Origin of the sequence: Streptococcus suis, assembly GCF_002960425.1 — a bacterium.
Lineage (GTDB): Bacteria > Bacillota > Bacilli > Lactobacillales > Streptococcaceae > Streptococcus > Streptococcus suis_S.
Genome location: NZ_POIZ01000051.1, coordinates 1 through 48070, shown reverse-complemented (window position 1 = coordinate 48070; position 48070 = coordinate 1). Strand labels below are relative to the sequence as shown.

The 48070-nt window shown below is 43.0% G+C and carries 43 protein-coding genes, 1 tRNA gene and 1 riboswitch; of the genes, 15 read left to right on the top strand and 29 right to left on the bottom strand.

The genetic code is table 11. The features are described 5' to 3' along the window. Window positions 1-158 precede the first annotated feature (158 nt). The 5 genes from C1G57_RS06950 to C1G57_RS06925 form a co-directional block, all read right to left on the bottom strand. Window positions 159-734 (bottom strand): carboxymuconolactone decarboxylase family protein, encoded by a 576-nt coding sequence (locus C1G57_RS06950; protein ID WP_419579854.1) that lies wholly within the window; start codon window positions 732-734, stop codon window positions 159-161. A gap of 113 nt (window positions 735-847) precedes the next feature. Beyond that, a complete protein-coding gene (locus C1G57_RS06945) occupies window positions 848-1546 on the bottom strand; it encodes an HAD family hydrolase (protein WP_105114304.1) in 699 nt (232 codons plus the stop codon). 183 nt (window positions 1547-1729) lie between these two features. Beyond that, window positions 1730-3469 (bottom strand): ABC transporter ATP-binding protein, encoded by a 1740-nt coding sequence (locus C1G57_RS06940; RefSeq protein WP_105114303.1) that lies wholly within the window; start codon window positions 3467-3469, stop codon window positions 1730-1732. Further along, on the bottom strand, window positions 3469-5196 hold the full coding sequence (locus tag C1G57_RS06935) for an ABC transporter ATP-binding protein (RefSeq protein WP_105114302.1): 1728 nt from the start codon (window positions 5194-5196) through the stop codon (window positions 3469-3471). Before C1G57_RS06935 ends, C1G57_RS06940 begins: the two co-directional genes overlap by 1 nt. Before the next feature lie 416 nt (window positions 5197-5612). After that, window positions 5613-5685 (bottom strand) — tRNA-Thr (locus C1G57_RS06925). A 131-nt stretch (window positions 5686-5816) separates the two neighbouring features. Here C1G57_RS06925 and C1G57_RS06920 point away from each other — a divergent pair. From C1G57_RS06920 to C1G57_RS06910, 3 genes are read left to right on the top strand one after another with little or no spacing between them, the layout of a single operon-like run. Continuing rightward, window positions 5817-6290: a ferrous iron transport protein A gene (locus C1G57_RS06920; RefSeq protein WP_105114300.1), complete on the top strand. Its 474-nt coding sequence runs from the start codon at window positions 5817-5819 to the stop codon at window positions 6288-6290. Beyond that, window positions 6290-8431: a ferrous iron transport protein B gene (feoB, locus tag C1G57_RS06915; protein ID WP_161941123.1), complete on the top strand. Its 2142-nt coding sequence runs from the start codon at window positions 6290-6292 to the stop codon at window positions 8429-8431. Before C1G57_RS06920 ends, feoB begins: the two co-directional genes overlap by 1 nt. Then, window positions 8431-8583, top strand: a complete 153-nt coding sequence (locus C1G57_RS06910) for a FeoB-associated Cys-rich membrane protein (protein WP_105114298.1) — start codon at window positions 8431-8433, stop codon at window positions 8581-8583. The genes feoB and C1G57_RS06910 overlap by 1 nt, the downstream gene beginning before the upstream one ends. 614 nt (window positions 8584-9197) lie before the next feature. Here C1G57_RS06910 and ftsX read toward each other — a convergent pair. The 6 genes from ftsX to C1G57_RS06880 all read right to left on the bottom strand — a co-directional run bounded on the left by ftsX (window position 9198) and on the right by C1G57_RS06880 (window position 14486). After that, entirely contained in the window at window positions 9198-10127 is a 930-nt protein-coding gene (ftsX, locus tag C1G57_RS06905) for a permease-like cell division protein FtsX (protein ID WP_161941122.1), read from the bottom strand. Next, window positions 10120-10812 (bottom strand): cell division ATP-binding protein FtsE, encoded by a 693-nt coding sequence (gene ftsE / locus C1G57_RS06900; RefSeq protein ID WP_105114296.1) that lies wholly within the window; start codon window positions 10810-10812, stop codon window positions 10120-10122. Before ftsE ends, ftsX begins: the two co-directional genes overlap by 8 nt. 198 nt (window positions 10813-11010) lie before the next feature. Continuing rightward, a protein-coding gene (gene prfB, locus C1G57_RS06895; protein WP_105114295.1) for a peptide chain release factor 2 occupies window positions 11011-12106 on the bottom strand; the annotation gives its coding sequence in 2 pieces (ribosomal slippage) (window positions 11011-12033 and window positions 12035-12106; 1095 coding nt in all). Window positions 12107-12140: 34 nt separating this feature from the next. Continuing rightward, entirely contained in the window at window positions 12141-13268 is a 1128-nt protein-coding gene (gene queG, locus C1G57_RS06890) for a tRNA epoxyqueuosine(34) reductase QueG (RefSeq protein ID WP_105114294.1), read from the bottom strand. Between the two features lie 50 nt (window positions 13269-13318). Further along, entirely contained in the window at window positions 13319-13807 is a 489-nt protein-coding gene (locus tag C1G57_RS06885; protein WP_105114293.1) for a VanZ family protein, read from the bottom strand. A 253-nt stretch (window positions 13808-14060) separates the two neighbouring features. Continuing rightward, window positions 14061-14486, bottom strand: a complete 426-nt coding sequence (locus C1G57_RS06880; RefSeq protein ID WP_238142251.1) for a TM2 domain-containing protein — start codon at window positions 14484-14486, stop codon at window positions 14061-14063. Window positions 14487-14617: 131 nt separating this feature from the next. Here C1G57_RS06880 and C1G57_RS11250 point away from each other — a divergent pair, with 131 nt between their 5' ends. Then, entirely contained in the window at window positions 14618-15007 is a 390-nt protein-coding gene (locus C1G57_RS11250; RefSeq protein ID WP_193434482.1) for a hypothetical protein, read from the top strand. A 126-nt stretch (window positions 15008-15133) separates the two neighbouring features. On the opposite strand, the gene C1G57_RS06865 is transcribed toward C1G57_RS11250, so the two are convergent. The 3 genes from C1G57_RS06865 to C1G57_RS06855 form a co-directional block, all read right to left on the bottom strand. Beyond that, window positions 15134-17821 carry a cation-translocating P-type ATPase gene (locus C1G57_RS06865; protein ID WP_105114292.1) on the bottom strand — a complete coding sequence of 896 codons (2688 nt, stop codon included), beginning with the start codon at window positions 17819-17821 and terminating at the stop codon, window positions 15134-15136. A gap of 213 nt (window positions 17822-18034) precedes the next feature. Next, window positions 18035-18421 (bottom strand): DUF1934 domain-containing protein, encoded by a 387-nt coding sequence (locus C1G57_RS06860; protein WP_105114291.1) that lies wholly within the window; start codon window positions 18419-18421, stop codon window positions 18035-18037. 8 nt (window positions 18422-18429) lie between these two features. After that, complete coding sequence (locus C1G57_RS06855) at window positions 18430-19320, bottom strand: sulfite exporter TauE/SafE family protein (RefSeq protein WP_105114290.1); 891 nt, start codon at window positions 19318-19320, stop codon at window positions 18430-18432. 98 nt (window positions 19321-19418) lie between these two features. On the opposite strand from C1G57_RS06855, the gene C1G57_RS06850 reads away from it, so the two are divergent. Then, window positions 19419-20732: an HD domain-containing protein gene (locus tag C1G57_RS06850; protein WP_105114289.1), complete on the top strand. Its 1314-nt coding sequence runs from the start codon at window positions 19419-19421 to the stop codon at window positions 20730-20732. Then, window positions 20722-21531 carry a sugar-phosphatase gene (yidA, locus tag C1G57_RS06845; RefSeq protein WP_105114288.1) on the top strand — a complete coding sequence of 270 codons (810 nt, stop codon included), beginning with the start codon at window positions 20722-20724 and terminating at the stop codon, window positions 21529-21531. Before C1G57_RS06850 ends, yidA begins: the two co-directional genes overlap by 11 nt. A gap of 62 nt (window positions 21532-21593) precedes the next feature. Here yidA and tpiA read toward each other — a convergent pair whose 3' ends face one another. The 10 genes from tpiA to C1G57_RS06795 all read right to left on the bottom strand — a co-directional run bounded on the left by tpiA (window position 21594) and on the right by C1G57_RS06795 (window position 33629). After that, window positions 21594-22346: a triose-phosphate isomerase gene (tpiA, locus tag C1G57_RS06840; protein WP_004298713.1), complete on the bottom strand. Its 753-nt coding sequence runs from the start codon at window positions 22344-22346 to the stop codon at window positions 21594-21596. A gap of 127 nt (window positions 22347-22473) precedes the next feature. Continuing rightward, window positions 22474-23571: an LD-carboxypeptidase LdcB/DacB gene (gene ldcB / locus C1G57_RS11665; protein WP_269088118.1), complete on the bottom strand. Its 1098-nt coding sequence runs from the start codon at window positions 23569-23571 to the stop codon at window positions 22474-22476. Between the two features lie 320 nt (window positions 23572-23891). After that, window positions 23892-25088, bottom strand: a complete 1197-nt coding sequence (tuf, locus tag C1G57_RS06830) for an elongation factor Tu (protein WP_024531546.1) — start codon at window positions 25086-25088, stop codon at window positions 23892-23894. A gap of 220 nt (window positions 25089-25308) precedes the next feature. Beyond that, entirely contained in the window at window positions 25309-26862 is a 1554-nt protein-coding gene (locus C1G57_RS06825) for a GBS Bsp-like repeat-containing protein (protein ID WP_105114287.1), read from the bottom strand. Window positions 26863-27096: 234 nt separating this feature from the next. Then, a complete protein-coding gene (locus tag C1G57_RS06820; protein WP_238595321.1) occupies window positions 27097-28083 on the bottom strand; it encodes an anti sigma factor C-terminal domain-containing protein in 987 nt (328 codons plus the stop codon). Beyond that, window positions 28064-28567, bottom strand: coding sequence for an RNA polymerase sigma factor (locus C1G57_RS06815; RefSeq protein WP_024375892.1), 504 nt, complete (start codon window positions 28565-28567; stop codon window positions 28064-28066). Before C1G57_RS06815 ends, C1G57_RS06820 begins: the two co-directional genes overlap by 20 nt. A gap of 115 nt (window positions 28568-28682) precedes the next feature. Continuing rightward, window positions 28683-31379 (bottom strand): phosphoenolpyruvate carboxylase, encoded by a 2697-nt coding sequence (gene ppc / locus C1G57_RS06810; protein ID WP_105114286.1) that lies wholly within the window; start codon window positions 31377-31379, stop codon window positions 28683-28685. A 20-nt stretch (window positions 31380-31399) separates the two neighbouring features. Next, a complete protein-coding gene (gene ftsW / locus C1G57_RS06805) occupies window positions 31400-32614 on the bottom strand; it encodes a cell division peptidoglycan polymerase FtsW (protein WP_105114285.1) in 1215 nt (404 codons plus the stop codon). 149 nt (window positions 32615-32763) lie between these two features. Continuing rightward, window positions 32764-33129 (bottom strand): DUF4430 domain-containing protein, encoded by a 366-nt coding sequence (locus C1G57_RS06800; protein ID WP_105114284.1) that lies wholly within the window; start codon window positions 33127-33129, stop codon window positions 32764-32766. After that, window positions 33126-33629 carry an ECF transporter S component gene (locus tag C1G57_RS06795; RefSeq protein ID WP_105114283.1) on the bottom strand — a complete coding sequence of 168 codons (504 nt, stop codon included), beginning with the start codon at window positions 33627-33629 and terminating at the stop codon, window positions 33126-33128. Before C1G57_RS06795 ends, C1G57_RS06800 begins: the two co-directional genes overlap by 4 nt. A 109-nt stretch (window positions 33630-33738) precedes the next feature. Here C1G57_RS06795 and C1G57_RS06790 point away from each other — a divergent pair, with 109 nt between their 5' ends. The 6 genes from C1G57_RS06790 (at window position 33739) to lysS (ending at window position 38920) form a co-directional block, all read left to right on the top strand. After that, the gene (locus tag C1G57_RS06790) at window positions 33739-34581 is read left to right on the top strand and encodes a glycoside hydrolase family 25 protein (RefSeq protein WP_105114282.1); all 843 of its coding nucleotides are present in this window, start codon (window positions 33739-33741) and stop codon (window positions 34579-34581) included. Between the two features lie 9 nt (window positions 34582-34590). After that, window positions 34591-34686: riboswitch (TPP riboswitch) on the top strand. A gap of 52 nt (window positions 34687-34738) precedes the next feature. After that, a complete protein-coding gene (thiT, locus tag C1G57_RS06785) occupies window positions 34739-35287 on the top strand; it encodes an energy-coupled thiamine transporter ThiT (RefSeq protein ID WP_105114281.1) in 549 nt (182 codons plus the stop codon). Between the two features lie 102 nt (window positions 35288-35389). Then, on the top strand, window positions 35390-36232 hold the full coding sequence (locus C1G57_RS06780) for a DUF368 domain-containing protein (RefSeq protein WP_105114280.1): 843 nt from the start codon (window positions 35390-35392) through the stop codon (window positions 36230-36232). Continuing rightward, entirely contained in the window at window positions 36232-36714 is a 483-nt protein-coding gene (locus C1G57_RS06775; protein ID WP_105114279.1) for an aminoacyl-tRNA deacylase, read from the top strand. The genes C1G57_RS06780 and C1G57_RS06775 overlap by 1 nt, the downstream gene beginning before the upstream one ends. A 2-nt stretch (window positions 36715-36716) precedes the next feature. Continuing rightward, window positions 36717-37340, top strand: coding sequence for a histidine phosphatase family protein (locus C1G57_RS06770; protein ID WP_105114278.1), 624 nt, complete (start codon window positions 36717-36719; stop codon window positions 37338-37340). 89 nt (window positions 37341-37429) lie between these two features. Next, on the top strand, window positions 37430-38920 hold the full coding sequence (gene lysS, locus C1G57_RS06765) for a lysine--tRNA ligase (RefSeq protein WP_029186324.1): 1491 nt from the start codon (window positions 37430-37432) through the stop codon (window positions 38918-38920). Window positions 38921-39357: 437 nt separating this feature from the next. On the opposite strand, the gene C1G57_RS06760 is transcribed toward lysS, so the two are convergent. The 4 genes from C1G57_RS06760 to C1G57_RS06745 form a co-directional block, all read right to left on the bottom strand. Beyond that, window positions 39358-40422, bottom strand: coding sequence for an LLM class flavin-dependent oxidoreductase (locus tag C1G57_RS06760; protein ID WP_105114277.1), 1065 nt, complete (start codon window positions 40420-40422; stop codon window positions 39358-39360). Window positions 40423-40546: 124 nt separating this feature from the next. Then, complete coding sequence (locus C1G57_RS06755; RefSeq protein WP_105114276.1) at window positions 40547-41800, bottom strand: ABC transporter permease; 1254 nt, start codon at window positions 41798-41800, stop codon at window positions 40547-40549. After that, window positions 41801-42496 carry an ABC transporter ATP-binding protein gene (locus C1G57_RS06750; protein ID WP_024419523.1) on the bottom strand — a complete coding sequence of 232 codons (696 nt, stop codon included), beginning with the start codon at window positions 42494-42496 and terminating at the stop codon, window positions 41801-41803. Continuing rightward, window positions 42477-43643, bottom strand: coding sequence for an efflux RND transporter periplasmic adaptor subunit (locus C1G57_RS06745; protein ID WP_105114275.1), 1167 nt, complete (start codon window positions 43641-43643; stop codon window positions 42477-42479). Before C1G57_RS06745 ends, C1G57_RS06750 begins: the two co-directional genes overlap by 20 nt. A 213-nt stretch (window positions 43644-43856) precedes the next feature. Between C1G57_RS06745 and gorA the strand changes: the two genes are divergently transcribed. Beyond that, entirely contained in the window at window positions 43857-45206 is a 1350-nt protein-coding gene (gene gorA / locus C1G57_RS06740) for a glutathione-disulfide reductase (protein WP_105114274.1), read from the top strand. 140 nt (window positions 45207-45346) lie between these two features. On the opposite strand, the gene C1G57_RS06735 is transcribed toward gorA, so the two are convergent. After that, complete coding sequence (locus C1G57_RS06735) at window positions 45347-46084, bottom strand: cyclase family protein (protein ID WP_105114273.1); 738 nt, start codon at window positions 46082-46084, stop codon at window positions 45347-45349. 184 nt (window positions 46085-46268) lie between these two features. On the opposite strand from C1G57_RS06735, the gene C1G57_RS06730 reads away from it, so the two are divergent. Continuing rightward, a complete protein-coding gene (locus C1G57_RS06730; protein WP_105114272.1) occupies window positions 46269-46796 on the top strand; it encodes a biotin transporter BioY in 528 nt (175 codons plus the stop codon). A 240-nt stretch (window positions 46797-47036) separates the two neighbouring features. Beyond that, window positions 47037-48070, top strand: a 1034-nt coding sequence (locus C1G57_RS06725; RefSeq protein ID WP_105114271.1) for an IS110 family transposase, incomplete at its 3' end; no start/stop codon positions are given.

The window sequence follows — 48070 nt, the reverse complement described above, 5'->3', positions numbered from 1 at the left end:
TATTGTATCGCGTTTGGAGTTTTTTTGGTATAACCTTCGTCGCGCACCCGCATAGCGGGTGGTTTATTTGTCACGCACCTTACGGAGCGTGACGGACTAAAAGTCACATAAAACTGAAAAACCAGCCGGCTATTCCGACTGGTTCTCTCTATATTTACTCAATCCTCCAAAGCATAGGGCTGCAATTCAGGATTAATCGGGGTGTTGATTAGGTTGTTGGCATAATTACAGAGGGTCGCAAGACTAACTCCCAAGACGACATCTAGGGCGTTTTCTGCTGTATAGCCAGCTTGGAAAAATTCTTCCAACAACTGGTCGCCGACCTTGCCTTTTTCATGAATAACTGCCAGCGTAAAACGGGCTAGGCTATCTAATTTTGCATCCGCCTCAATCGGTGTTCCCTGACGGAGGGCCTGCAAAATCTCATCTGGCATCTTGACCTGCTTGATGGAGATGGCGGTATGACCTGCGACACAGAAACCACAGCCATTGGCAACTGCTGCTGTAATCTGCACCACTTCTCGCTCAGTAGGTGTCAGGCTGTTGCGGCGATTGATACCACCGACTGTCTGATAGGTTTCCAAGGCGGTTGGAGAATTGGCTAGAAGACCAATCAGGTTGGGAATGTAGCCACCGTTATTTTTCTTGACCGTTTCCAGATTTTCTCTCAAATCAGGTCTAACCGTGTCCAAGGTATGAATAGGGAAAAATACTTGTGTCATAGGATACTCCATTTCATGATATTTCATAGACAGGTCTTAAAAAGACCCCTATGCTATGGTATTATCCTATCATAAAATGAGAGAGCCCACTAATATATTTTATCTATCACACCCATAAATAATGGCTAAGCCATATGGATGATTGCCTCTGCTAAATCCTCCCACCTGTCCACCATCCTATCAGGTCTAACACTTGTTTCAGGGGCTGGACGCAAGCGATGATTAAACCAAACAGCCTGCCAACCACAAGCCTTGGCCCCTATGACATCATTCTCAAAAGAATCGCCCACATAGCAAATCTCATCGGAGGAAAGTCCCAAACGCTGTTCCATAACCTGAAAAATCCTTGGATTAGGCTTGGCCACCCCAAGCTGACCTGAAATCAAAATCAAGTCCTGGTCAAACCAGTCCAGCAGACCCAGAGTACGAATCTTCCGTAATTGATGACGATAGGGCCCGTTGGTAATGATTCCAAGCGCAAGTCCCTTTTCTTTGCAATGGGCAAAGATTTCTGGAAAGATGGGACTCAGCTCCAACTGTCCTTGGAAATAATCATAGTCAATCTGAATGGTCAAGGCCAGGGCATCCGATACCTGAACACCAACATCCGCCAGAGCAGCCTTCATCCGATAGATATGGCTGTCCTTCAAACTCATCTTGCCCGTCGCTGCCGCTTCAAAGACCTGATCGGCATGGTGGCGAAAGGCTAGATAAAGAGGTCCAACCACCTCATCAGCCACCTGTAAGTGTCGGTCGATTGCCTTTTTAAAAGGCTGGATTTGGTCATACAAGGTGTCATCTAAATCAAAAATTATTGCTTTCATGCTTTGATTATAACAAAAAACCTAGCCCCTTGACTAGATTTTCTGCTTTGATTTCATCTTCCATCTTAGCTATGAACATCATCCAGCCATTGAGATAGAAATTTGCTCATGCATCAGTTCTGTTTTTACCTAGAATATATATCTTGTCAGACGCTCTCTCCATTACACGATTGTTACCATCTTCTAAACCCTGGCCTGTATCTCATGCATCTGAGCATAGACACCACCCAAGGCAAGCAAGTCCTCATGTCTACCCCGCTCGATAATGCGACCTTGGTCCAGGACTAAAATCTGGTCTGCATTTTGAATGGTGGACAGGCGGTGGGCGATGATAAAGGTGGTACGCCCCTCCTTGACCACTTCCATAGCGTGTTGGATGATTTCTTCCGTTTCCGTGTCAATGTGAGAAGTTGCTTCATCTAAAATCAAAATTTTCGGATTGGAGTACAGAGTGCGGGCAAAGGCAATCAACTGGCGTTCCCCACTGGAGAAGCTAGAGCCTTTTTCTACAACAGGCTCATCAATCCCCTTTTCCAAACGAGCCAACATGGGACCTGCACCGACCTTTTCCAAGGCATCCAGCACAGCTTCTCGATCCATCTTTTCCATATTCATAGCCACATTACTAGCAATAGTCCCCGTAAAGAGATAGGGATCTTGCAGAACAATGCCCATGTGACTGCGCAGGCTCTCACGAGAATAATCACAGATATTTTTCCCATCCAGCAGAACCCTGCCCTCCTGAGGATCATAGAAGCGATAAAGGAGGTTCATAATGGATGATTTTCCTGAACCCGTATGACCAACCAGGGCTACCGTTTCCCCCTTCTCAGCCTGGATGGAAATATCCTTCAAGACAGGCTTCCCTTCTTCATAGCCAAAGCCTACATGGTCAAAGATAACCCGTCCATCTTGAAGGGACAATGCTGCCTCTGCATCCTCTTCCAACTCTTCTCCCAATAAGCCCATCAAACGCTTGCCCGTTTCGATGGAACGCAGGACATTTGGAAACTGCTTGACCAAGGCTCCCAGAGAAACAAAAATCCCCTCAATATAGTCAATATAAGCAAATAATTTCCCTGGTGACAGACTGGATTGACCTTGTAAAAATTGATAGCCAACAATCGTCAAAATCCCTGTCAAAACCAAGAATTTCAGAAACTCTGTCAAGGTCCAAGTCGCACTGGATTGAGCCCAGATAATCTGATTATCCGCCCGTCGCATTTTATCAGCAGAAGCTTCAAACTCCGCCAACATGTTCTCCTCTTGACCGTAGAGCTGGATGAGACTAGCTCCGTTCATGGTTTCATTGACCTGGGTATTGACCTCACTACGAGCATCATAAAAGTCCTTCATGGGTTTATCCGTCAATTTCTTATAGATATATTGAATACCGATAAAAATAGGAATTAGCAACAAGAGGGCAAAGCCCAGACTAGCATTGAGGTAAAAAACAATACCATAGGTAAAAAGCAAGCGAACAAAGCTATTGAAAACATTGACCAGGGTCCCGTAAAACTGATTGCGCAAGGTTTCGGTATCATTGACAATACGGGTCGCAATCTTACCAGCCGGCTTGTCATCAAAATAGGAAATAGGCAAGCCTTGCATGACATCGTAAGCCTGGTTGCGCAAGTTCTCCGCAATCCTATTGGCACAGTACATCATGAGCCGCATGGACAGGTAAATCCCAATGGCACCCAGACCAACCATGGCTATATACTGGGCAGCCATCTGGAGAAACTGCGCTTCTTGGAATGCCTTCCCCTCGCTCAAAGCCCGAATAGGGCCATCAATAGCCTCTTTTATAAGGAGGGGAGAAAAGCGCAAAAGACTGGAAGCAGCCAAATAGCAGACCACAGCAAGTGCAAAGAGCCATTTCACACGACCGATTTGCTTCAATAAAAATCCTAAAACTCTCATTACTCTCCTCCTTCCTGGCTTTGTTGCCGTTGATATTGTTCATAGTACCAGCCTTCTTGGGCTAGTAAATCAGCAGGTCGTCCTTCTTCAACAATCCGTCCTTCGTCTAAAACCAGCACCCAGTCTGCATGGTTGACAGCAGATAGGCGATGGGTCACGATAACATTGGTCTTACCTGCACGCTCTTTTTGAATATTTTGGATAATCTGACGTTCTGTCCGAGCATCGACTGCCGACAGAGAATCATCTAGGATGAGCAGGTCTGGCTCTCGCAGGAAGGCACGCGCAATGGAAATCCGTTGCTTCTGCCCGCCAGAAATAGACACCCCCCGCTCACCAATCATGGTGTCTAAGCCATCACTCATCCGCTCCAAGTCCTTGGTAAAGGCTGCTGTTGCGATGGCTGCCTCAATTTCTTCTACACTGCTATCATGCTTACCAAAGGCAATATTTTCCCCAACTGATTTTGAAAAGAGAATGTGCTCTTGTGGGACATAACCAATTTTTTGCTCCAGGCTTGAGCGTTTGAAGTTGAGGACAGACTGTTGATTGACCTCAAATGCTCCCTGTCCCACAGGGTACTGTCTTAAAAATTGTCGAACCAGGCTGGTCTTCCCTGATCCCGTCTTACCAACGATTCCGACTGTCTGACCTGCTTTCAAGGTCCAGTTAATCTCCTGCAAACTTGGACGGTCCGACTGAGGATAGCTAAAGCTGTAATTCTTGAAAGAAATACTATCCAGCTCTGCTATTTCCACCGAGCCGTCCTCCTCCAAGTCATCGCCCGTTTCAATCAGCTCCTGCAACTTCTCAAAGGAAGTTTTACCTGTCTGATAGACCAAGATGAAATCCGCCAGGGTCCAGAAAGGTTCGAGAAGGGAACTAACATAGAGCTGGAGAGCAATGACCTGACCCAAGCTGAGTTGATCAGACTGAACTGCCCCTGCCCCCAAGACCAGTACCAGTATAGTTGAAAGACCTAAACAAATGGTTGCCAAGGGGTTGTAGATGGACTGCAAGGAGGTAATCCTGTTCCCACCCTCAGCCAAGGCTTTGGTACGGGCTTGAAATTGAGCTTTTTGAGCCGATTTTTTGCTGTAGGCACGGGTGACACGAATGCCTTCTACTACTTCCAAGACTTCATTATTCAGCTGGGCAACAGCCTCACGGTTGGCATCAATCGCTAAGTCCTGCTTACGGCCAATGAAAAAGATAGCAACCGCCATGAATATCATGGGCAGAATAGCCAAAAATGAAATCCACCAGTCAATGAAAAACATGGTCGGAATGATAAAGGCTAACATGCCTCCTGCATAGACCACAATCATCAGTCCGTAGCCAACCATCTCCATCAGACCATCGACATCCGTCGAAAAACGGGTCATCACATCGCCAGACCGAAATTTTTCATAAAAGGGCGTCCGCATGGTGACCATCTTTTTAAAGGCCCGCTGTTGCATATCAAATTTGAAATTGACAGAAGCCTGAAAAAGTTTCAAATGCCAAATAAAGCCCATCCCATAGTTGAGAAAGGTTACTAAGAGCAAGAGGCCTATTTCTTGAAGCAAAACCTGCTCAGTCAGTCCATTCTTGGTTAGCGTATCCACCATCCTCTGAATAATCTGCGTCGGTATCAAGAGGGTGACATCATAAATAATCAAGGTCACAACAACCACTAAGTAGAGCCACTTGTGTTGCTTGACATAGTCAAAAATCAATCGAAACATATATCTCCTTTTTGTTTATACTTATCCCTTTCTAAGCACAAAAAAGCCCAGGTGTCTATCACTCCACCTAGGCATAGCTCAGTCCACAAAAATAGACCAACTCCCGAATAGCCATGACAAAGCCCACCTAACCATGATAAGACATGGTTGACTTTCCCACTATTCCAGAGTATGGCCCACGAAAAACTTCAAAAGTCTATCAATGAGCCCTATTTTCCTGCTTAGAAAGGAGTGTATGATAAAAAATAGCTTGCTGAAGGACAAGTTGTGTGTTCATTTGTTTTACTCCTTTCTTTGTTCTAAGCCCTATTCTAACATAATAAACTGACAAGTCAAGATTTTTTTGACATTCAGGGCAGATTTGGGACAGACATAAGAAAAAACCTTTGCTAACAAGGTCTTTCAATAGTATTCAATGCTAGTTGCCGGGATTGAACCGGCGACCTCATCCTTACCATGGATGCGCTCTACCGACTGAGCTAAACCAGCAGTACTTTATTAGTTTACCATATTTTATCTATTTGTCAACACTTATTTTAAAAAGTATTTTTCCTAGAATTATCTGACAGTTTTAAAATTTTATGTTATACTATTGTTATAAAATTCACAAAGGATAGCTTATGCAACTTCAAGACCTACAAATTGGCCAGACCTACACCATAACAGCTTGTCTGGCTCCTGAAGATATTCGGCGGCATTTGGCCCATCTGGGCTTGAAAACGGGTCAGGATATCCGCCTGATTTCTAAGACCAAGACAAATGCCATTATTCAGATTAAGGCCAGTCGTTTGGCCTTGGACCAGACAGTTATTGAAAGTTTAGTACTGACGGAGAAATCAGATGAGCAAGAAGCCCTCTGCTTAGATCAATTAGCCATTGGAAGCTCTGCTAAGGTCCTAGACATCTGTGCAACAGGTGCCCTTCGCCGTCGCTTGATGGACATGGGACTGACCAAGAACACGCAGCTATTTCTCAAAAAAGTCGCCCCCCTCGGCGATCCCCTCGAAATCACCCTGCGTGGCTATGAGTTGACCCTACGCAAATCAGAGGCACAGATGATTCAGGTCCAATGTCTGACGGAGGATGGAAAATGATGAAGCAAATCGCCCTTGTCGGCAATCCCAACAGTGGAAAAACCACCCTTTTCAATCTCCTGACAGGCACCAACCAACGTGTCGGAAACTGGCCAGGAGTGACCGTTGAGAAAAAATCAGGCCTGATCAAAAATAGAAAACAGCTACTGCTGCAAGATTTGCCAGGTATCTACTCCCTCTCTCCCTACACCGCAGAGGAATCTGTGGCCAGAGATTATTTGATGACCGACCAGCCTACTGCCATCCTTAATGTTGTCGATGCGACAAACTTAGAACGCAACCTCTATCTGACCTTGCAGTTACTAGAAATGGGGTTGCCTACCCTTGTTGCCCTCAATATGACGGATGCCTTAAAAGGTCAAGGAAAAACGGTTAACAGTGACCAACTAGCCTACCAGCTTGGTGTGCCTGTCCAGCCCATCAGTGCCTTGAAAAAACTAGGCATTCCCCAGCTCATTCATCAGGCTGAACAACTGGTTACTCGTCAAACCGAGCCCATCTTTCCCCAATATGACAAGCAATTCGAGGCAGCTCTGGCTCAGGTTTTTGAACTCCTTCCCGCCACCATTCCCAGCTATCAACACCGTTTTTATGCCATTAAGGCCCTGGAGCAAGACCAAATTATCCTCGAACAACTAGCCCTTTCACCTCAGCAGGAAGAAGACCTAGCTGACATTATAGCGATTTTGGAAAAAATCTACGCAGACGACATAGAAGCCATTATTGTCAACCAACGCTACCAGTTGATTGAGAAGATTGCAGAGCTGGTTACCAAGGAAAGCAAAAACAGCTTTAACCTGTCTGACAAAATCGACCAGGTGGTCACCAACCGCTTTCTAGCCCTGCCTATCTTTGCAGCGGTCATGTGGCTGACCTACTTCCTGTCTATCCAAACCGTCGGAACCATGGGAACAGACTGGGTTAATGAGGTATTGTTTGGTGAGCTAGTGCCTAATTATATCCAACACTATCTGGATGTTTTTGGCATTGACCATTGGCTTCAATCACTGGTTCTGGATGGAATTGTAGCTGGCTGCGGAGCCATTCTCGGCTTTGTTCCACAAATTTTTGTCCTCTTTTTCTGTCTGGGAATGTTAGAAGATATTGGCTATATGAGCCGCATCGCCTTTGTCATGGACAGGATTTTTAGACGCTTTGGTTTGTCAGGCAAGTCCTTCATTCCCATGCTGATTTCCACGGGCTGTGGTGTTCCAGGTGTCATGGCTAGTCGCACCATTGAAAATGAACAGGATCGAAAAATTACCATCATGACAGCCACGTTTATGCCCTGTTCCGCTAAACTGCCCATTATTTCCTTAGTGGCTGGTGCCTTCTTTCCAGATAATCCCTGGATAGCACCCAGTGCCTATTTTGTGGGAATGGGAGCCATTGTCCTATCTGGTATGGCCCTCAAAAAGACCAAGCAACTGGGTGGTGTGGCAAGCCCCTTTATCATGGAATTGCCTTCCTATCATCTACCAGAACTCAAAACAGTTCTCCGCTACGCCTTTGACAAGGCTTTAAGCTTTATTAAACGGGCTGGAACCATCATTTTCGTGACCAATATCGTCATCTGGTTCGCTAGCTCTTACGATTGGAGCTTGCAGCTGGTGGATACAGAAGAGAGTATCCTGGCTGCTATGGGGCGCAGTTTCTCCCTCCTCTTCCAGCCACTTGGTTTTGGAAATTGGCGGGCAACGGTTGCAGCCATTACAGGACTTCTTGCCAAGGAAACCGTTATTGCCACCTTTGGTATTCTCTACCGCCTTGGCGAAACTACCGAGGAAAACCCACAACTCTGGGGACTTCTACAAGAAGACTACACAGCCTTGTCTGCCTATTCCTTCTTGGTCTTCAACCTCCTCTGTGCCCCCTGTTTCGCAGCTATCGGGGCCATCCATCGTGAAATGGGAGAAGCCAAATGGACCTGGATTGCCATCGGCTTCCAGACAGGCTTGGCCTACGCAACAAGCTTGGTCATCTACCAACTGGGACTTGTACTGTTCTATGGTCAAGGTCCAAGTGCCTGGACACTTATTGCCATTCTCTTGTTGCTGGCAGCAATCTACAGTCTACTAAAAAAAACAGCCCATCTTTTACCAATCGTGACCCTGAAAAAATTAGAAAAAGGAGAATACTGATGCCAACCCTCATCCTCTTTCTCATCATTACAGTCTTATTCATTCTAGCCATTCGCAGTCTGCTCAAGGGAAAAAGTTCCTGTGGAGAATGTTCTTGTGACTGCGCCATTAAGCAAGAAATGGGAGACTCTTCACAGCATTCTCACTCCTAACTATAGTCGAATGAAGAGCTTTCAGACAAGAAACTGAGGTGCAGGCTGTTCTAGGTTGGAAATAAGAGGCTGGGCAAAAAGTCCAGCCTCGCTTCTCATAGTTCGTGTCAACATCTCAGCGCAGTGGTTGATTTGGTTTAACAGTCCAGTGGACTGTTAAAGGTTGGAGATAAGATTTGCAAAGCAAATCACAACAGTTCGTGTTTTACACTCCAAATCTGACCATTACGACTGTTGCGAACAAAGTTCGCTTTATCTCCAACCTCAAACTGTCTCCCAGACAGTTTGAGCTATGCGGGGGTGGGAGTGAAACAGTCTGGGAATAGACTGTTTCAGCTCAACAACTAGAAATAAAGACTTGTTGACGAACTCATTTTTGAAAAATAGAGTTCTTTCTCACTCCCACTTTCGTAGAGTACGGCAAGGCGAAAGTGACGATGTATCGTCATTTAGTTTTTCTTTTATTACTTCGTTAACTCGCCTTGCCTAACTCCAGTTATGCCTGCGACTCGTTGCCTAGTACTAAAAGTAAACTAAAAGACTATATCAAAGCTCTTCAAGTGACTATAATACAAAAGGTCCGACACTGGCAAAAGTGCGGACCTTTATTGTCATTAAATTTTCAAGTAACGGTTCATGGAAATAACGGAACCAAGCGAACCGATGAGGATACCAATTACAAATAGGGAACCAACCATACTTGGAATGAAAATATCCATGCTAATCAAGGACAGGTCTTGGCTGGCAAGACTGGCATTGACTGAATTGTAAAACATCTGATAGAGGAAATAAACCAAGGCAGATGGTAAAATCGCACCAAGTAGACCCACCCAGGCGCCTTCCCAGAGGAAAGGACCACGGATATAACTGTTCTTGGCACCCACCAAACGCATAATCTGAATTTCACGACTACGAGAAATAATGGTAATCCGAATGGTGTTGGAAATCAAGAAGATGGCTGTGAACAAGAGCAAGCCTGTCGCCGCAAGACCCCATGTACGAACCATTGAAGCCAATTTGAAAATACGCTCGGTCTCCACCTCACCATCACGGACCTCTGTCACCCCATCAATTTTTGCAACTTCTGCCGCAACCGATTTTACATACTGGGGATCGGTCGTATCAATAATATAGGCATCATAAAGCGGGTTGGCATCTCCTTGGAACAAATTCCAGGTTTCACCCAAGGTATCCGTCAGCTTTTTCAACTGTTCATCTTTACTTGAATAGGTTACTGTTTGAACATTCGGCAAAGCTGTGATTTGATTGTAAACCTTTTGGAAATCAGGGTTAGCTACCGTTTCACCAGCCTCATTGACAATGGTTTCAGCCTGATCTGTTGAGTTAGCCCGCAAATAGACATTGATGCGGACATTGTGCTCCAAATCAGAAGCCAGTTTAGCCGTATTTAGAATAACTGAAGCAAACAAACCAACCATGGCCAGTGTAATAGTGACTGAGGAAATAGCTGCAACCGTCATCCAGCCATTACGCTTCAAACTCTTGAGTGACTCAATAAAGTGTCTAAAAAATCGTCTAATCATCGTATCCATACTCTCCTTGTTCTTCGTCCCGTACCACTCGACCGTCTTCGATCGCGATAACGCGGTGGCGGAGGGTATTTACAATCTGACTATTGTGGGTGGCCATCAGAACAGTTGTCCCCTGCAAGTTGATCCGCTCCAAGAGGTTCATGATTTCCCAAGAGTTTTCAGGATCCAAGTTACCAGTCGGCTCATCGGCAATCAATACTTTCGGATTGTTGACAATCGCACGGGCAATGGCGATACGCTGCTGCTCACCACCCGAAAGTTCATTTGGGAAGGAACGGATTTTATGCTTGAGACCAACCAAGTCCAAGACTTCCATCACACGTTTTTTAATATTGCGCGGTTTCTCACCAATAACTTCCATAGCATAAGCAATATTTTCAAACACAGTCTTTTTAGGAAGAAGTTTGTAGTCCTGGAAGACCACACCTACACTACGACGCAAGAGAGGAACATCCCTTTTCTTAATCTTAGCCAGGTCAAACTTTCCAACTGTCAAACTCCCCTTATCAAGCTTTTCTTCGCGATACAAAAGTTTGATAAAGGTTGACTTACCCGCACCTGAAGGGCCAACAATATAGGCAAATTCTCCAGCCTCAACATTGACGGATACTCCTCGAAGGGCCGTCGTTCCGTTTCCATATTTCTTGGAAACGTTCTTCATTTCAATAATTCTCATAGGATTTTCTGTCTCAGACAGTCCTTTCTTTAGATTTGAGAACCTGTATTCACAGTTCAACACTTGCATCTAAGGCTAGTTTTCAACTACTCATCCTTCGTTTTTTTCATAATACAGTCAGTATTCTCTCAAAAAACTTCCTTGATGAACGAAAAACTATCTCTTATATACCAGTACTTCATTTGTACATATCGGTTCTTAGCTAATTCTCCATTTTAGATAGGCATCGATAAAGCCGTCCAAATCTCCATCCATTACCTTGTCGACTTGGGCCACCTCGTGACCAGTACGGTGGTCTTTGACCATGGTATAAGGCGTAAAGACGTAAGAACGAATCTGGCTTCCCCAAGTAATCTCTTTCTTATCTCCCTTGAGTGAGTCCACTTCTGCCGCCTTCTTCTCCTGCTCTAATTGATATAATTTAGCCTGCAAGAGTTTCATGGCACGATCTCGGTTGCCATACTGGGTTCGGTCAACAGTTGACTGGGTGACAATACCTGTTGGAATGTGGGTCAAACGAACACCAGTCGATACCTTGTTGACGTTCTGACCACCGGCACCACCTGAGCGGAAGGTATCCATTTTCACCTCATCATCTCGGATTTCAATTTCAATGGTGTCATCCAATTCAGGCATGACCTCTACAGATGTAAAGGAAGTATGGCGACGTTTTGCAGAGTCAAATGGTGAGATACGTACCAACCGGTGAACACCCATTTCTGACTTGAGCAAACCATAGGCATTTGGACCTGTGAAGCTAAGGGTTACAGACTTAATTCCAGCCTCATCCCCAGCCTGATAGTCCAAGGTTTCTACCGCAAATCCTTTGGCATTTCCAAAACGCTGATACATCCGTAGAAGCATTTCTCCCCAGTCCTGAGCCTCTGTACCACCCGAACCTGGATGGATTTCCAAGATGGCATTATTGTGGTCATAAGGCTCTGACAAGAGCAGGGTCATCTCATAAGCAGTCATGGCTTTGTCCAATTCTGCCAACTTCTCAACCAATTCATCCCGAACAGACTCATCTTCTGCTAGAAAATCTAGCAAAATTTCGGACTCATCAAATAAATCCAACATCTGATGGAAATTTCCATAGGTATTTTTTAATTCATTCAACTCCTGAGACGTCTTCTGGGCTGCCAAATTATCATTCCAAAAATCTGGCTCCGTCATCTTGTTCTCAAGAATGGCAATCTCTTCTTCCAGACCTTCTAAGTCAAAGAGACCCCCTAAAAGAAGTTAATTTTTTGCCAAGTTCTTCAATCTTTTGGCGAATTTCTGCTGTATCCATATGCACCTCATTTTTTATTCATCTCTTTATTATATCACATTTGCAAGTCCTTGACCATGTTGAGAAAGGCAGCTTGCTCCGCTAAAACATCCTCATTATCCGATTGAATTCCCGCTATAAAGTCTACCATCTCCTCATTGGGTTGTTTGACCAACTGTCCCAGAGCCCATATAGCTGTCGCCATATGGATGGGATTTTGCTTCTTATCGATGATTTCTAGGAGTTTGGGAATGGCAGAGCGATCATTGCTATTGGCTAAGGCAATGATGGCATTGCGTTGAAGAATATTTTTCCCCCGCCAAGAACCTGCAATCATGCCAAATTTTTCCTTGAACTGGCCATTAGACAAGTCCAAAAAGGGAATTAGCTCAGGCTCAGCCAAATCTGGATCAATGTCTACCACAGGAGGACTGGAAATCCCCTTGTTATAAGGACAACAAATCTGACAAATATCACAACCGTAAATAACCGTCTTGATTTTCTTGCGGAATTCCAAGTCCATCATGCCCTTGTCCTGTGTCTGAAAGGATAGACAACGACGGGCATTCATGGTCGTGTCCCCTAATAAACAGGAGGTTGGGCAGGCCGCAACACAACGATTGCAATCGCCACAGTCGTAGTCCACTGGCTGATCAGGCTCAATCTCAAGGTTGGTCACCAACTCGCCCAAAAACATATAGGAACCAAATTCCTTAGAAATGACCAGGCCATTCTTACCGATAAAGCCAATTCCAGCTCTTCTGGCAACAGCAGTATCCACCAAGGCGCCTGTGTCCACCATGGCCTTATATTCCAAGCCATCCGTCAGCTTTTCAATCCCCCGTGCCAAACGCTCCATCTTATCTTGCAAGATATAGTGGTAGTCTAACCCCCAAGAGCTAGGTGTAATTTTTCCACGTTTGAATTGGGTCTTCTGCGGTTTGGTGGGCAGGTGGCGAGGATAGGCTACTGCTATGGAAATAATGGTCTTTGCAGATGCCAAGGACAATTTGGGGCGAATGCGTTCTTCAATATTCTTGTGTTCGAAGCCTGACGAACGCCCCTCTTCCTGACTAGCCCGAAGGGATTTCTCCAAGTAATCGAAATCATCCGCCGTGGTAAAGCCAATCTTGGAAATCCCTATTTCCTGAGATAGTTTAATAATCTCTTCTTTAATATTCATTGATATTCATTTTCTTCATTTTATCAAAACATTCTCATCTTTGGCAAGGATTACACAAGAAAATAAGTTGTTAATATAACAAAAATCGTAAGAACCAAAGAAAAGACATTCATGCGGGCGTAAGTTTTCTCATGCCAAATGCTCGTCAATACATACATGATATTGATACCGATGGCACCGCCCAAACCATTTGCCAGCAAATCCGTTATATCTGCAATCCCCAGCAACAGAATATACTGTACAACTTCAAAGGCCAAACTAACAAGTAGAATAACAAGTAAATTTACTGTCCAAGAAGCCTTACGAAATAGGATTTCCATATAAATGCCAAAGGGAATAAAACTGACAACGTTAAAGAGAATTTCTGGAAAATTTAATACTCCATCATAGACAGCTGTTCCAGCCAGTGGTATCAGATTTATCTGAGCAGCAGAGTAACGACCAGCTAGGATGGACAAGTCCATCTTAAAGACAATCATCCAGGTCAGTAAAAGGAGGTAGGTTAGGAATAAAAACATACTGATTTTTCTAGTCTGCATAAAAAACCTCCTCTCCAGCATATTTTACCATTATACCATAAAAGCTAGCTTAAAAAATAACACTTTTATGACAAAGCCCACACCATGTTACAGGCACTTTACAAGCCAGCCCCAAATATAGTCATTTGAATTATGGTGGTTTCAATTAAGAAAAGGACAAGTTACTATGGCAACCTGCACCTCAGTTCCTTGTCTGTAGCTCTTCAAGAAAGGATAGAAAAAGAAGGTCTAACAAACCTCCTTCCTCATTCTATTAAGAAAATGTTCGATTGCCATACTGAAAGGCTTTGAATTGCTGAATCTGAGCCATAAGCCGTTGGTAATTCGCTTCCTTACAAGCCTTCATAATCAAAAAGCAGTCAATGAATTTCCATAGATACAAACCCATAAACAAGAGTATCCCCACCAGAATAAAAAGGGTAATAAAGGCTACTCCAAAGATAATCAACTTAACCGAACCCAAACGTTTGTCCCCTATATAGAAACGGTCAACACCGAACTCTCCAAAAAAGATGGCTAAGATAAGGGCTATTAGGGGTTGGCGCAACTCAACCATCATCAGTGCGTTCAAAGCTCCCTCGTCTAAATCCTCTAATTCTTTCTGAAGAAGAATCAACTTGTCAGAGGGTAAATAACTACTCTTACTAAATACATAATTTTGCAGATAATTCATATCCATCTCACCTCTTAAAAAATTATAGCAGTTTCTTGGTGAACAGGCAAGCACCGACCAATTTTTCAGCTTAGAAATCGTTTACAAGAAACCGTCATTTTGCTACAATAAACATAGAAACTGAAAAGAGGTGTCCTATGCGTGTAACGATTTCTTATCCAAAAAATCCCAAACAAGCTACTACTAACAAACTTCCCATTCTAATGGATGGAAGGATCGCTGGAACCCTTACCCAAGGAAAAATTCTCAGCCTACCCCTTCAACATCCAACAGCTACAATCAGTGTACGAGGAGATAAAAAGTCAGCCATTCAAGTTAAGGAGGGCGATAGGGTCCAAATAGTAGAAAACAGCAAATACTTCATTCTCTACTACTTCAGCTTGGCTATCCTACCAATCGCCTTACTGTTTAACTTACCAACTCTTGTCAAAACCATCCTCTTCATACTAGCACTAGCCATCACTTTGTTGGGACAAGCAATCTTCCCAAAATACCTTATCAGTACAGAAAAAAGCTCAGACCAATAAATCTGAGCTTTTTCAAATGATATAGTCTTCAGTTTGCTTTTAGTACAAGGCAACGAGGCGCAGGCTGTACTGAAGTACGGCAAGGCGAGTTAACGAAGTAATAAAAGATAAGCTGAATAACTATATTTAGATAGCTTTTTCATCCAATCCCATCTTACGTTGAACAAATTTAACAATTTCAACAACGACAACCATGAGACCTGAACCAATAATCGCAACCAACCATTGAGTTGGAGTCAAGATTGAAACCTTGAAGAAGGTATTGAAGCCTGGGATTACCAAGGTTGCCATCAAGAGCAAGAAGGCAGCTACGATAGACCAGTTAAAGAGTTTATTCTTAAATGGACCAACGGTAAAGATAGATTGGTATACAGACTTAACGTTGAAGGCATGCACCAACTGGATCAAACCAAGCGTCAAGTAAGCCATGGTCAAAGCGTCTGCGTGGATAGCGTGTTCATCACCTGCATGCTCTGGATAAAGAAGGGCAAAGCCATAAACACCCAAAACAAGAGCGGTTTGAAGGATACCTTGGTAAACGATAGAACTCAATACACCACCTGAGAAGAAGCTTGAGTTACGTCCACGAGGTTTGTGTTTCATGACACCTGGCTCAGCAGGTTCAACACCAAGGGCAATCGCTGGCAGTGTATCTGTTACCAAGTTAATCCAAAGAAGATGAACTGGCTCCAATACGTCCCAACCAAAGAGGGTAGCAAGGAAGATACACAATACCTCAGCAGTGTTAGCTGACAAGAGATATTGGATCGTTTTTTGGATGTTTGAGAAGACTTTACGCCCTTCTTCAACCGCCACGATAATAGTCGCAAAGTTGTCATCTGCAAGGACCATATCAGAGGCACCTTTCGAAACTTCCGTACCTGTGATACCCATACCGATACCGATGTCGGCAGTCTTCAATGATGGTGCATCGTTAACACCGTCACCCGTCATGGCAACAACCTTACCATCATTTTGCCAAGCCTTAACGATACGAACCTTGTGTTCTGGAGATACACGAGCATATACAGAATATTGCTTGAAGACTTTTTGGAATTCTTCATCTGTCAATTCATTGAGCTCGGCACCTGTAAATACATGGTCTTCTGTATCGTTTGGATCAATGATACCAAGACGCTTTGCAATCGCCTCAGCTGTATCCTGGTGGTCACCTGTAATCATGATTGGACGGATACCCGCTTCCTTAGCAACACGAACAGCTTCAGCTGCTTCAGGACGCTCAGGGTCAATCATACCAACCAAGCCTGAGAAGACTAGGTCATTTTCAAGGACTTCAGATTCCAATTCAGGAATAGCATCCACATACTTGTAAGCCATCATCAAGACACGGAGGGCTTGTTTAGCCAATTCCTTGTTGGTTGCAAGGATAGCTTGCTTATCCGCATCTGTAATCGGACGGATTGAGCCATTTTCTTCAATTTGCGTTACACGTTTGAGCAACTGGTCTGGAGCACCCTTAACAGCTACGAAGAAGTTTCCAGCAGCTTGTTGGTGAACAGTTGACATCAATTTACGTGTTGAGTCAAATGGCAATTCTGCTACACGAGGCTCAGAAACCAAGACTTCACGAACATCAAAGTTTTGATCCAAACCAAATTGAACAAGTGCCGTTTCAGTTGGGTCGCCAATCAATTTACCTGTTGGGTCAACTTTTGTATCGTTGGCAAAGTTCATAACACGAAGCGTTTTATTGCTTGCATCCAAAGCTTCTTTAGCATCCACTAATTGACCGTTTGTATAGACTTTCTCAACCGTCATCTGGTTCATGGTCAAAGTACCAGTCTTATCTGATGCGATAATTTCAGTTGAACCAAGTGTTTCTACGGCTGGTAACTTACGGATGATGGAGTTACGCTTAGCCAATACTTGAGTACCAAGTGAAAGAACAACAGTAACGATAGCTGGCAAACCTTCTGGAATGGCAGCAACCGCAAGTGCTACAGAAGTCATAAGAGCAGGCAAGATTCCTTCTCCACGTACGAAGACTGATACAGCCATTGTAATCACAGCGATGACCAATACTGCATAGGTCAAAACTTTAGACAACTGGTGCAAGTTCTGTTTCAATGGAGTATCTGTTTCATCTGCATTGGCAAGCATGCCTGCGATATGCCCCACCTCAGTGTACATACCAGTGTTGGTAACTACACCAAGACCACGTCCGTAGGTAACGTTAGAGTTTTGGTAGGCCATGTTGACGCGGTCACCGATTGGTGCATCCGCTTCAAGAATCTTAGAAAGATCCTTGTCAACTGGAACTGACTCACCAGTAAGGGCAGCTTCTTCGATTTTGAGGGAGTTGGCTTCTAGCAAGCGCATATCCGCTGGAACAACGTCACCTGCCTCAAGCAAGACGATATCACCTGGAACCAAGTCTTTCGAATCAACCTCAACAACGTGACTATCACGAAGGGCACGTGCGACAGGGCTCGACATGTTCTTAAGAGCTTCAATGGCTGCTTCTGCTTGACCTTCTTGGTAAACACCAAAGGCAGCGTTAAGGATAACCACCGCTAAGATGATGATAGCATCCGTCAGACCGTGCGAACCTTCTGTAATTACCGTCAAGAGTGCTGCTGCAATCAAGATGATGATCATCAAGTCCTTAAACTGATCCAAGAATTTTGCCAAGAGTGTACGCTTCTCACCCTCATCCAATTCATTACGACCATAGTCCGCTAGACGTTTGCTAGCTTCGCTGCTTGACAAACCATCTAAAGAAGACTCCATGCTTGACAATACTTGCTCTTCGCTTTGTGTATAAAACAAATCGCGTTTTTGTTCTTTTGACAATTTCCTTCTCCTTTTCGGCCCCTTTTCTATCTTGTCAAATAAAAAAGAGACCTGTTTTATTAAAACAAGTCTCGCTATTTAAGATAGTGCCGGAAACGATTTTCGGAATGACGACACTACCACGGAAAATTCCGTTAGCTACTCCCTCGATTTGCTAACTATTATAACAAATTTCTAGGGAATTTCAAAGAATATTTTCTATGAAAACGTTTTTCATTTCCAAGCAATCGTCATCCTATAGCTAGCAAATTTCTGCTGATGTTCAAGCCCCTTTAAGTCATAATGGAGGGCTAGTTCTTGCCGTTCAGCACTCATCTGATATAGGCTGGTTTGTGTGACAAAATGCTGGATCCCCATAGGTGTGGGAATGGTTACAATAGCTTCTTGTTCCTTCACAAATCGCATGATAGACTTGGGATTGGAAAAACGTGTCATAACCAGTTCGTTTTCATCACACTTGATGACAACCTTTTCAGCCTCATCATTCTGATAAATGAGATAAACTTTGCCTTCTTTTTCCTTCACTTCTACAGGAAAAGTCTGGTCTATCACTTCCAACTGTCCATCTAAATCAATTTCATTCCGTAGACGAATGTTCATGTTACCTCCTATGACGTTTTAATATTGGTAATGAATGATGAACGAAGCAGGGTCAGACCTGTAAAGGCTGCGATAAAGACAACTAAGATTTTCAAATTATTGATGTCCAAATTAGATAGGAAGAAGGCCGCTGTCAAGACACCCAAAACACCTCCTACAATAATTCCTGGAACTCCTGGCCAATTGACCCGGCCCGATTGGATAAATTGCTTGGCCCCAGCAGACAACATCATAGCTGCATTCAGCATCATGACAGGAAGGGCCACCGCTGGACTAATGCCCATCAAGGAGAAGAAAATCAATTCTGGTGCGTAGTTGCCCAAGCCCATACTCAAAAGCATACCGATAAAAAAGTCAAATACAATCCCAACAAGCAGCTTCCAACCTGTCAGACCACGAACATCATTGGCCAAATCAGCACCAGGATTGGTCACCATCCGATAGACCATAATCCCTGCTGCGATGATGAGCAAAATCCCCAAGACCCGCTGTACTTTCTTGGTATCCCAATGTTGCGTCACACGGGCACCAACTGAGGCACCTGTAAATGCAGCAATAGCCAGAGAAATCAAGGTAGTCATTTCTACTTCTACAATGGTGATAAAGAGCAGGGCCTCCAACAAGATGGGAATGATGTGAGCCGTCGTCATAGTTGCTGGAATCCGTCGGTCATCCTCTATCAATTTTGTCGCCTTCAGCAAACTTGTCGTTGTTGCAAAGGTACCAATCCCCAAGGTATCCAACAAATCTGTTACATAACCAATGGCAAAGCCCGTCCAAAATCTGTCTTTCAAAGAAATCTTATTTTTCCGAGCATAGCTAACAATCAAGTAAAGCATCCAGGCAATCATCCCCACAAGGATAAACTGGATAGCATGTAAAATAAGTTTATTTGTCATTCCTCCATTATACTCAAAAGATAGTATTTGGTACATAGCAATATCCTTGTTTTATGTGAAAAAGCCGAAATTCTGACAATTTTTGGTATAATAAATCTATGATAGAAAAAGTTTTTCGTGACCCTGTCCATAACTATGTTCATGTTGATCATGAATTGATTTACAAACTCATCAATACAAAGGAATTCCAGCGACTACGCCGCATCAAGCAACTAGGGACCACTTCCTATACCTTCCACGGTGGCGAGCATAGCCGCTTTTCGCACTGCCTTGGTGTCTATGAAATAGCTCGAAGGATTACAGAAAAATTTGAAGAGAAATATCCACAAGTCTGGAACCCCTCGGAAAGTCTGATTACCATGATTGCTGCTCTTTTACATGATATTGGACACGGAGCCTATTCCCATACCTTTGAGCGCCTCTTCGATACCGACCACGAAGAAATGACCTGTGCCATTATTACCAGTCCTGAAACGGAAGTCAATAGTCTATTGAAACAGATTGCACCTGATTTCCCTGATAAAATCGCCTCCGTCATCAACCACACCTATCCCAATAAACAGGTGGTTCAACTGATTTCCAGTCAAATTGACGTTGACCGTATGGATTACCTATTGAGAGATTCCTATTTTACAGGAGCAAATTATGGCGAATTTGACTTGACCCGCATTTTGCGTGTTATCCGTCCCACAGAAAACGGTATTGCCTTCAAGGAATCTGGTATGCACGCTGTGGAAGACTATGTCCTCAGCCGTTACCAAATGTATATGCAGGTCTACTTCCATCCTGCCAGTCGTTCTATGGAAGTTTTATTGCAGAACTTGCTCAATCGGGCAAAATTACTCTATAAGAGCGAGCAAGACTTTTTTGCTCGAACCTCTCCCCGTCTCCTACCCTTTTTTGAACACCGTGTCAGCTTGTCTGACTATCTAGCCCTGGATGACGGAGTGATGAATACCTATTTCCAATCTTGGATTGATGGTCCCGATCATATTTTATCCGACCTGGCCCAGCGCTACATCAACCGAAAGGTCTTCAAATCCATCACCTTTAAGGTAGAAAACGAAGAAGAACTCAATCAACTTCGTAGCTTGGTTGCCGATGTTGGCTTTGACCCTGAATACTATACAGCTATCCATCATAATTTCGACCTGCCTTACGATATTTACCGTCCCCATTCTGAAAAGAAACGGACACAGATTGAGATTTATCGCAAGGATGATACCAAGGTCGAACTATCCACCTTATCGCCTATTGTCCACTCTCTTTCTGGAACCATCCATGGTGATAGCCGCTTCTATTTCCCAAAAGAAATGCTGGAAGATACTGGGATTTTCAGCCCACAGACTGCTGATTTTATCAGCCATATTCACAACGATCAATTTACAACTGGAGAAAACCATGTCAATTAAACTCGTCGCCATCGACATCGATGGTACCCTCTTAAATAGCCAACACGAAATCACACCTGAGGTCTTTTCAGCCATCCAGGATGCCAAAAAAGCAGGTGTGAAAATTGTCATTGCCACAGGTCGCCCCATCTCTGGTGTTCGTACAATTTTGGAAGAACTCCATCTAAATGAGGTTGGCGACTATGTTATTACCTTTAACGGTGGTCTTGTTCAAGACGCTGCCACTGGTGAGGATATTGTCAAAGATACCTTGTCCTACGACGATTATCTGGACATCGAATTAGCTGCCCGCAAACTCAAGCTTCCTATGCATGCCAGTACAAAAGAGGGCATGTATACTGCCAACCGCAATATTGGGAAATATACCATTTATGAATCCATGCTAGTCAGCTCGCCTGTCTTCTACCGAACTCCAGAGGAGATGGCTGACAAGGAAATCATTAAGGTCATGATGGTAGACGAGGCAGACATTCTTGACGCTGCCATCCCACAACTGCCTGCTAGCCTAACTGACAAATACAATGTTGCCAAATCTGCACCATTTTATTTGGAAATCACCCCTAAAACAGTTAACAAGGGACAGGCTATCATCCAATTAGCTGAAAAATTGGGGCTGACCATGGACCAAACCATGGCTATCGGTGACCAAGAAAATGACCGTTCCATGCTTGAAGTTGTCGGTAACCCTGTGGTCATGGAAAATGGCAATCCAGAACTCAAGAAAATTGCCAAATACATTACCAAATCCAATGACGAGAGCGGAGTCGCCCATGCTCTCATAGAATGGGTACTCAAATAACCTCTTACAGTCACAAAAAAGACATCGGATTGTTGCATCCGATGTCTTTTTCTATGCTCTTATTAGAAGTTCAACAAAGCCAAGAAGCTTTCTGCTTCAAGTGAAGCTCCACCAACAAGCGCACCGTCAACGTCTGGACAAGCCATGTATTCAGCAACGTTTGATGGGTTTACAGAACCACCGTATTGAACGCGAACCTTGTCAGCCACTTCTTGACCGAAGTCAGCTGCAACAACGTCACGAACTGCTTTACACATGTTTTGTGCATCATCTTTAGTAGCTGACTTACCAGTACCGATTGCCCAGATTGGCTCATAAGCAATAACAAGAGATGCTACTTGTTCAGCAGTCAAGTCTTTCAAAGCTGCAGAAACTTGCGCACCTACGAATTCCACTGCTTTACCAGCTTCATAGGTTTCAAGTGACTCACCACAGCAGATGATTGGAGTCAAACCGTTGCGGAAGATAGCGTGTGCTTTTTTGTTGATGTCTTCGTCAGTTTCATGGAAGTAATCACGACGCTCTGAGTGACCGATAACAACGTAGTTAACGCCCATTTCAGCCAATACTTTTGGAGATGTTTCACCAGTGAAGGCACCTGCATCTTCAAAGTAGCAGTTTTGAGCAGCAACTTTCAATTCAGAATCTTTAGCAAACCACAAGAGAGCGTTCAAATCTACAGCTGGTGCTGCGATAGCTGCTTCAATTTTGTCGCCAGCAGGCAATTTTCCTGCAATAGCCTCAACGAAAGCTTGTGCTTCCTGAGGATTTTTGTTCATTTTCCAGTTTCCTGCAATGATTGGTTTACGTGACATTTCACATACCTCTTCTTAAAATTTTTTACAGTCCCTATTATAGCATATTTTTAAAAAAGATTAAAGTACAATATGGAATTCCCAAGCCCGTATTTAGCAACCTGAGACTACGGACTTCTACTCTTGTTTACTGATAATCTCCACCTGCAATCTCAAAATATTCCTCAAGCGTTAGACCTGAATGATAAATATCAGCCGCTTCCTGACCAACATATCGAACATGCCACTCCTCATGCATATAACCTGTTATCGCTTCTTTTCCAGGAAGATACCTTATGATAAAACCATATTCATGAGCGTGTTTGGCTAACCATTGAGCTGCTTCTCCCTGCAAAAGTTCCCCTTGACCATTCAAAATATCAAAAGCTAGACCAGTTTGATGCTCACTATAGCCAGGACGAGCAGAATAACGATCCGCTGCCGATCGTCCCTCCTGAGCAACATAATTATTATATAGGGAATCCTGTAGACTATAACTTCTAAAACCACTATAAGAATGACTTATTGAAAATCCGAGCTGACGCATTTGATTAGTCAGAGTTAGGAAAGCTGCCTTTGCCTCAGCGTTTTCACCCGGGCTATATTGACTGTTGACAGGATATTTTTTGTTGACAATTGGAACATACCCATATTTACCTCTTACATAATAGTAATAACCATTATATAAGACATTCGATACATATTGGGTCTGCATCGGATTCCCTAAACTCTCGGCAAAAAATGCCTCACCTTCTTGTTTCCAACCATGATTTGGCAAGATACTATACTCATTAAAATCAGTAGTCCAATGATGTAAACCACGTAATGCAGGATTATAAACACGATAAATCGGTGTGCTACCCCCAGAATAAAAAACTGGATTCCCAGCATTATCTAACTGCCACCCATGATAGGTTGTCAATACCCTTACCTCATTTAAATCCATTGTATATAAATGATTTTGCAGTCCATGATTATATAAGCGATAAACAGCATTTCCCGAACTAGGAGCATACCAAGCTACTCCCTCATAGCCCCAATGATGTTGCTGATACAGTACATCTTTTTCGTTAGCATCGATTGTATAAAGATGTTCCCCATTTTCATAATTATATAATCTGTAAATAGCATGACTCTCTCCTGCTGTTCCCGACTGATTATCTAGAGCGAAGATCATATGGGAAGAAAATAGAGAAAGGCTGCAAAAACTAAATAATAGCATAAAGTAAAAACGTATTTTTCTCATAATATCTCTCCTTTCACTTTATTGTATCATACCTTCTCATAGATCATGAAATGTTTTCGAAAAATAGTAATCTATAACGAAAGCCTTTCCTACTAATTTTTTATAAATCTATCTACATTTATTGACTTGCGCATAGAAGCACTCTCTTAAGTATATTAAGAACTCAAAATCTACATAAAACCGAATGATCTATACTGGTATTACAGATAGGAGCTAGAAATAGTATCGGTATTTGTTACAGAAAAAACCCTCTACCCGAGAGTAGAGAGTTACAATTTAGTTGTCTGACTATAATTGTTATTTCTGGGAACTCAATCGAATTAAGCTTCGATTTCTGTAACCATACCTGAACCAACAGTACGTCCACCTTCACGGATAGAGAAAGTAGTACCTTGTTCAACGGCGATTGGGTGGATCAATTCAACGTCGATAGTAACGTTATCACCAGGCATTACCATTTCAGTACCTTCTGGCAATTTGATTGAACCAGTTACGTCAGTTGTACGGAAGTAGAACTGTGGACGGTAGTTGTCGAAGAATGGAGTGTGACGTCCACCTTCTTCTTTAGTAAGGATGTAAACTTCACCTTTGAATTTAGTGTGTGGGTTGATTGAACCTGGTTTAGAGATAACTTGACCACGTTCGATTTCATCACGTTGAACACCACGAAGAAGCACACCAACGTTATCGCCGGCAAGACCTTCGTCAAGTTGTTTACGGAACATTTCAACACCAGTAACAACTGCTTTAGATTTTTCTTCTTGAAGACCAACGATTTCGATTTCGTCGTTGACACGAACTGTACCACGGTCGATACGTCCTGAAGCTACAGTACCACGACCAGTGATTGAGAATACGTCCTCGACTGGAAGCAACAATGGTTTGTCAGTGTCGCGTTCTGGTTCTGGAATGTACTCATCAACAGTGTTCATCAATTCCATAACGATGTCTTCGTACTTAGCATCACCTTCAAGAGCTTTAAGAGCTGAACCTTGGATAACTGGAAGATCATCACCTGGGAAATCGTATTCTGAAAGAAGGTCACGGATTTCCATTTCAACCAACTCAAGCAATTCTTCGTCGTCAACCAAGTCAACTTTGTTCATGAAGACGATAAGGTGTTTAACACCAACCTGACGTGAAAGAAGGATGTGCTCACGAGTTTGTGGCATTGGACCGTCAGTTGAAGCTACTACAAGGATAGCACCGTCCATCTGAGCGGCACCAGTGATCATGTTTTTAACGTAGTCCGCGTGTCCTGGAGCGTCGATGTGAGCGTAGTGGCGTTTTTCAGTTTCGTACTCAACGTGTGCAGTGTTGATAGTGATACCGCGCTCGCGCTCTTCTGGAGCAGCATCGATAGACGCATAGTCTTTAGGTTGGTTAACTGATGAAGGCAAGCGACGTGCCAATACAGTTGTGATAGCTGCAGTCAAAGTAGTTTTACCGTGGTCAACGTGTCCAATTGTACCAATGTTAACGTGTGGTTTACTACGATCGTATTTTTCTTTTGCCATTTTGGTAAAAGCCTCCAATAAAATATATTTTATAGATAGACAGTAGGCAATACGGTCTAACTTTACCTTACTATTCTATCAAATTGTAGCAGAAATGCAAGCATTTTCTATCTTTTTTGTTATTTATTGCCAGAAAGTCCTTTTTTCTAGCTTCCCAGACCAGCAATAACTCGCCAGCAAGTCCTGCTGACGAGTCAGTTATATCAGTAACTAGCTGGTTCTAGTTATCAATTTTGACGTAACGACGAACACCACTATAAGACAAATAGGAAATCCACTGATGACCGTCTGATTCTATTTTTTTATCGTAATTGACTTTCTCTCCCTTTTCAAATGTGAACTGCGTTATTGCACCTTCCTTAGCTTCATTTTTTACAGCAACCTGTTTGGTAAAATGATAAGTTCCTTGGTCTGCTAATTTCTCTACCTGTGTCGCTTGGGATGAACCCGCAACGGATGCTTTGGTTTGAGTTGTGGTTACACCAACTAGCTTTCCATCGTTTTCTACATAGTAAAGGTGAGCGTGATAGACTCCTTGTTCATTCTTATGCGTAGTTAGAGAAACCGATACCTTATAATTTCCGTTGGCTTGGCGGACGGCATCATACCAAACAATATCATTTTGACCTTCCTGTTCTGACCAGACCGGCACTTTCACCGCTTTGATTCCCTGGCTATCCGATACATTAGAAATCTCGATATCAAAACCTGTACTTGTCTGATTTTGGATTGTCAATTGACCTGTCGGAGTACTTGTTTGTGTTGTTACTGGCTGACCAGCGACAGACTGAACTGAACTTGAAACTTTTCCCAAATCGACATAACGTCGAACACCACTATAAGACAAATAGGAAATCCACTGATGACCGTCTGATTCTATTTTTTTATCGTAATTGACTTTCTCTCCCTTTTCAAATGTGAACTGTGTTATTGCACCTTCCTTAGCTTCATTTTTTACAGCAACCTGTTTGGTAAAATGATAAGTTCCTTGGTCTGCTAATTTCTCTACCTGTGTCGCTTGGGATGAACCCGCAACGGATGCTTTGGTTTGAGTTGTGGTTACACCAACTAGCTTTCCATCGTTTTCTACATAGTAAAGGTGAGCGTGATAGACTCCTTGTTCATTCTTATGCGTAGTTAGAGAAACCGATACCTTATAATTTCCGTTGGCTTGGCGGACGGCATCATACCAAACAATATCATTTTGACCTTCCTGTTCTGACCAGACCGGCACTTTCACCGCTTTGATTCCCTGGCTATCCGATACATTAGAAACCTCGATATCAAAACCTGTACTTGTCTGATTTTGGATTGTCAACTGACCTGTCGGAGTACTTGCCTGTGCTGGTGGACTGGTAACTGTTACTGGTAAAGTTCGAGTAGCCTCTACTACCGAAGTTTCCTGTGGGGAGGGTTCCTGACTGGTAGTAGTGCTAGGCTTTTCTTGACTTGAAGCTACTGGAGAAACTTGACTTTCCGAAGTCAGAGTATGACTGCTCTCCACACCAGACGCCTGTCCCTCTGTCTGGCTAGCAACCTTTTGTGTCTCATCTACAAGCTGAGCTGGTTCAGACTTTAGCTGAACAGCCTGGTTACTCTCTCCTACTTGTACCAGCGATAGGTTACTTGATGCAGCTGTCCCTACCTGCTCATCAGCCTTTACATCCTGTAGCCCAAAGACCAAACTAGTTCCTATCAGTACTGAAGCAGCACCCAAGGAATACTTCCGAATAGAGAAACTTTGTTTTTCTTGACCAAATCTTGTGCGGCGCATAAATCATATCCTACCTTTCTGTTATCCTTTTCACTCCTATAATATAACTATATATGTCATATTTTGAACGAAAATTGTAACATTTTTGTAATATTTGTATTGAGAAAGTAATATTCTTTCCCTTACTTATACTATTCGTAAATAGTCATGAAAAAAGAAAATTTTTTAAAAATTTTTCCAAATAAATGAAAAACCTTGTCTGAAAGCAATTCAAGCAAGGTAGTTATTCATCTATTATGGAATTTCTAACTGATAATAAGGCTGGTTTTGGACAGAAGCTCCGATACTCGAAGCATAAATCCAGTCCTTGCCCTCTAGCTGGGCAAAGTCTTCTGCTCTGCCTGTTAGGATAATGCCTGCGAACTCCAATTGGTCAATCTCTTCTTGTTTGGTGAAGTCGGTATGATCAAACTTGTCTAAAAAGATTTGCATATCTGTAACAAGTGCATATTCCCCTAAATAATGATTATACTGTTCAGCCATTTTTTTCATAGGTGTTAAAGGATTCCATGCAGTCGCCTCTGCTGGTAAATCAGCATCTGGTTTATAAACCTTTAAGTCATCTCCTTGAAAACCAAACAACTGATCCATGCGAAAATCTGCCGCGTTCATCTTAGAAGCTGTTCCAATCCAGTACCAATTCTTTTTCAAATTTTGGGGTAACATGGTCTGCAACTCGCCTAAACTATATTTTTTGTCAAAAGTGATGGCAACTTCTACTAGCTGATTGGACATTTCTTTCACTAGAGAAAGTTCTTGACTAGGGACAGTTGCAAAGTCATCTGTGTCGATCATCTCCGTATTATAGAAGAGTGGCAATTTTGACCAAGTTTGGCGATCATAGGCGATATTTCCTTTATAAGATGGACCATCCTGAGAAAAATCCAAATACGTTCCCATCCAGTCATAGTGATATTCATAGTCACCAAATGCTACTGGAACCCCTGCCAAATCTTTGTGGCGATCTGCATGGACAGCTCCAGCAAATAGAGAGGTCGCTTTATAATAGTAGGTTGAGTATTCAATGTTTGGATAGGCAACTTGTGACAATAATTCGTGTTCTTGATAAATTTTTTCACCATTATTGGCAGTCAAAATCTGTAAGGTCTTCAAGGTCGCTCCCGTTATCAGCAAGAGCCCTAATATAGATAGACCAACCGTTTTCCATAAGTGTTTTTTCTTACTTTTCTTTGTTGCAATTTCAAAAGTTTTCATATTCATACCCTTTCTCTTTTAAGTTTTTTGCTAGAAGTTTTCGACCGCGGTAAAGATTGATTTTCACCAAACTCTGACTATATCCTAAGATATGGGCAATCTCTTTGACACTCATATCCTGAAAATAATAAAGGTCAATGACATGCTGATACTTGGCTGGCAGGTCTGCTACTGCCTGATATAGTTCTTCATAACCATCCTGGTCATAAACCAATACTTGCTCGCTAGTAAAAAATTCCCTTTGTAGAATTTCATGATAGTGCTTGTCCCTCCTGTATTTGTCGATGTAGGCTCTAACTGCCGAACGATAAAGCCAGGCTCGTAATTTGTCAAAAGGAAGGACAAGTTCTGCTTCTAAGATTTTCACTAGTACATCTTGGGCTATATCCTGACTATCTGCAAATGTGGCGCCTGATTTTTGCAGGTAGTAGGAAATCTCCTCGGCAATGCCGATGACTTCTTTTTCATATTCATCTAATTTGATGCTCATCTCCTCCTTTCACTAATATAACGAATGGAATTCTATTTGGTTACACATTTTTTAAAAATATTATATCCTTTACCGTATTAAAAAAGCAACCTCCGAAGAAGTTGCTTAAATAAGATTAACCAGAATTTCGTAAACCTGTCGCCACACCGTTGATGGTGATGTGGATGAGGTTTTCTTGTTCCTTACTGAGTTCTCCACGACGAAGGCGGTTAATCAGTTCAATCTGAATATAGTTGAGGACGTTGAAATATGGCATACGGTAGTCTAGACTGGCTTTGAGGAAAGGAAGTTCTGCTAGTAAGGCATCATTTTGCTCAATAGACAGGATAACATCCTTGGTCAACTGCCATTCATCTAAGATAATATGGAAGATATTTCTTACTTCTTCGCTCTCACACATTTTCGCATACTCAAAGGCAATGTTCATGTTGGATTTGGACAGAACCATGTCAACATTCGATAGGAGTGAACGGAAGAATGGCCAGCTTTCATACATTTTCTGTAATTTTGCTAAGTTGGCTGGGTCTTTGTCAATAAAGCGTTTAAAGCTGGAGCCTACTCCGTACCAACCAGGAAGCATGACACGGTTTTGCGACCATGAGAATACCCAAGGAATGGCACGAAGTCCACCAATTTCCGTGATAGTCTTACGAGCAGCTGGACGAGAACCGATATTTAGACTAGATACCTCACGAATTGGACTTGCTGCAAAGAAGTAATCGTAGAAATGAGGATTGTTAAAGACTAAGTCACGATAGATCGAGTAGCTATCCGCCACAATGGCATCCATGGTTTCACGGTAACCATCAATCTCATTTGGATTGGTAATCATTTGGGTAATCATGCGGTCAAGAGTTGCTGACACCAGCATTTCCAAATTGTAGTAAGCAGCATCCTTGTTGCCATATTTATTACCAATTACTTCCCCCTGTTCTGTCAGACGAAGGCGGTCTTTGATGGAACCAAATGGTTGTGAAGTGATGGCATCATAGGATGGACCTCCACCTCGGCCAACTGTCCCTCCACGACCGTGGAAGAAGGTAATATGAACACCAAATTCTCGACCAATTTCAGTTAACTCGTTCTGGGCCTTATAGAGTGTCCAACCAGATGAAAGATAGCCTCCATCCTTATTGGAATCCGAGTAGCCCAACATGATTTCTTGGTAGTATTTGTTGCCTGCAATCCAGCGTTTTGCCAAATCAAGTTGTAGATACTGGCGCATGGTAGCAGCTGCATTATCCAAGTCCTCAATGGTTTCAAAAAGTGGAACAATCTGCACACGCGCCTTGTCCATATCGACCAGCCCAACTTCTTTCAAGAGCACGGCCAGTTCTAACAAGTCAGAAACACTTTCAGAATGCGAGATAATGTGCTGTTTGATAATTTCCTCACCCAGCTTATCTTTCAATTCCCGCGCTGCAGCAAAGATAGCCAATTCTTTTTGTAACTGCTCTGATTTGGGAACATGGGTAGCAGATAAAATACGGGGATCTGTTTCCAACTGTTTCAAAAGAACATGACATTTGGCTTCTTCAGACAGACTAGAATAATTTTCTACAATGCGGGCCGACGCCAAAAGTTCTGCAACACTAGCCTCGTGAATAGAAGAATCCTGGCGCATGTCAATACTTGCCAGATAGAAACCAAAGGCTTCTACTGCTTCCAGCAATTCTGTAAAATCACCCTTGATCAAGGCGCTTGCCTTATTGTCAATCAAGGACTGTTTAATGGCAAGCAAATCTTCTTTAAATTCAGTGACATTGGCGTAGCGAACATCCGACGGCTTATTATCCACCAAATAATCGCGCGTATTGGCCAATTTCATTTGAATATAATGGAAGGCACGGCGATATGGTTCATTTTCGCGGTAAACTGAACTATCTTCTGATTTTTCAGCCAAGATTTTTACAGCTGTCGAAACCTTCACAATAGAAGTCGAGAGAGAGAAATTACGGTAGAGTTTATGGAGTTGCTCATCATAGTAATTCATGATGACTTGACACTGGGTCAAGGCTGACAATTTCAGAGTTTCTGCTGTTACGAAGGGATTGCCATCTCGGTCACCACCAATCCACATGCCCATGGTAATGGGACGAGGATTGTTGAGCACAATACCTTTTTCAGCTGCCAATCGCTTATACTCACCTTGCAACTTGGTCACGGCCTTGATAAAGGAAGAGTTGTAGTATTCCATAACGTTGGTGATTTCGTTGGTTACCTTCAACTTCTTCTCACGAATCATATCTGTCTGCATGATAATTTCGATGTAGCAACGAAGTTGGTCTTCCCACTTGGTCTTGTTAAGCAAGCCCATTTTCACATCACGGTAACGGCGAAGCAATTCATGAATATGTTTGGTCAAATCCAACATGGATTGACGTTGAACCTGGGTCGGATGGGCTGTCAAGACGGGAACAACATTGAGCTTCTCCAAGATTTCTGCTGCATTTTCCTGCTTGGCCACCATATCAATCGTCGTTGAAATTTTCCCCAGGTAATCTTGGTCAACGTTGTTCTGGTGGTTGATTTCATAGGCCAAATCCACATCTTCTGAAATGTTGATTAGGAGAGGAAGAACGGCAAAGTAACGAGAAATAACTGCTAATTCTTCGTTATTTAATTGACCAATAATCTCAATCAAGGCCTGGTAATCATCCTCACGAGAGAGCTGGGACAATTCAAGGATTTTCTTGAAGGTTTCCTGAGGCATCATCTGGGCCGCTACTTCTTCAAGGATAGTGGTTAAAATCGCAATTTCTTCTTGAATGGTTTCTTTGTTATTATAGTTTTCTAATTTTTGGATAGACATATTTACTCTCTTTCCTTTATTTAGCCGATTGTGCGCTCAAGCTCTTCTTCAATCAATTTATTCTTCTCATTAGCATCAATATTAAGGACAAATGCAATACCAATCGAAATAATGAGTAGGCTAGACCCTCCTTGTGATAAGAAGGGGAAAGTAACTCCCGTCGCAGGAATAATACCAGCAATCCCACCAATATTGATAAATGTCTGAATCAGAAGCATTCCTGCAACCCCCAAGGCCATCATCGAGTTAAAGGGACTGCGAGCCCGTACACCAACAATGATGATGCGAATGATGAGGAAGAAAAGCAGGGCCAATATCAAGCTGGCTCCAACAAAGCCAAGTTCTTCTATAACGATTGAAAACACAAAGTCTGTCTGGGCTTCTGGTAGATAACCCTTTTTCTCAATAGAGTTACCCAAACCACGACCCAACCAGCCACCATTGCTCATGGCATAGAAGGAATGGGTCAACTGCAGACCTGCACCTGTGGCATTTCCAAAGGGGTCAAAAAAGGCTGCAAAACGACGGGCGATGTAGCCAAACAGAGGAATTTTCTCAACTGTTTCGACACCCAAAATAAATATAGTTCCTAAAACAAAGCCAGATACAGCGATGATACTCAAGACCGCCGTCACAAACCATCGATAAGCGATACCGCTGACACTAATCATGACAACCATAATCAGAGCGACAATGGTAGCATTTCCCAAGTCAGGCAAGGTCGCCACCATAGCTAACAAGAGAAGGCTGACCACGCGCCAATCAGTAAATTCTCGTGGAATCCAACTTCCTTTAATTAAGGCCTGGTAGTCATAGGTCCGAATGTCCGCCTGCTGTTTGGCAAATTCATGGGCCAAATACCAGATGATAATCAACTTCAGGTATTCGGCAGGCTGTAAATTCCCCGCTCCAGGTAAGGGAATCCAACCATGTGCACCATTGATGGGCGGGAACAAACGAGAAATGGCTAAGAGAAATACTTCAAACAAAATAACCGAGTAAATAACAGCCTTTCTTCTCAAGAAGCTTAATTTCATACGGTAAATCGTATAGATAGCAAAGAGGCTGACACCCCAGAACAGCGACTGGTTAATCACCGTTCTAAAAGGATTACCCCCATTGATAATTTGCGTGGCACTGGTTGTTGAATAAACGATAATCAAGCCTATCACTGATAAGATGAGATAGGGTATGAGAATGGAATAGTTCAATAAGTGCCGCTTGTCAATCTTCATTTCTAATCCAACCTTCTTTCGAGTACTGGGTTCTATTATAGCATACTTTACACTAAATTACCCAGCATGGTCCATAAAGTAGGGGACAAGATTCGGAATTGCAGTCTGCTGACCAGACAAAAAGAAAAAGGGTTGCCCCTTTCCCCTGTCTATTCAAATGTTTCCAGATAGAATTCAATCTTATCGCCAGCTGCCACTTTCAGCTCTTCCGCTCCCTTGTCAGCCATTTGGTCATTGACCTTATACATCCAATAGGTATTGGTGCTTGGATTTTGACTAACCCCATCGATAGCTGTCACCAAGCCATTATCTTCTTCTACTTGATGGTTGTCTTCCAAAACATCCATAACACTATCACCTTGCTCAGCCTCTACTTCCTGGCTAGCTGTTTTTCCGTCTTTGGTAATTTGCAAAGTGACTGTAATCTTGGTTTCAGCTTGCTCGACAGGATTTGCTTGACAGGCAGCTAGAACCATTGTCAAGAAAAAAGTAACAATCAGAAGGATCCGTTTCATTTATAAAATCTCCTAAAAATATGGTATATGATGGGATAAAACAAGAAGGTCGAAACAGCATGAAGACTGTCAAAAAACAAGCCGTTGAGCCAAAAAATGAATGGTGCTATGCCAAATTGCCAAGCAGATAAGATGCTGATGACAAACCCATAAACATAGACTAGGACTGCAGCTAGCAAGGACTGTAGCCAGATAGTAAAACGGTCCTTATGCATGAAAGGTCTGACCAAGCCCCACCAAATCAACTGAATAAGACCAAAACTCACTACTTGCCACAGGACTACTGGACCAAATCCAAATAAGAAACCACTACCAACCATAGTCAGAGCCATGACTAGCCAAGCATCCATCAAACCCATATAGGAGAGAGCAACCAGAAAAATGGCTGTCAAAGGTTTTATATTGGGAAATGCTCCAAAAGCAAGGCGTAATACAATGGCTAGAGCGACCAATAAGACAATTCGACTCAGCCGTTTCACACTATCATGATATTTATCCATACAAGTTTAGACTACCCTATTATAGCCAGTCTGTCAAGAGCCTCTGCTTTTCACACATTTCAATATTATTTTTTTGATTTTTTTTGCCATTTAAGATAAAATAATAGGGATGAGAAAGAAATTGAATCCAATGGTTGTTATTGGTTTTTTCCTATCTTTTTTTATTCTCATTTCCATCACTGGTGTTCTTGGAAATGTTGCCAATAAAAAAGAAACCGTAACAGCCCAATCAAGCACTAGCGCTAGCTCTAAAAACACAGGTACCAAGCCTAGCTACCATATCACAAATCCCCTTGAAATGAAACCAATCATCGATGTTTCTGCCTGGCAAAGACCATCAGAGATTGACTATGATACACTGAGTCAAAATATTTCAGGTGCTATCGTCCGTATCCAAAGTGGCTCACATACAAAAAATGAAAATACCGCCACTGACAAGAATGGTCTAGATAAATCCTATGCAACCCACATTAAAGAATTTCAAGCTCGAAATGTCCCCGTTGCAGTTTACGCCTATGTGACAGGTAACAGCATTGAAAACATGAAAGAAGAGGCTCGTAGTTTCTATAAGGCTGCCAACCAATACAATCCCACTTTTTATTGGTTAGATGTTGAAGAATATACCATGGACGATATGAATGCTGGGGTCGAAGCCTTCCGTAAGGAACTAGAAACCTTGGGCGCCAAGAACATCGGTATCTATATCGGAACCTATTTCATGGAAGATCACAGCATTAAGGTTGATAAGTTTGATGCCATCTGGATACCTACCTACGGCGATGACTCAGGCTACTATAACGCCGCGCCAAGTACCGATCTCGATTACGACCTTCATCAGTACACCTCTCGAGGCTACGTCAATGGCTTTGCCAATCATTTAGACCTTAACCTTATCACAACCCTGAAGGATCCAAATCAGGTCTACCAAAAACTGTTCACAGTCCCTGAATAAAATTAAATATCTACCACAAAGGAGTGCTTCGGCTGAGATCGCTTTTGCGAAATCCTCGAACCTGATCTAGTTAAGACTAGCGTAGGGATTGTGTAAGTATCTGATATCAACAGTATCAGACCTGCTCCTTTGTTCATTAAAAACAAAGGAGCTTTTTATGTATCAATCAAACATTCGTCTATTAGCTGAAATCGCAATCTTCTCTGCCATCGCTCTGGTCTTTGACAAACTCCCTCTCTTTACCATGCCACAAGGTGGCTCTGTTTCTCTCGTTATGTTGCCCATTCTTTTTCTTGCCCTACGTCATGGATTAAGTCTAGGCATTCTTGCAGGTGGGATTGTAGGCACTATTCAACTCTTCTATGGCGGTTATTTTCTAAACATCTCCCAAGTCTTTCTTGACTATGCCCTCTCCTATGCAGGAATTGGATTAGCAGGATTCTTGGCTCCCTTCCTCACCAAACAAAAAGAGCTAAAACAAGCCACTCTTGTCATTAGTCTGGCGAGTCTTCTAGGAGGCAGCATTCGACTGCTTGCCACCTTCCTCTCTGGAATTATTTTCTATGCTGACTATGCCCCTGCTGGTACACCTGTCTGGCTCTATTCTTTTACTTACAATATCAGCTATATTCTTCCTTCGACCATCATTGCTTGTATCCTACTCATTTTACTCTATAAAGCTAGACCAAGTTTTTATCGTATGTAATAAATCGTGCCTGTGAGATTTTGTCTTTCAGGCACTCTTTTTGAAGATTTTCACTTGGTTTGTGCTATAATGGGAACATTATAAATACATTTGGAGGACATTATGGCTTCTTGGATTGCAAGAATTATTAAAGGTATGATTATTGCCCTTGGCTTTATCTTACCTGGTGTTTCTGGGGGAGTGCTGGCTGCTATCCTTGGAATTTACGAACGCTTAATTGGATTTTTAGCCAATATTCACAAGGATTTTAAGGAAAACTTTCTTTTCTTTGTACCTGTTGGAATCGGTGGTATTTTGGGGATAGCTCTCTTTTCATTCCCTGTTGAATTTTTGTTGCAGCATTTTCAAGTGCCTGTTTTGTGGGCATTTGCTGGAGCAATCGTCGGAACCATTCCCAGCTTGGTTAAGGAGTCAACACTCAAAAGCCAACGGGATAGCCTTGATTGGGCTTGGTTGATTGGTACCTTTGTGGTATCTGGGCTCTTGCTCTATAACTTAAATAGCCTTGTAGGAACTCTTCCAGCAAACTTTGCAAGTTTTGTCTTGGCAGGTGCCTTGATTGCGCTAGGTATTCTAGTCCCTGGACTTAGCCCGTCAAACCTCTTGCTAATTTTGGGCATTTACACGCCAATGCTCAATGGGTTCAAATCACTTGATTTATTCGGTACCTTCCTCCCCATCGCTATCGGTGGACTTCTTGCAATGGTTGCCTTTTCAAAAGCCATGGACCATGCTCTGAAGGTCTACCATTCACGTGTTTATCACTTTATTATTGGTATTGTATCGTCTTCAACTCTCTTGATTTTAATCCCTCAAGCAGGAAATAAAGAGGCAATTTCTTATGCAGGAGCTAATTTTATGACATGGATTGCTGCTCTTGTGCTATTTGTCTTAGGAGCATGGTTGGGACTTTGGATGAGCAAACTTGAGGAAAAATATAAATAATGGCTAAAAAGGTTAAAATAAAGAAAACCTTGGTGGACCAAATTTTAGACAAGGCTAAGATCGATCATGATAGCCTTGTTTTAAATGCCCTCGATGGCCAACTACCACCAGGAATTGAAGAACACGAAATTTACAAAACACTGGCACTAACAGGAGATAAAACGGGCCCTGTCATCGGAATCGTCCCAATCACTGAGCACCTATCTGAGAAAAAATTAGCCAAGATTTCTGGCAATAAAAAAGTCAGCATGATCCCGCAAAAGGACTTGGAAAAGACAACTGGCTATGTTCACGGTGCCAACAATCCCGTGGGTATTCGTCAGAAGCACAACTTCCCAATCTACATTGACCAATCTGCCCTTGAACTCGGTCACTTGATTGTCTCAGCAGGTGAAATTGGTCGTTCGATAAAAATCGATAGCCAGGTTTTAGCTGATTTCGTGAAAGCTGATTTTGCTGATTTGATTGAAGGGAGGAACTAGGCTTGAAAATCTATTTTGTCCGTCATGGAAAGACTGAGTGGAATGTGGAAGGCCGTTTCCAAGGTGCATCTGGAGATTCTGCTCTCTTGCCACAAGCTTTTGAAGAGCTAGAATTGCTAGGAAAACACTTGGCAGACCTGCCTTTTGATGCTATTTATTCTAGTGATTTGCAGCGCGCACATAGCACTGCCGTAGAAATTGCCAAAGCCAATCACCATTGCCAAACCGTTCTAACCACGCCACAACTACGTGAATGGAATTTTGGAACGCTAGAAGGAAGCAAGATGTCGATTTTTCGTTCTATCTATCCCAAGCAAGCACGGGCTCTCAAACATAATCTAGCTCTTTTTGATAATGACCTATTTGAAGCTGAGAGCGTTCGCCAGGTAACTCAACGAATGGTGGACTTTGTCCAATCGCTGAAAGGGCAAGACATGGAAACAATCCTCATCGTCAGCCATGGTGCCTTTCTAACCGCTTCTATCCATCGCCTGCTTGGTTTTTCACCTGCCCAACTGCGTCACAGAGGTGGTTTGGACAATGCCTCCATTTCCATTTTGGAAACGACAGACTTTGAACACTTTACAGAATTAGCTTGGAATGATACCAGCTACAAATCTCACTAAGAAAGCAGTTTCTTGCTTTCTTTTTTGCTGATTTTTTGCCTATTCTATGATAAAATAGAAATAACAGACTTTGGAGGAATGAAATTTTTATGTCAACTGAACATTTTGAAGAATTAAATGACCAACAGATTGTCCGTCGTGAAAAAATGACGGCCCTTGCTGAACAAGGCATTGACCCATTTGGAAAACGTTTTGAGCGTTCTGCAAATTCAGCTGAATTGAAGGCCCAGTACGAAGACAAATCAAAAGAAGACTTGGAAGAATTGGGCCAAACAGCTATCATCGCAGGCCGTATTATGACCAAGCGTGGTAAGGGTAAAGCAGGTTTTGCTCACATTCAAGACCGCGAAGGCCAGATTCAAATCTACGTTCGTAAGGATGATGTTGGCGAAGAAAATTATGAAATCTTCAAAAAAGCAGACCTTGGTGACTTTATCGGTGTCGAGGGAGATGTCTTCAAGACAAACGTTGGTGAGTTGTCTATCCACGCTCGCAAATTAACTCACCTGTCTAAAGCGCTCCGCCCATTGCCAGAAAAATTCCACGGTTTGACTGACATCGAAACCCGCTACCGCAAGCGTTATTTGGACTTGATTACCAACCGTGAGAGCTTTGATCGCTTTGTGACCCGCTCAAAAATTATCTCAGAAATCCGCCGTTACCTTGACGGACTTGGTTTCTTGGAAGTGGAAACACCTGTCCTTCACAACGAAGCTGGTGGTGCAGCGGCTCGTCCATTCATCACCCACCACAATGCCCAAAACATTGACATGGTCCTTCGTATCGCGACAGAACTCCACCTCAAACGCCTGATTGTCGGCGGTATGGAACGCGTTTATGAAATCGGCCGTATCTTCCGTAACGAAGGTATGGATGCGACCCACAACCCTGAGTTCACTTCCATTGAGGTTTACCAAGCCTATGCGGATTACTTGGACATCATGGACTTGACCGAAGGAATTATCCAGCATACTGCCAAGGCTGTTGTCGGTGATGGTCCTGTGACCTACCAAGATACTGTCATTAACATCCACGAGCCATTCAAGCGTATCCACATGGTCGATGCTATTAAGGAACAAACTGGCGTGGACTTCTGGCAAGAGATGAGCTTCGAGGAAGCAAAAGCCCTTGCAGCTGAGCATAAGGTCCCTGTGGAAAAACACCATACAGAAGTTGGTCAAATCATCAACAGCTTCTTTGAAGAATACGTTGAAGCAACTCTTATCCAACCAACCTTTGTCTATGGTCACCCAGTAGCCGTATCGCCACTAGCTAAGAAAAACGATGAAGACCCACGCTTCACAGACCGCTTCGAGCTCTTCATCATGACCAAGGAATATGGAAACGCCTTTACAGAATTGAACGACCCAATCGACCAATTGGAACGCTTCGAAGCCCAAGCCAAAGCTAAAGAACTCGGTGACGACGAAGCGACAGGCGTTGACTACGACTACATCGAAGCCCTCGAATACGGTATGCCACCAACAGGCGGCTTAGGAATCGGTATCGACCGCCTCTGCATGCTCTTGACAGACACCACTACTATTCGGGATGTACTCCTATTTCCGACTATGAAATAAGAGATTAGCTGACAAGTTCTACCAGACCTTGTCACTCCCTACAATGAAGTAAGAAACTGTAACCTTCTAGTATTGTCTGGACTAGGATATTCCAATCGCTCTCCAGTTTCTTAGCGATTGGCTGACAAGGTCTACTAGACCTTGTCACTCCCTACTATGAAGTAAGCAAGAATAGCTTGCTAGTATGGTTTTCACTAGAATGTACCAATCGCTCTCCAGTTTCTTAGCGATTGGCTGAAAAGGTCTACTAGACCTTTTCACTCCCGAAGATGAAATAAAAATTACAAACTGTTTAACACCGTTACTTAAAACACTCTTGGAAATTCCAAGAGTGTTTTTGCATGCAAAAAATCCCAACCACGTGGTCAGGATTTTCAGGAGATTATGAAAAATATTTAGGATTGAATATAGTATAACTCATCCTATCAACTATCTCATCAGTCTTGGGACTGATTTTCTTCTTTCTTAGCAAAGTATTCTCGGACAATTGGCGCGACTTCTTTTCCGTAGAGTTCAATGGCACGGAGGACATCCTCGTGTGGCATGGAGCCGATTGGGAGATGGAGGAAGAATCGGTCCAAGTCAAGTGTTTCTATTGTCTTAATAATTTTTTCAGCGACTCGTTTTGGATCTCCGACGATGGTTGCCCCTTCGTCTGTCAGGGAGTAGAGATACTGCGCCTTGGTCATCTCGCTCCAATGTGGGCGGTCTTTAGCGATATTGTCCGTAATTACTTTGGTTGGATGATAGTATTCTTCCACAGCCTTGTCATGGTCGTCTGCAATCCAACCCCAAGAATGAGCTGCAACTTTCGTTTTCTTCGGATCGTGACCTGAGTTACGAGCAACTTTTCGATAGGCATCGACTAAAGGTTTAAAGCGATGGGCACCAGCACCAATGACTGCATATACGATAGGTAACCCCTTTTGAGCAATCTTGATGGTAGACTCCACATTTCCTCCTGTTGCGACCCAAATGGGAAAATCTTCCTGTACAGGACGCGGATAGACAGGTTTGTTATCGACAGACTGGGTAAAATGCCCATCCCACTTGAGATTGGTTTCCTTGTCGATTTCCAAAAGCATGTCCAACTTTTCATCGAAGAGTTCTTCATAGTCATTGAGGTCATAGCCAAACAAGGGAAATGACTCCGTAAAGGAACCACGACCCGCCATGATTTCCGCTCTGCCATTTGACAAAGCATCAATGGTGGTGTACTGCTGGTAGAGCCTTACAGGGTCCATGGAGGAAAGGATGGAAACTGCTGATGTTAGCTTGATATGCTTGGTATTGACGGCACCAGCTGCCAGCACAATCTCAGGTGCAGAAACCGCAAAATCTTCTCGGTGATGCTCCCCAATCCCATAGACATCCAAACCCACCGCATCAGCTAGCTCGATTTCTTTGACTAGCTGGCGAATCCGCTCGTCGTGACTGTAAGTTTCACCTGTTTTTTCTAGTGGTGTTGTTTCGCCAAATGTTGAAATACCTAATTCTACCATGATGTGTTCTCCTTTGAAATCACTATTTCTTAATTGATGCGTTTATTTTATCTCTAATTAGTGATAAAGTCAATCAATTTGCTCAAAAAAGAAAACGACTAGGAAAACCTAATCGTTTTACATCTTATTCGTAACGTAAGGCCTCAATCGGATCCAACTTAGAAGCCTTGCTGGCTGGTAGAACACCGAAGACAATACCAATTACTGCTGAGAAGGCTAAACTTCCTAGAACAGCCGGAAGGGAAATTTCAGCCGTCATATTTGGTCCCATGGCTTTGGTGGTATTGAGAGTAAATACAATTGTTTGAGCAATCATCAATCCAATAGCGCCACCCAAGGTAGTCAATACCATGGCTTCAATCAAGAACTGCATAAGGATATTCCCACGAGTTGCTCCTAGAGCTTTACGAAGACCGATTTCACGGGTCCGCTCAGTAACAGATACCAGCATAATGTTCATAACACCGATACCACCTACAAGAAGTGAAATTCCTGCAACGGAACCGATAAACATGGTAACCCCTGCCATTTCAGTCCTATAGGTATCCAACATAGCGGACATGTCATAGATGTCATAGCGAGCTTCCTTCAGACCTGTAATATTGGTCAAATAGGCAGCTGCAGCCTGTCCAACCTCAGCAGCTCTGCTCAGATCTTCCACATGAACATACAGACCACTATTTTCTTTAGTCCCCATTTCAGCAGCCAGCTGTGTATTGGTCATAATGGCATTTCCTCCAGAGTTGAATCCATAGAGGGAAGTACCTGCTTTGGGATCTTTGTAAACACCAACTACAAGGTAAGAATTGGCATTGACACTCACTACTTGGTTGAGTGCCGATTCTTGTGAACCGAAGAGTTTCTCTGCCAGAGCTACATCCAACATGATAATACGGGAAAATTGGCTGTAATCGTTAGCTGTGAAACGACGACCAGTCAAGATTTCTAATTCCTTTATGTCAAAATAGGGTTGACTAACGCCAGTAATAAAGACATTATCAGCTTGCGTATTTCCTGCTGCTACAGTCGAGGTGCTTGAAGAACTAATATAGTAGCCGCTAAGCCCATCGATTTCCAAAAGTCCCTTTAACATAGCATCTGTCAAATCAGGTTCTTCTTCCATGGATAGCTCACCACCACCAACGCTTCCAAGCATCCCCATTGAAGCAGCACCTTCTGAAGCTACATAAGGCGTAAAATAGACCTGAACATTATTCTGATCGCCTGCCAAGGCCTTTTCGAATCTCTTAGACACCCCAGTCCCTAAAGCTACAATGATAACAACTGAAGCCACACCGATGATAATACCTAACATGGTCAAGAGAGAACGCATTTTGTGGGCTAGGATAGACTTGAGGGCAAATTTCCAATTTTCCATCTAGACTTCCTCCCTTCTACTATCTTCAGTAATAATGCCATCGCGTAGGACGATTTTACGTTTGGCATAGGCTGCAATCTCAGGCTCGTGTGTAACCATGATAATAGTCTTGCCTTCATTATTCAACTCTGTTAAGAGTTCCATAATCTGCTCGCCTGTCTTGGTATCCAAGGCACCTGTTGGCTCATCCGCCAAGATAATAGCAGGTGTATTGACCAAGGCACGCGCAATGGCAACCCTTTGTTTCTGACCACCTGATAGCTCAGATGGCAGGTGGGTCATCCGCTCAGCCAACTCCACTTTTTCCAAATAACGTTTGGCTAATTTTTTCCGTTGATTGGCTGGAACCCCTGCATAAATCAAAGGTAACTCAACATTTTGAAGGGCATTGAGTTTAGAGAGTAAGAAGAATTGTTGGAAGACGAAACCAATCTGGTCATTGCGGACGGAGGCCAATTTCTTCTCAGACAGTTGACTGACTTCTTCACCTTCCAACCAATAGTTACCGGTTGTAGAACGGTCCAAAAGCCCGATAATATTCATCAGGGTGGATTTCCCTGAACCAGATGGTCCCATTATAGCAAGAAACTCACCTTCTTCCACCTCTAAATCAATATCTTTGAGGACACGAAGTTCTTGGTCACCGTTTTTATAGGATTTATTTATATTGGTTAATCTAATTAGCTGGTTCTTCATTGGCTTCAACCTCTTTTCCTTCTTCAAGGTCTGGAGTTGGAATGGTGATGACCTGATCTCCTGCTGCAATACCTGCTGTCACCTCTTGATTGAGAGCATCTGCATTTCCAAGGGTAACCTCTACTTTTTTAGCCTTCCCTTCCACAATTGTCCATACAAAGTTTTTATCGCCTTCTGGAACAACTGCTGTTACAGGAATTAAAATATGGTTGGTAGTATTAACAACTTCAATATTAACAGTAAAACCTTGCTTCAATTCACCCAATTCACTGGTTAAGGCAGCCTTGAAAGGATACTTGGCACCTGAACCACCACCTGCACCTGCTACTGCACTTGTAGCTTGTTCTGTCGATGGATAGTTAGAAATGTAGGTAATCTTACCAGTCCATGTCTTATCTGGATAGACCTTACTGGTCAATTTTACTTCTTGGTCAACTGCAATATTAGCCAAATCATATTCTGTTAAATTACCTGTAACTTGTAGGCTACCTTGGTTGACGATATGAACAACGGTCTGGCTAGTTGTCGAGCTTTTGGCAACCGATTTATTGACCTCAACCACTGTACCTGCGACAGTGCTGTAAATAGTTGCTTCTGTCAATGCTGTATAGGCCTTGTCCACAGCTGCTTGGGCATCAGCATAGGAATCATTCAAATCTGCTAATTGAGAATCTACAGAGCGTTGCGCTGCTGCAGTGGCTGCTTCATCAGCCGCCGCGTCACCTGTTGCCTGAACAGTTTGACCGTTATTTTTCAAATCATAAATCTGACGCCCAATCTTATCCCGACCACGCACAGCTGTATCTAGGGCTGCCTGTAATTCTGTCGCATCATAACTAACCAAAGGAGTTCCGACTTCTACTTGAGTGCCTGGCTCAACCAAGACCTCACTCAAATCACCCTTGGACGCATCATAGTAAACATACTGTTCTTCCGCAGCTGAGATGGTTCCTGTCAAGAGGGTAGATGAAGCAATTGATCCCTCTTTAGCTACTGTATAGGTCAAACTGGTCGCAACTTGCTCTGTAGAAGTTGGTGAGGAACCACCTAATACACCTCCAAATACTAAGGCACCACCAATTAAGGCAATAGCCGCAACACCGAGACCACTAAACAAAGCAATTTTAGCCTTCTTTGTCTTTAACATATGATACTCCTTTTCTAATTCAAAACATATTTATTTTGTATTGTCTTTATAATACACGAATACACGCTTTTTTGCAAGTGTTTTCTTAATCATTTTACAAAAAGTTCGGTATTTTTCCTACTTACAATTTTGTAAGAGAACGTAGCGGATTTTTGATTGATAAGTAAAAAAACGATAGAATGAAGATAATGATCATTTAGAGGAGAAGAACTCATGAAAGAATTTGATATTATTGCCATTGGTGGAGGCAGCGGCGGTATTGCTACTATGAACCGTGCTGCTATCTATGGGGCTAAGGCTGCTGTGATCGAAGGGAGCCATCTTGGCGGAACCTGTGTCAACCTTGGCTGTGTTCCCAAAAAAATCATGTGGTACGGTTCTCAAGTGGCTGAAGCTATTCATCACTATGGACCTGAGTATGGTTTTACCAGCCAGGATGTGACATTTGATTTTGCTACCTTGCGAAAAAACCGTGAAGCCTATATCGAACGTTCTCGTACTTCTTATGGAAATACTTTTAACAATAATGGCGTTGAAGTAATCAAAGGTTTTGCCCAGTTTGTCGATGCTCAAACGGTGGAAGTCAATGGTGAGCTCATTCGTGCCAAACACATCGTCATTGCAACCGGTGCTCAACCTGCTGTGCCAAACATTCCAGGAAATGAACTTGGTATTGTATCTGATGATGTCTTTGTCTGGGAAGAATTACCTACTTCTGTGGCAGTTATTGGAGCCGGCTATATCGCTGTGGAAATGGCTGGACTTCTCCACGGATTAGGGGTCAAAACTGACCTCTTTGTTCGTGGCAATCGACCTCTTCGCAACTTCGATAGCTATATCATCCAAGCTCTTATGGAAGAAATGGAGCGGACTAATCTTCCTCTCCATACAGGAAAAACACCGGTCAGCCTTGAAAAAACAGAGGACGGTCTCATTCAAATTACCTTTGAAGACGGTAGCACACATACTGCCCAACAGGTTCTCTGGGCAATTGGTCGTAAACCAAATGTGGACAAACTCAATCTTGCAGCAGCAGGTGTTCAGTTGACACCGTCTGGCCATATCGCTGTGGATGAATACCAAGAAACCGGCGTCCCTGGCATCTATGCTCTTGGTGATGTGACAGGCGAAAAAGAGTTGACACCCGTAGCCATCAAGGCTGGGCGCTTATTAGCCGAACGCCTCTTCAACAATAAACCGACTGCTAAAATGGATTATACGAATATCCCAACTGTTGTCTTTTCTCATCCTGCTATCGGAACAGTTGGCTTAACCGAAGAAGAAGCCATCGCCCAATACGGTCAAGAACAGGTAAAAGTCTATACTTCGGCCTTTACTTCCATGTACACAGCCCTAGCAACCAATCGACAAATGGCTAAGTTTAAGTTAGTCACAGTTGGCGAGAATGAACAGGTCGTCGGTTTACACGGAATTGGCTATGGTGTCGATGAAATGATCCAAGGTTTCTCAGTTGCCATTAAGATGGGTGCAACCAAGGAAGAATTTGATGCCGTTGTGGCCATCCACCCGACTGGGGCGGAAGAATTTGTCACCATGCGTTAATACTCTTCGAAAATCAAAAGCAAACGTTGTTGACTTGATTTGATTCTGCATCTGCATCGCCTAGTCTGCTTTTGATTTTCATTGAGTATAAGAAAAAAAGACCAGACAAGTGTAGGTAAGCACTCTGTCTGGCTTTTTTCTTATGGTAAAATCGCAATAGCACGCACTGGCGACCCCGAAGCCTTTTCCCAATGCGGAAAAGCAATGGAAATCAGGGCTCCTGTTGCTGGCACCTGGTCCAAATTATTCAAGACTTCCAACTGATAAATGTCTTTGGACAAGAGATAGTATTCTTCTGGCAAGCTACCACCATGCTTGGCAGCAGATAGACCAGAATCCGTATCCAAGGTTTCATGTCCAACTGCTTTTACTTTGCGCTCCTCAATCAAATATTCTAGAGCTTCATGGCTCCAACCTGGTGTATGTTGTACCCCTTGGTCATCCAAGTTTCGCACAGCATCCTGACTTGGCCAACGTTTTGACCAATCTGAACGAAAAGCAACAAAAGATTCAGGTGCAATTGGACCATGCTCAACCTCAAAATCCAGAATATCTTGCTTGCTAATCTCGTAGTCATTATTGGCTGCAACTGCCTCCGACTTATCAATCACATAGAGAGGTAAGAGCAAGTCTTTCAAGTCAATTTCATCTAGATAGCGAGCCCCTTCTACAAAGTGGATAGGCGGATCGATATGGGTACCGTATTGGCCGACAACCGTAAATTGTTCAACAAAAAATCCGTCCTTGTGAGTAAACAAGACCTTTTTCTCCAAGGCTGGAAGAGCTGGAAAATGCGGGCTATTCTCATTGATTTGATGGGTCAAGTCCACCCAGGTTTTTGCTTTAAGGGTCTGGTAAATTTCAAGTAATTCTGACATGGCAATTCTCGCTTTCTTTTTTTATTATTCTAACATGAAAGAAGTAAGTCTACTAATATATATTTTCTATCTACTCCCATAAATAAAAACTATAACACTGTGACAGCCGATGGCAGAAGCATTGACTTTCACGACTAGAATGTCTATAATTTTGTTAACCTAGAAAAATAAAAAGGATAACAAAATGACAAACCATTCTACGAAATCTCTTGTTTACATCGCTATCGGAACAGCTATCATTGCTGCCCTGTCACAAGTCAGCCTGTCTATCGGACCTGTTCCCTTTACTCTACAGACCTTGGCTATCGGCTTAGTAGCTTGTTTGTACAAGCCTAAAGAGGCCCTTGCAAGTGTAGCCCTTTATCTAACTCTAGGCGCTATCGGCCTTCCCGTCTTTGCTGGTTTTTCAGGCGGATTCGCTGCTCTTTTCGGACCAACAGCCGGCTTTTTATGGGGCTTCCTAGTCTATGCTGCTATTACTTCTGTCCTCACCAAGTCAACTTCCTCACCTGTGACTGTTTTCTCAGCTTGCCTTCTCGGAACAGCAAGTTGCTTCCTTTTAGGCTGTTTGGTCTTTAAGTTTGTTTCAGGAGCGAGCTGGTCAGATACCTTAGCCTGGACAGTCCTTCCCTTTATCCTGCCAGATTTAGCAAAAATTACCTTGGTGACTGTCTGCCACAGCCTTCTCCAGCCCATTACAAAAACATACTAAGATTAGTAGTGAAGAAATCTCCGACGGGAGAGAGTAGTCACTACTTTTTTCATTCTCAAGATGATAAAGTAGAGGTGTCTTGTTAAGTCGAGGGTTCTTTTGACGCTAGACGTCGCGACAAAAACTGGCAAGACACCTGTTTTAGGAAGAATGTTATCAAAGTATGTGGGACGCTAGACGTCGAGTATTGAAAATGACGTCACTAAAACAAGGAATCATTCAAGACAAAGAGGTAATATCATGCGTGCAGTTTTCGGGATTGACGTGAGTAAGGTAAGTTCAGAAGTGGCTATTCTAGTCAACGGTGAGAAGGTTCATGGCTATACCATTTCCAATGATGCCATTGGATTTTCTCGGCTACTTGGCGATTTGAAAACCGTCCACAAGCCAGAAATCATCTTTGAAGCAACAGGCGTCTATTCTCGTCGTCTTCAAGCTTTTCTGGATGAACATAGCTACGCTTATACGCGGCTCAATCCCTTAGAAGCTAAGAAGCAACTGGATAGCTTGCGTGTACGGAAAACAGATCAAATTGACGCTGAAAAACTGGCTCAGTCTCAGTTTGTACTGAATCGTAAACCCACTTATGTCCAAGAAGAAGTCTATCAAGATCTGCGAGATCTCAGTCGATTCTATCAGAACTTAACCGAGGACATCGTTCGAGCTAAAAATCGTCTGCACAAGGTCTTACAAGTCACTTTTCCAGAGTTGGAAACTATCTTATCAACACCAACTGGGGAACAATACTGGAACTTAGTTACTGCGTTTCCTTGCAAGGACTTGGTGCTTGAGTTAAGCAAGAATGAACTCTCAAAGAGCATCCGTCTGTCCACTTCAAAACGGATTTCTGACAAGCGTGTAGCTTACTTAGCAGAGAAGCTGACAGCACTAGCCAATCAGTCTTATTGTGCTGTTAAGAAAAATTCTCCAATCATGGAAGAGGTTCGTTACTATGCAAAAGAATTACTTAGACTTTCTGAACAGAGACAAGCGGCCTTAGACAAAATGGTGGAACTAGCTCAGCCATTACCAGAGTATGATATTCTACTTTCTATTCCTGGTATCGCTGAGACTACTGCAACAAGTATTATTGGCGAACTGGGAGATATTCGCCGTTTTCAGTCTGCCAATCAAATCAATGCCTTTATCGGTATTGACCTCAGACACTATGAATCTGGAAACTTCATCGCTAAGGAACACATTACCAAGCGTGGCAATCCCTACGCTAGAAAGATTCTGTTCAAGTGCATTCACAATATCGCTTCAGCTAGTCA

Excerpts from the sequence above, each read along its gene's own strand:
- C1G57_RS06880 (WP_238142251.1), bottom strand. The coding sequence starts at position 14,486 with ATGGATATGAATTATCTGCAAAATTATGTATTTAGTAAGAGTAGTTAT.
- C1G57_RS06920 (WP_105114300.1), top strand. The coding sequence starts at position 5,817 with ATGCAACTTCAAGACCTACAAATTGGCCAGACCTACACCATAACAGCT.
- C1G57_RS06760 (WP_105114277.1), bottom strand. The coding sequence starts at position 40,422 with ATGGTAGAATTAGGTATTTCAACATTTGGCGAAACAACACCACTAGAA.
- C1G57_RS06825 (WP_105114287.1), bottom strand. The coding sequence starts at position 26,862 with ATGCGCCGCACAAGATTTGGTCAAGAAAAACAAAGTTTCTCTATTCGG.
- C1G57_RS11250 (WP_193434482.1), top strand. The coding sequence starts at position 14,618 with ATGCGTGTAACGATTTCTTATCCAAAAAATCCCAAACAAGCTACTACT.
- C1G57_RS06735 (WP_105114273.1), bottom strand. The coding sequence starts at position 46,084 with ATGTCAGAATTACTTGAAATTTACCAGACCCTTAAAGCAAAAACCTGG.
- ppc (WP_105114286.1), bottom strand. The coding sequence starts at position 31,379 with ATGTCTATCCAAAAATTAGAAAACTATAATAACAAAGAAACCATTCAA.
- C1G57_RS06750 (WP_024419523.1), bottom strand. The coding sequence starts at position 42,496 with ATGAAGAACCAGCTAATTAGATTAACCAATATAAATAAATCCTATAAA.
- yidA (WP_105114288.1), top strand. The coding sequence starts at position 20,722 with ATGTCAATTAAACTCGTCGCCATCGACATCGATGGTACCCTCTTAAAT.
- C1G57_RS06910 (WP_105114298.1), top strand. The coding sequence starts at position 8,431 with ATGCCAACCCTCATCCTCTTTCTCATCATTACAGTCTTATTCATTCTA.
- C1G57_RS06745 (WP_105114275.1), bottom strand. The coding sequence starts at position 43,643 with ATGTTAAAGACAAAGAAGGCTAAAATTGCTTTGTTTAGTGGTCTCGGT.
- queG (WP_105114294.1), bottom strand. The coding sequence starts at position 13,268 with ATGAATATTAAAGAAGAGATTATTAAACTATCTCAGGAAATAGGGATT.
- feoB (WP_161941123.1), top strand. The coding sequence starts at position 6,290 with ATGAAGCAAATCGCCCTTGTCGGCAATCCCAACAGTGGAAAAACCACC.
- C1G57_RS06815 (WP_024375892.1), bottom strand. The coding sequence starts at position 28,567 with ATGAGCATCAAATTAGATGAATATGAAAAAGAAGTCATCGGCATTGCC.
- C1G57_RS06790 (WP_105114282.1), top strand. The coding sequence starts at position 33,739 with ATGAGAAAGAAATTGAATCCAATGGTTGTTATTGGTTTTTTCCTATCT.
- C1G57_RS06950 (WP_419579854.1), bottom strand. The coding sequence starts at position 734 with ATGGAGTATCCTATGACACAAGTATTTTTCCCTATTCATACCTTGGAC.
- C1G57_RS06850 (WP_105114289.1), top strand. The coding sequence starts at position 19,419 with ATGATAGAAAAAGTTTTTCGTGACCCTGTCCATAACTATGTTCATGTT.
- C1G57_RS06885 (WP_105114293.1), bottom strand. The coding sequence starts at position 13,807 with ATGCAGACTAGAAAAATCAGTATGTTTTTATTCCTAACCTACCTCCTT.
- gorA (WP_105114274.1), top strand. The coding sequence starts at position 43,857 with ATGAAAGAATTTGATATTATTGCCATTGGTGGAGGCAGCGGCGGTATT.
- tpiA (WP_004298713.1), bottom strand. The coding sequence starts at position 22,346 with ATGTCACGTAAACCAATCATTGCAGGAAACTGGAAAATGAACAAAAAT.
- C1G57_RS06780 (WP_105114280.1), top strand. The coding sequence starts at position 35,390 with ATGGCTTCTTGGATTGCAAGAATTATTAAAGGTATGATTATTGCCCTT.
- ldcB (WP_269088118.1), bottom strand. The coding sequence starts at position 23,571 with ATGAGAAAAATACGTTTTTACTTTATGCTATTATTTAGTTTTTGCAGC.
- C1G57_RS06860 (WP_105114291.1), bottom strand. The coding sequence starts at position 18,421 with ATGAACATTCGTCTACGGAATGAAATTGATTTAGATGGACAGTTGGAA.
- ftsE (WP_105114296.1), bottom strand. The coding sequence starts at position 10,812 with ATGAGAATTATTGAAATGAAGAACGTTTCCAAGAAATATGGAAACGGA.
- C1G57_RS06795 (WP_105114283.1), bottom strand. The coding sequence starts at position 33,629 with ATGGATAAATATCATGATAGTGTGAAACGGCTGAGTCGAATTGTCTTA.
- tuf (WP_024531546.1), bottom strand. The coding sequence starts at position 25,088 with ATGGCAAAAGAAAAATACGATCGTAGTAAACCACACGTTAACATTGGT.
- C1G57_RS06940 (WP_105114303.1), bottom strand. The coding sequence starts at position 3,469 with ATGAGAGTTTTAGGATTTTTATTGAAGCAAATCGGTCGTGTGAAATGG.
- C1G57_RS06800 (WP_105114284.1), bottom strand. The coding sequence starts at position 33,129 with ATGAAACGGATCCTTCTGATTGTTACTTTTTTCTTGACAATGGTTCTA.
- ftsW (WP_105114285.1), bottom strand. The coding sequence starts at position 32,614 with ATGAAGATTGACAAGCGGCACTTATTGAACTATTCCATTCTCATACCC.
- C1G57_RS06935 (WP_105114302.1), bottom strand. The coding sequence starts at position 5,196 with ATGTTTCGATTGATTTTTGACTATGTCAAGCAACACAAGTGGCTCTAC.
- thiT (WP_105114281.1), top strand. The coding sequence starts at position 34,739 with ATGTATCAATCAAACATTCGTCTATTAGCTGAAATCGCAATCTTCTCT.
- lysS (WP_029186324.1), top strand. The coding sequence starts at position 37,430 with ATGTCAACTGAACATTTTGAAGAATTAAATGACCAACAGATTGTCCGT.
- C1G57_RS06755 (WP_105114276.1), bottom strand. The coding sequence starts at position 41,800 with ATGGAAAATTGGAAATTTGCCCTCAAGTCTATCCTAGCCCACAAAATG.
- C1G57_RS06855 (WP_105114290.1), bottom strand. The coding sequence starts at position 19,320 with ATGACAAATAAACTTATTTTACATGCTATCCAGTTTATCCTTGTGGGG.
- C1G57_RS06820 (WP_238595321.1), bottom strand. The coding sequence starts at position 28,083 with ATGAATATGAAAACTTTTGAAATTGCAACAAAGAAAAGTAAGAAAAAA.
- C1G57_RS06730 (WP_105114272.1), top strand. The coding sequence starts at position 46,269 with ATGACAAACCATTCTACGAAATCTCTTGTTTACATCGCTATCGGAACA.
- C1G57_RS06775 (WP_105114279.1), top strand. The coding sequence starts at position 36,232 with ATGGCTAAAAAGGTTAAAATAAAGAAAACCTTGGTGGACCAAATTTTA.
- C1G57_RS06945 (WP_105114304.1), bottom strand. The coding sequence starts at position 1,546 with ATGAAAGCAATAATTTTTGATTTAGATGACACCTTGTATGACCAAATC.
- ftsX (WP_161941122.1), bottom strand. The coding sequence starts at position 10,127 with ATGATTAGACGATTTTTTAGACACTTTATTGAGTCACTCAAGAGTTTG.